The sequence below is a fragment of the Sphingobacterium griseoflavum genome (genome assembly GCF_014653155.1).
Lineage (GTDB): Bacteria > Bacteroidota > Bacteroidia > Sphingobacteriales > Sphingobacteriaceae > Sphingobacterium > Sphingobacterium griseoflavum.
Map to the genome: position 1 here is coordinate 1 of NZ_BNAF01000020.1, position 43,287 is coordinate 43,287.

General features: G+C 45.6%; 42 protein-coding genes. 24 read left to right on the plus strand and 18 right to left on the minus strand.

Annotated features, from left to right (window positions below):
• Positions 1–70: 70 nt before the first annotated feature.
• The 4 genes from IE165_RS18170 to IE165_RS18185 all read left to right on the plus strand — a co-directional run bounded on the left by IE165_RS18170 (position 71) and on the right by IE165_RS18185 (position 1,788).
• A complete protein-coding gene (locus IE165_RS18170; protein WP_189628083.1) occupies positions 71–343 on the plus strand; it encodes a hypothetical protein in 273 nt (90 codons plus the stop codon).
• A 502-nt stretch (positions 344–845) separates the two neighbouring features.
• The gene (locus IE165_RS18175; protein WP_189628084.1) at positions 846–1,013 is read left to right on the plus strand and encodes a hypothetical protein; all 168 of its coding nucleotides are present in this window, start codon (positions 846–848) and stop codon (positions 1,011–1,013) included.
• A complete protein-coding gene (locus IE165_RS18180) occupies positions 1,010–1,165 on the plus strand; it encodes a hypothetical protein (protein WP_189628085.1) in 156 nt (51 codons plus the stop codon). Before IE165_RS18175 ends, IE165_RS18180 begins: the two co-directional genes overlap by 4 nt.
• 404 nt (positions 1,166–1,569) lie before the next feature.
• Complete coding sequence (locus tag IE165_RS18185) at positions 1,570–1,788, plus strand: hypothetical protein (RefSeq protein ID WP_189628086.1); 219 nt, start codon at positions 1,570–1,572, stop codon at positions 1,786–1,788.
• Positions 1,789–1,923: 135 nt separating this feature from the next.
• Here IE165_RS18185 and IE165_RS18190 read toward each other — a convergent pair whose 3' ends face one another.
• Entirely contained in the window at positions 1,924–2,802 is an 879-nt protein-coding gene (locus IE165_RS18190; protein WP_189628087.1) for an alpha/beta hydrolase, read from the minus strand.
• Between the two features lie 469 nt (positions 2,803–3,271).
• Here IE165_RS18190 and IE165_RS18195 point away from each other — a divergent pair, with 469 nt between their 5' ends.
• Positions 3,272–3,736, plus strand: coding sequence for an immunoglobulin-like domain-containing protein (locus tag IE165_RS18195; protein WP_189628088.1), 465 nt, complete (start codon positions 3,272–3,274; stop codon positions 3,734–3,736).
• Between the two features lie 11 nt (positions 3,737–3,747).
• On the opposite strand, the gene IE165_RS18200 is transcribed toward IE165_RS18195, so the two are convergent.
• Entirely contained in the window at positions 3,748–4,137 is a 390-nt protein-coding gene (locus IE165_RS18200; RefSeq protein WP_189628089.1) for a (deoxy)nucleoside triphosphate pyrophosphohydrolase, read from the minus strand.
• Between the two features lie 185 nt (positions 4,138–4,322).
• Positions 4,323–4,727, minus strand: coding sequence for an ORF6N domain-containing protein (locus tag IE165_RS18205; protein WP_189628090.1), 405 nt, complete (start codon positions 4,725–4,727; stop codon positions 4,323–4,325).
• 360 nt (positions 4,728–5,087) lie between these two features.
• Between IE165_RS18205 and IE165_RS18210 the strand changes: the two genes are divergently transcribed.
• The 5 genes from IE165_RS18210 (at position 5,088) to IE165_RS18230 (ending at position 8,189) form a co-directional block, all read left to right on the plus strand.
• Positions 5,088–5,426, plus strand: a complete 339-nt coding sequence (locus IE165_RS18210; protein ID WP_189628091.1) for a hypothetical protein — start codon at positions 5,088–5,090, stop codon at positions 5,424–5,426.
• Positions 5,427–5,975: 549 nt separating this feature from the next.
• Positions 5,976–6,197, plus strand: a complete 222-nt coding sequence (locus IE165_RS18215; RefSeq protein WP_189628092.1) for a hypothetical protein — start codon at positions 5,976–5,978, stop codon at positions 6,195–6,197.
• 265 nt (positions 6,198–6,462) lie between these two features.
• Complete coding sequence (locus IE165_RS18220) at positions 6,463–7,002, plus strand: STM3941 family protein (RefSeq protein WP_308434315.1); 540 nt, start codon at positions 6,463–6,465, stop codon at positions 7,000–7,002.
• A 182-nt stretch (positions 7,003–7,184) separates the two neighbouring features.
• Entirely contained in the window at positions 7,185–7,526 is a 342-nt protein-coding gene (locus tag IE165_RS18225) for a hypothetical protein (RefSeq protein WP_189628094.1), read from the plus strand.
• A gap of 123 nt (positions 7,527–7,649) precedes the next feature.
• The gene (locus IE165_RS18230) at positions 7,650–8,189 is read left to right on the plus strand and encodes an STM3941 family protein (RefSeq protein ID WP_189628095.1); all 540 of its coding nucleotides are present in this window, start codon (positions 7,650–7,652) and stop codon (positions 8,187–8,189) included.
• A 113-nt stretch (positions 8,190–8,302) separates the two neighbouring features.
• Here the strand turns inward: IE165_RS18230 and IE165_RS18235 are convergent, their stop codons facing one another.
• Complete coding sequence (locus IE165_RS18235) at positions 8,303–8,485, minus strand: hypothetical protein (protein WP_189628096.1); 183 nt, start codon at positions 8,483–8,485, stop codon at positions 8,303–8,305.
• Between the two features lie 78 nt (positions 8,486–8,563).
• Positions 8,564–9,310: a ParB/RepB/Spo0J family partition protein gene (locus tag IE165_RS18240; RefSeq protein WP_189628097.1), complete on the minus strand. Its 747-nt coding sequence runs from the start codon at positions 9,308–9,310 to the stop codon at positions 8,564–8,566.
• Between the two features lie 552 nt (positions 9,311–9,862).
• Between IE165_RS18240 and IE165_RS18245 the strand changes: the two genes are divergently transcribed.
• The 3 genes from IE165_RS18245 to IE165_RS18255 all read left to right on the plus strand — a co-directional run bounded on the left by IE165_RS18245 (position 9,863) and on the right by IE165_RS18255 (position 13,891).
• Positions 9,863–12,088, plus strand: coding sequence for a DNA cytosine methyltransferase (locus IE165_RS18245; RefSeq protein WP_189628098.1), 2,226 nt, complete (start codon positions 9,863–9,865; stop codon positions 12,086–12,088).
• An 8-nt stretch (positions 12,089–12,096) separates the two neighbouring features.
• A complete protein-coding gene (locus IE165_RS18250) occupies positions 12,097–13,275 on the plus strand; it encodes an MvaI/BcnI family restriction endonuclease (protein WP_189628099.1) in 1,179 nt (392 codons plus the stop codon).
• A gap of 91 nt (positions 13,276–13,366) precedes the next feature.
• The gene (locus tag IE165_RS18255; protein ID WP_189628100.1) at positions 13,367–13,891 is read left to right on the plus strand and encodes a hypothetical protein; all 525 of its coding nucleotides are present in this window, start codon (positions 13,367–13,369) and stop codon (positions 13,889–13,891) included.
• Positions 13,892–14,157: 266 nt separating this feature from the next.
• On the opposite strand, the gene IE165_RS18260 is transcribed toward IE165_RS18255, so the two are convergent.
• From IE165_RS18260 to IE165_RS18275, 4 genes are all read right to left on the minus strand, one after another.
• Positions 14,158–16,260, minus strand: coding sequence for a DUF262 domain-containing protein (locus IE165_RS18260; protein WP_189628101.1), 2,103 nt, complete (start codon positions 16,258–16,260; stop codon positions 14,158–14,160).
• Between the two features lie 6 nt (positions 16,261–16,266).
• Positions 16,267–18,072 carry a DUF262 domain-containing protein gene (locus IE165_RS18265; protein WP_189628102.1) on the minus strand — a complete coding sequence of 602 codons (1,806 nt, stop codon included), beginning with the start codon at positions 18,070–18,072 and terminating at the stop codon, positions 16,267–16,269.
• A 508-nt stretch (positions 18,073–18,580) separates the two neighbouring features.
• Positions 18,581–18,952 (minus strand): HIT family protein, encoded by a 372-nt coding sequence (locus IE165_RS18270; RefSeq protein ID WP_189628103.1) that lies wholly within the window; start codon positions 18,950–18,952, stop codon positions 18,581–18,583.
• Positions 18,953–18,955: 3 nt separating this feature from the next.
• On the minus strand, positions 18,956–19,984 hold the full coding sequence (locus tag IE165_RS18275; protein ID WP_189628104.1) for an HNH endonuclease family protein: 1,029 nt from the start codon (positions 19,982–19,984) through the stop codon (positions 18,956–18,958).
• A gap of 449 nt (positions 19,985–20,433) precedes the next feature.
• Here IE165_RS18275 and IE165_RS18280 point away from each other — a divergent pair, with 449 nt between their 5' ends.
• A complete protein-coding gene (locus IE165_RS18280) occupies positions 20,434–21,552 on the plus strand; it encodes a DNA cytosine methyltransferase (RefSeq protein ID WP_189628105.1) in 1,119 nt (372 codons plus the stop codon).
• Between the two features lie 6 nt (positions 21,553–21,558).
• On the opposite strand, the gene IE165_RS18285 is transcribed toward IE165_RS18280, so the two are convergent.
• From IE165_RS18285 to IE165_RS18310, 6 genes are all read right to left on the minus strand, one after another.
• Entirely contained in the window at positions 21,559–23,598 is a 2,040-nt protein-coding gene (locus IE165_RS18285; RefSeq protein WP_229826647.1) for an AIPR family protein, read from the minus strand.
• Positions 23,599–23,612: 14 nt separating this feature from the next.
• The gene (locus tag IE165_RS18290) at positions 23,613–24,569 is read right to left on the minus strand and encodes a PD-(D/E)XK motif protein (protein WP_189628106.1); all 957 of its coding nucleotides are present in this window, start codon (positions 24,567–24,569) and stop codon (positions 23,613–23,615) included.
• A complete protein-coding gene (locus IE165_RS18295) occupies positions 24,547–27,201 on the minus strand; it encodes a Z1 domain-containing protein (protein ID WP_189628107.1) in 2,655 nt (884 codons plus the stop codon). The genes IE165_RS18290 and IE165_RS18295 overlap by 23 nt, the downstream gene beginning before the upstream one ends.
• Positions 27,194–28,606 (minus strand): ATP-binding protein, encoded by a 1,413-nt coding sequence (locus IE165_RS18300; protein ID WP_189628108.1) that lies wholly within the window; start codon positions 28,604–28,606, stop codon positions 27,194–27,196. The genes IE165_RS18295 and IE165_RS18300 overlap by 8 nt, the downstream gene beginning before the upstream one ends.
• A 293-nt stretch (positions 28,607–28,899) precedes the next feature.
• Positions 28,900–29,652 carry an abortive infection system antitoxin AbiGi family protein gene (locus tag IE165_RS18305; protein ID WP_189628109.1) on the minus strand — a complete coding sequence of 251 codons (753 nt, stop codon included), beginning with the start codon at positions 29,650–29,652 and terminating at the stop codon, positions 28,900–28,902.
• A 331-nt stretch (positions 29,653–29,983) separates the two neighbouring features.
• Positions 29,984–30,547 (minus strand): hypothetical protein, encoded by a 564-nt coding sequence (locus IE165_RS18310; protein WP_189628110.1) that lies wholly within the window; start codon positions 30,545–30,547, stop codon positions 29,984–29,986.
• 941 nt (positions 30,548–31,488) lie between these two features.
• On the opposite strand from IE165_RS18310, the gene IE165_RS18315 reads away from it, so the two are divergent.
• From IE165_RS18315 to IE165_RS18325, 3 genes are read left to right on the plus strand one after another with little or no spacing between them, the layout of a single operon-like run.
• A complete protein-coding gene (locus IE165_RS18315) occupies positions 31,489–32,997 on the plus strand; it encodes a TlpA family protein disulfide reductase (protein ID WP_189628111.1) in 1,509 nt (502 codons plus the stop codon).
• A 55-nt stretch (positions 32,998–33,052) separates the two neighbouring features.
• Positions 33,053–36,166, plus strand: coding sequence for a SusC/RagA family TonB-linked outer membrane protein (locus tag IE165_RS18320; RefSeq protein WP_229826648.1), 3,114 nt, complete (start codon positions 33,053–33,055; stop codon positions 36,164–36,166).
• 38 nt (positions 36,167–36,204) lie between these two features.
• A complete protein-coding gene (locus IE165_RS18325; protein WP_189628113.1) occupies positions 36,205–37,536 on the plus strand; it encodes a RagB/SusD family nutrient uptake outer membrane protein in 1,332 nt (443 codons plus the stop codon).
• Positions 37,537–37,583: 47 nt separating this feature from the next.
• Here the strand turns inward: IE165_RS18325 and IE165_RS18330 are convergent, their stop codons facing one another.
• Both IE165_RS18330 and IE165_RS18335 read right to left on the minus strand, forming a co-directional pair.
• Positions 37,584–37,931 carry a hypothetical protein gene (locus tag IE165_RS18330; protein ID WP_189628114.1) on the minus strand — a complete coding sequence of 116 codons (348 nt, stop codon included), beginning with the start codon at positions 37,929–37,931 and terminating at the stop codon, positions 37,584–37,586.
• A gap of 82 nt (positions 37,932–38,013) precedes the next feature.
• Positions 38,014–38,382 carry a hypothetical protein gene (locus IE165_RS18335; protein ID WP_189628115.1) on the minus strand — a complete coding sequence of 123 codons (369 nt, stop codon included), beginning with the start codon at positions 38,380–38,382 and terminating at the stop codon, positions 38,014–38,016.
• Between the two features lie 367 nt (positions 38,383–38,749).
• Here IE165_RS18335 and IE165_RS18340 point away from each other — a divergent pair, with 367 nt between their 5' ends.
• From IE165_RS18340 to IE165_RS18370, 7 genes are all read left to right on the plus strand, one after another.
• Positions 38,750–39,766: a hypothetical protein gene (locus tag IE165_RS18340; protein WP_189628116.1), complete on the plus strand. Its 1,017-nt coding sequence runs from the start codon at positions 38,750–38,752 to the stop codon at positions 39,764–39,766.
• Positions 39,767–39,861: 95 nt separating this feature from the next.
• Complete coding sequence (locus IE165_RS18345; RefSeq protein ID WP_189628117.1) at positions 39,862–40,143, plus strand: hypothetical protein; 282 nt, start codon at positions 39,862–39,864, stop codon at positions 40,141–40,143.
• Between the two features lie 210 nt (positions 40,144–40,353).
• Complete coding sequence (locus IE165_RS18350; RefSeq protein WP_189628118.1) at positions 40,354–40,491, plus strand: hypothetical protein; 138 nt, start codon at positions 40,354–40,356, stop codon at positions 40,489–40,491.
• A 30-nt stretch (positions 40,492–40,521) separates the two neighbouring features.
• Positions 40,522–40,836 (plus strand): hypothetical protein, encoded by a 315-nt coding sequence (locus tag IE165_RS18355; protein WP_189628119.1) that lies wholly within the window; start codon positions 40,522–40,524, stop codon positions 40,834–40,836.
• Positions 40,837–40,865: 29 nt separating this feature from the next.
• Positions 40,866–41,489: a hypothetical protein gene (locus IE165_RS18360; RefSeq protein ID WP_189628120.1), complete on the plus strand. Its 624-nt coding sequence runs from the start codon at positions 40,866–40,868 to the stop codon at positions 41,487–41,489.
• A 159-nt stretch (positions 41,490–41,648) separates the two neighbouring features.
• Positions 41,649–42,065 carry a DUF5675 family protein gene (locus IE165_RS18365; protein ID WP_189628121.1) on the plus strand — a complete coding sequence of 139 codons (417 nt, stop codon included), beginning with the start codon at positions 41,649–41,651 and terminating at the stop codon, positions 42,063–42,065.
• A 24-nt stretch (positions 42,066–42,089) separates the two neighbouring features.
• On the plus strand, positions 42,090–42,272 hold the full coding sequence (locus IE165_RS18370) for a hypothetical protein (RefSeq protein ID WP_189628122.1): 183 nt from the start codon (positions 42,090–42,092) through the stop codon (positions 42,270–42,272).
• Between the two features lie 426 nt (positions 42,273–42,698).
• Here the strand turns inward: IE165_RS18370 and IE165_RS18590 are convergent, their stop codons facing one another.
• The gene (locus IE165_RS18590) at positions 42,699–42,821 is read right to left on the minus strand and encodes a hypothetical protein (RefSeq protein WP_262891187.1); all 123 of its coding nucleotides are present in this window, start codon (positions 42,819–42,821) and stop codon (positions 42,699–42,701) included.
• Positions 42,822–43,287 lie beyond the last annotated feature (466 nt).

Sequence of the window (43,287 nt, forward strand, 5' to 3'; positions counted from 1 at the left end):
GCAGAAGCAATAATAGTTTGCTGCTGATGATCGCAATCTGCATTACTGTAAGATAGCGAACGATAGCCGTTTGATAAAAGACGCCGTGCGACGGAACTTTTGGGTCTCCTTAACAGTGCTGGCTGGCAAAGATCATGTTTGGGGGGGGGCGCGGGCAGGACAAGCATGGAATCATGTCGACATCGCATCCAAAGCGATGGCGGCGTTATTCCGGCTTCGGCCAAACAGGGTGCTTTGCGCAGGAGGGGTCTGTGCGACGAAGCACCTCAAGGAGACAAAGGCTTTTGATCACTTTTGGCCTTCAAAAGTGATGCCCTGCCGCGGCGAGCGGCGGAAGGGATGAAGGGATGGCACTTCCCGAAGGTGCGAGCCGCAAGCTCGCGCCAGCGAATAGCGACCTGCGTAGCATGACGCCACAAGCAAGACCTTTTTGTCCCTAGCCGGGACTGGTTTGTCCCTAAGCCCGGGACAGGGGCGTTACTTTTGGAAGGCAAAAGTAACCAAAACCTCGTCGCTGATTTTTGTTGCATCCTTGTGGGACAGTGCATAGGCAAGTTGCTACAAACGCAACAAAAATGATGCGACATCCCTGTTAATGATGGGCAGAAGCGATAGTGAGCGTGCTGCTGATTTTCGCCTTATGCTAAAGCTATTGTGCCTTGAGTGAAGAAGCGAGAAGGTGAGAAAGTGAGAAAGTGAGAGGGTGAGAAAGTGAAAAGGTGATAAAGTGACGTGCGATAACTGGGGTATCTTCTTAAGATCGCAATACTGTAAGATAGCGAACGATAGCCGTTTGATAAAAGACGCCGTGCGACGGAACTTTTGGGTCTCCTTAACAGTGCTGGGTGGCAAAGAGCATGTTTGGGGGGGGGGCCGCGGGCAGGACAAGCATGGAATCATGTCGACATCGCATCCAAAGCGATGGCGGCGTTATTCCGGCTTCGGCCAAACAGGGTGCTTTGCGCAGGGCGAGCCTGTGCGATGAAGCACCTCAAGGAGACAAAGGCTTTTGATCAATTTGGCCTTCAAAAGTGATGCCCTGCCGCGGCGAGCGGCGGAAGGGATGGAAGGGAGGGCACTTCCCGAAGGTGCGAGCCGCAAGCCCGCGGAAGCGAATAGCGACCTGCGTAGCATGACGCCACAAGCAAGACCTTTTTGTCCCTAGCCGGGACTGGTTTGTCCCTAAGCCCGGGACAGGGGCGTTACTTTTGAAAGGCAAAAGTAACCAAAACCTCGTCGCTGATTTTTGTTGCATCCTTGTGGGACAGTGCATAGGCAAGTTGCTACAAACGCAACAAAAATGATGCGACATTGCTGTTAATGATGGGCAGAAGCGATAGTGAGCGTGCTGCTGATTTTCGCCTTATGCTAAAGCTATTGCGTATTAGGTGAAGAAGTGAGAAGGTGAGAAAGTGAGAAAGTGAGAGGGTGAGAAAGTGAAAAGGTGATAAAGTGACGTGCGATAACTGGGGTATCTTCTTAAGATCGCAATACTGTAAGATAGCGAACGATTGCCGTTGAGAAGGAAAAGCGTATAACGGAACTTTTGGGTCTCCTTAACAGTGCTGGGTGGCAAAGAGCATGTTTGGGGGGACGCGGGCAGGACAAGCATGGAATCATGGCGGCATCGCATCCAAAGCGATGGCGGCGTTATTCCGGCTTCGGCCAAACAGGGTGCTTTGCGCAGGGCGGACCTGTGCGACGAAGCACCTCAAGGAGACAAAGGCTTTTGATCACTTTTGGCCTTCAAAAGTGATGCCCTGCCGCGGCGAGCGGCGGAAGGGATGAAGCACAGGGATGCTGCCGAAGGGTCGAGCAGCAAGCCCGCGCCAGCGACATGCATCCTTGTGGGACAGTGCATAGGCAAGTCTCTACAAACGCAATAAAAATGATGCGACATTGCCGCAAGCCTATCATGCCCAATTAAGGCTGAAAATTTCGCGATACAAATGGCAGGCAAGTATACAGGGCCGAATGCCAGTAAAGCCAATCGTGCCCACCATCCCTGATTCTGAATTCCAACGGAATTTTAGCAGCACGCATGGCGCGCAAGAAGTCGATATTGGTATCCAATAAGAAATCATCGTCGCCACAGTCTACAAACCATTTTACGGTCCTTAGCTGCTCCTTTTGTGCTTCAGAAGCGTTATTCACATAGTCTACACAGCTATTCTCGATCACCGATTTGGTGAGCAACTGGCGTTTGCTTGGCGCGGGTTGGTTCTGCGGAATGGGGCGATCAGCAGGAATAGCCATCAAAGCACTCATGGCATACACCGATCCAAAGGTATCCGCATGCTTCTGCCCATACGCCGCACTACCACCCCCGCCCATAGACAGGCCGGCCACGGCTCTATTTTGCTTATCGCCGATAACCCTATAGGTACTTTCTATATGTGGCAAGAGCTCGCTAAAAAAGAACTGCTCGTAGTTCCAGCCCGGCATATCGAAATAACCGTTCCACTCCGTCTCCGGATTTCCTCCGGCATTCGGGCTGACGATAATCATCTCCACCGATTCGCCGCTTGCCACCAGCTGATCCTGCACTTGCTTTACGCTAGCTTTATCAAACCAGTTGGAATTCATTCCCGACAAGCCGTGCAGCAAGTAAAGGATTGGATACTTCCTCTGAGCCTGCGTATCATAGCTTTTAGGCAGGTAGATGGTATAAGCCCGATCGGCTTTTAAGATTTCGCTATGTATCGTATCCGTTTTGACTTCGCTTTGTCCGGCGTGCTGCTGCGCGGTGCTTGTGGCGTAGGTGATGAGTAGGCATATGGAGATCAATAGACTTTGCTTCATGCTAAGAGTAGGATTAGGGTTTACTGTGCTAAAGATAATAAATGTTTTGATTCCATCCGGGGACAATATACGTCTACGGTATCCAAATAATCGCTAATCGGCATTTTTCGCTGTCTTTTGTTCGTTGCAGAAGCGTTTTCACTTCCACACATGAATGAGTTGATAGCGTGGGCAAAAACACCTATCTTAGTTGGGGTGTAGGTGCGCTGTGCCGTTTACATCCTCACACATTTAGACAACCCATGTGTATGAGAAACCTTATTATTTTAGCGCTATTAATTGCCGACATCACATCAGTCGTGGCGCAGGACAAACAGATACATTGAACATGGCCAAATGCTGGACGAGCAGGCCTCCCGAAATGGTTCCGCAACGCACGGCCCACCATCGGAACGGGTTTCAAAAACGAAAGGGTATAGAAGGATAAAAGACCTACATGTTTTTTGTCGACAGTCATAAGAATGCAGAAATGAAAAAACTTATTATAGCGATAATATCGATAACACTCGTATCGAGTTGTAATCAATCCAAGATTAAAGACCAATCAGGTAATGAACAAGAGGTGAAGGACACAGTGGAAAAAACCGTCTCCTTGTCTATGAAGCCCAATGTATTTAGACTATCCCATATGCCTGATACCGTAACAGTAGTCATGTCCAATAATACGGACGATACGATCATGACCGGACTTCATTACAAGATCGAGAATTTGGCACATAATGAATGGAAAGAGATTTCTCCGAAAGATATTATGTTCAACGATCTTGGTTGGCAACTCAAGCCAACCGATAGCGGTAATTTCGAAAAGAACCTTTTTAAAGACCAAATCAATTACGAAGCAGGGAGATACAGAATTGTGAAATATTATGTGAAATCTGACTATCAACAATCCAAACAAAATTTTACGGTCGCCGCAGAATTTCAGGTTGAATAGATTATCGATCATTACGCCGTTGCCATCAACGCTTCCGCTATCGGCACATCTGCGGGCGCTAGCTTCCAATCCAAAAGTTGGCTAACGTCTATCCATTCGATTTGATCGTGGTCTACAAGCTCGAAGGCGGTTTGCGCTGTTGAGCAGATAAAAGAAATCAATTCAATAGTGCCTTTTGCATATTCGTGGATATGCGTAACAAATGGCTGCTGTATACTTACTTTAAGTCCAAGTTCCTCGTCCAGCTCCCGCACAAGGGTTTCTTCATAAGATTCACCTTCTTCCACCTTACCACCTGGAAATTCCCAGTACCCACCTAAAGACTTTTCCTGCTTCCTTCGGCAGATCAAGACATGCTCGCCTTTAAAAATTATACCGCATACCACTTTAGTTATAGCCATGAGATTCCCTATCTTATTGTATATGTTGCTTTTTTCAAATATATGCATGATGTATAAACGAGTTGCCCATCGCTCTGAAGCCTTCCCGTTTTTCAAACACGGAAAAAATATAAAAATACGCATTAAAAAATTAAAAATCCTTTAGCGTATAACTGATAAGTCTATCGGATTTTTATGCTTCTTCGTTACCGGCTAGATGCTGTTTGATAATAACATCGACAAGTACGGGTTTCCCGTTTTTGATTTGGGCTATCTCCTTTTGTGATCTCCACATTATCCATTGGCAGTTGGCGCATGCACCTAAAAATGCGCATAACCTGTATATTGATGCTGATGGCGAGCTTGCTTTTCAGTACGGAGGATAGCATGGCTGCCCCTTGCTCGGCAAAACAAAATGGAGCATAACGTAGCCCCTTTTTGTTGTCCTTTAAGATCACAGATTGTGATCTCGAAGCTGCGAACGCTTGCGTGGTCATCTCAAACATAAAATCTTCCGGAAACCGCTCTATATTCCTTCTCACTGCCTGCTTTAGCACCCTCGTTTCCACGCCGTACAATCCCGCGCCAGCGAATAGCGACCTGCGTAGCATGATGCCACAAGCAAGACCTTTTTGTCCCTAGCCGGGACTGGTTTGTCCCTAAGCCCGGGACAGGGGCGTTACTTTTGAAAGGCAAAAGTAACCAAAACCTCGTCGCTGATTTTTGTTGCATCCTTGTGGGGCAGTGCATAGGCGCGTCTCTACAGACGCAACAAAAATGATGCGACATTGCTGTTAATGATGGGCAGAAGCGATAGTGAGCGTGCTGCTGATTTTCGCCTTATGCTAAAGCTATTGTGCCTTGAGTGAAGAAGTGAAAAGGTGATAAAGTGAGAGGGTGATAAAGTGACGTGCGATAACTGGGGTATCTTCTTAAGATCGCAATACTATAAGATAGCGAACGATAGCCGTTTGATAAAAGACGCCGTGCGACGGAACTTTTGGGTCTCCTTGCAAGTGCTGGCTGGCAAAGAGCATGTTTGGGGGTTCCGCGCGCAGGACAAGCATGGAATCATGTCGACATCGCATCCAAAGCGATGGCGGCGTTATTCCGGCTTCGGCCAAACAGGGTGCTTTGCGCAGGGCGGCCCCGTGCGACGAAGCACCTCAAGGAGACAAAGGCTTTTGATCAATTTGGCCTTCAAAAGTGATGCCCTGCCGCGGCGAGCGGCGGAAGGGGTTAAGGGAGGGCACTTCCCGAAGGTGAGAGCCGCAAGCTCGCGCCAGCGAATAGCGACCTGCGTAGCATGACGCCACAAGCAAGACCTTTTTGTCCCTAGCCGGGACTGGTTTGTCCCTAAGCCCGGGACAGGGGCGTTACTTTTGAAAGGCAAAAGTAACCAAAACCTCGTCGCTGATTTTTGTTGCATCCTTGTGGGGCAGTGCATAGGCAGGTTTATACAGACGCAACAAAAATGATGCGACATTGCCGTTAATTAGGGGCAGAAGGGATAGTGAGCGTGCTGCTGATTTTCGCCTTATGCTAAAGCTATTGTGCCTTGAGTGAAAAGGTGAGAAAGTGAAAAGGTGATAAAGTGAGAGGGTGAGAAAGTGAAAAGGTGATAAAGTGAGAGGGTGAGAAAGTGAAAAGGTGATAAAGTGATAAGGTGAGAAAGTGAGAGGGTGATAAAGTGACGTGCTATAACTGGGGTATCTTCGTAAGATCGCAATACTGTAAGATAGCGAACGATAGCCGTTTGATAAAAGACGCCGTGCGACGGAACTTTTGGGTCTCCTTGCAAGTGCTGGCTGGCAAAGAGCATGTTTGGGGGTTCCCGAGGGCAGGGCAAGCATGGAATCATGTCGACATCGCATCCAAAGCGATGGCGGCGTTATTCCGGCTTCGGCCAAACAGGGTGCTTTGCGCAGGGCGGCCCCGTGCGACGAAGCACTTCAAGGAGACAAAGGCTTTTGATCAATTTGGCCTTCAAAAGTGATGCCCTGCCGCGGCGAGCGGCGGAAGGGATTAAGGGAGGGGAACCTCCCGAAGGAACAAGCAACCAACTCGCTCTAGCGGATTGACTGCCCTACGCAAAACCCACTACGCAATACCAATAAATACCTCTTGACTGATCTTGATAAAATGCTTATTTTGCATCTAAACCTTTACTAATTAACCGATGACTCATCCATCTCACCAGGTCGAACGAAGCCTGCCAGGTCATGCTGCTGCGGCCTGTATGTCTCTAGCTGCTGTCCACATGCATAAACAGATCTCCTGCAATACCCATTATAATCAAGGTTCCAAGCTAGGACAATAGGCTAATAAAATTTTATCGATAAGATTATGGAGTATGTTTTTTTTAATTTGAAGCGGAAAATAGTTCTTTCATTTGGAAGCCTAATTTTTATAACCGTCGGTGCATGGATGATGCTAAAGCCTTCTTCTTTTCAATCCAGTGTCGTGCACAGTGATTTTTTTATCTTTTTGGTAGGAGCCATGAGTTTTCTCTTCTTCTTTTGCACGTATGTATTGATGTCGTATAAATTCCTTTTTAAAAAAACGGCATTAATCATTACAGACGAAGGCTTCTACGATTTCTCCAACCTTGCCAGTGCCGGATTTATAGACTGGGCGCAAGTGGAAAGCATTGGGCAGCGGCAAGATCAGTCGATGGCGATGATATCGATCCAACTGCATGCACCTTCCGATTTTATAGAAGCAACCCGAGATCCAATTGCCAAATTTTTTATGCGCTTAAATTACAAACGAATGGGTACGCCCGTACTTATACCCATGGTGGCGCTGCATATCTATGTAGACGATTTGGAAAGTTTGCTGGCCAAGAGATTTGAGGCGTATAAAGCACGCATAGCAAGTTCATAACGTATTCTATCCGTGTGTTGTCAAACTTTTTATGCCAAATGCGGGATTGGTATTTGTGACAGGTAAGGATATAGGGTAGCATATTGGTGAAATGATGTATTGATTTTTTGTGTTTTAATATGAGTTTTTTCGATTTTTTGTATCTGGTGTGTTGCGATTTTTATAAAAAAAGAGAACCGGACATGTTCAAGATTAGTGGCGTAATCTTGGTTACGCTAGTCTTTGCCTTCAATATCATGTTCGTGTCCCTTGTTTTGTATAACGGTGGTGTAGTGGATCACAATCCGTATGATTATCGCTACCAAATGGTGTTATTTTGCGTACTGCCTATTTTTTTGCTGCTGCTACTCCGGTATTTTTATATCACCAATTATGATCTGGTGAACACCAAAAGTTATTTATTGGGCGAGCGGCGTCGGGGTAGATTTTATGTAGCTGCGGTATGCTATGTCATTTCGTCTATCGTCTTGACATTGGGCACCATCTTCTACTTAGGGGGGCGGGTGAATGGTTGGTGGAAATAGGCATTGGCGGGGAGGGGGAGACGATTGGTACTGCGCCCTGTGTATGGTTAAGAAGGGCTAATGGCGGTATAGCTGGTGAAATGGGCGGAAGTTGGTTTGCAGAAGAAGTTTATTGATAAGATTATGGAATATGTTTTTTTTAATTTGAAGCGGAAAATTGGTTTTTCATTGAGCTGCATATTTTTTGGTGTTGTCTGTGCATGGATGATGCTAAAGCCTTTTTCTTTCTACTCCGGCGTCGCGCCCAGTGATTATTTCATTTCCTTAGTTGGGGTCATGGGCTTTTTGTTTTTCTTCGGTGGGTATGTATTGTCCTTGTTTAAATTCCTTTTTAAAAAAACAGCTTTAATCATCACCGATGAAGGTTTTTACGACTTTACCAATGTGGCCAGTGCCGGATTTATAGACTGGGGGCAAGTGAAAAGCATTGGGCAGCGGCAAGATCAGTCGATGACGATGATATCGATCCAATTGCATGCACCTTCCGATTTTATAGAAGCAACCCGTGATCCCATTGCCAAATTTTTTATGCGCTTAAATTACAAAGGCTCGGGTACGCCCGTACTTTTACCTATGCAGCTGCTACATATCTATGTAGACGATTTGGAAAGTTTGCTCGCCAAGAGATTTGAGGCGTACAAGGCGCGCACAGCAAGTTCATAATTGATCTTTAACGTGGCCGCTCCACATTTCTGGATTTTGCAAAGGCAAGGCCAATCCCTATGAGCCTTCCAACTCCCGAATCAAGAGGTCGGCTGTCGCGTGTATCCATTTGACTACTTGCTTTGCTTGGTTATCTGGATAATGAGGTTCAATGCTTCTAAGTGCGTGGATTGCATGCTTTGGTGAACTTTAAGTAGGTTGCGGTGGAAAGCCAATTTACCTTCCATCGCTTCTGCAGCGGCTTCTTCCAAGTTGCCGGTTTCGCGAAGCCTGTCTAGCGATTGTTTGTCGCTCACTATCGTATCCAGTACATCTAGGTCGATATCACGATCTTTGATCAGGGGCGGGGTGTTCGTCCATTTATTGCCAAAGAGTCAATACATGAGCTCTACCGCATGGTCTAGGTTCAGATTATCGGGGTTTGTATCGTTCTTCCAGCCCACGTGATTCATCAAGTTTGGGTACTTGCAGGCTTTGAACAGCGTAACGTCGTCCTGGCTTCCGCTCGCGTTCATCCATCGCGTCCATCTGCCGTCTTCTTCTAGTGCCAGGATAATGCGCATCGGTAAAATATAAAAGTCGAATGAACCTTCATCCATGCTCACACATTTGCTTAGCAGGGCAATCGAAATGCCTACCTCGTCCACTAAATGAGTGACGTAGGCGCTCTGGTTTAGCAATGGCCACTCCCAGTTTGCGTCCATGTGCCTGCATACGCGTGTTTTCCATAGGGCTTCATCATCTGCTTGCAGTTCCATCACCGGCACGTGTGTTTGCTTCACCATCAGGTTGTGGGCAACATAGTCATAGATGTCCTCTGACAGGTACTTCTTATAGGTGTCGATATCATCCAAAATCTTCAGCGCGGCCAAGCGTCGGTTGCCATCAATCACCTTCCATTGCTCGCCTTGCGGCACCACAATCAAGGGCTCGGTTACCAAGAGGCCATTGTAGATAATGCTACGCATCAAATGGGATAGTTTATAGCTGCTATCCAGCATCCTGATCAGGTTCAGATCAGTGTGGTCGGGCTCTTCCTGCATGAATCTAGGGTTGTCGGGGTCAAAACATAGGCTGTCTATATCGACCAGCTTAATCTGTGGTAATTGCTTGTTTTCCATCGTAATTTATTATAATTGTACGATAAATATAGCAATATTTTTGCTAAAAGAAATGTTAGGTTTTCTTCTTGATGGTGTAAAATTAAAAATACTTGATTAAGGTACCTTAAAACGTCAATAGATTTTCTTCGGTAATCAGTCGAATAATCATTATCCGGCGGCTCGAAAATCTACGCCTTTTTGCCGGAAACTCTGGAGGTAATCATCGTAGAATCTATTTTCTTAAAATTGTGCTGTGCAGGTTACTGATCTGGTCGTTTCCGTTTTATAATGATGCATGGTTCACGTATTGAAATAGGCAAAGCGGAGGGAAGTATATTTTATACTAAAAATATTAGTATATTTGTAAGGGAGATAGATCAATTAAGTGCCGAGTGGAGCATAGCTGATAAGCCGGATAACGTCTACAGTTTTGATTATCGAGCGCGCATTATTTAGGTTAAACATATTTTCCTGCTGATCTACAGCAGATTTGCCAATGTGGACAAATTCTTCTTGTGGTTTTGCATCTTTGTCCGTAAAATTGTCCGTGTCCGTAAAGTTGTCCGTAATATGGTGAGTATAAAATTTTATTTAGATAAGGCTGATAAAGGTAAACTTTGTCCCATTCATCTATTCATTCGTCAGAAAGATTTGCAAATCAAAGCTTCTACCGGCGAGAAAGTGCAAAAAGTTGATTGGGATAATAAAAATCAAGTGGTATTGCATACGGAAGTCAGCCATGCATCGATCAACAAGTTTTTGACCTTCCTAAAAAGCGAGGTCAACAAATATATGGAAAGCACCCCGCACGCACAGCTCACAGACAAGCGCGTAAAGGAATTGCTGACACAACTCATCGAGAACCGAAAACAAAATACCGAATTAAAGCTGATGTGCGAAGAGCCGCAAAAATATCAAGCGATGCAAAAGGTCGCCTTCATCGATCTGTTTGCTGGAGCGGGCGGATTTAGCGAAGGTTTTCTACAGGCGGAAACAGCAGAACGCTATTACGACTTCCGGTTGGGGAGCGATATCAACGAGAATTGCGAACTTACCCACTTGGCCCGTTACAACCACCAGTTGGGTTTGGATGCCGAGTTTCTGCGCCAAGATGTTACAGAGCCAGATTTTCTGGACAACTTGGTGCAGAAAGTGAATGGACAAACGATAGATGTGGTGTGCGGCGGACCTCCCTGCCAGAGTTTTAGCCTGGCAGGCAAAAGAAAGAAGTTTGATAAGAAAGATGATTTGTTTGCCCATTACCTAAACGTGATCAAGATGCTTCGTCCGAAGTATTTCGTGATGGAAAATGTAAAAGGCATATTGACCAAAGAGGGAGGGAAGATTAAAGAGATGATCTTGCAGGAGATCCGTTCCATTATCGATTTGCGCGAATATCATCAATTGATCTATTTTGTGGCCAATCTCAAGAAGCTATGTGTGGATCAGCAGTTTATTCTCGACTGCTATCTGCAGCGCCTTAACTTCGAAAAAGTGATCGACAAGGAGCTCGATGCGTTACGTGAAACGTATATACAGCATGTTGAAAATAAGTTCAAGGCCTTGGCACCGAAGATTGCCGATTACAAAACCAGCAAGACCGATAAAAATTTCAGCACCATTCGGCATGGTTTTAACCTGTTGAAGCGTGCCAAAGAGCTGGCCTACGTGCGCAAAAAGGTAATTCAAGAAAAGAACCATAGCGATTTGGACAACGACTTCTTCGCGCCTCAGTTTGATGATTTCTTATCATCCATCGAGCCCACATCCATTATCGCACAGATTCATCAATCCTTCTTAGCGCTTAATCCTGCCCTGCAATTTAAGCAGGAGGTAGACGACATTATACTCGCCCTCGAAATTTTCAATTACTCGTTTGACGAATGTGTGCAGGATTTAAGTAGCCTTGCAAAAGCCCATCAGTTGGGTGATCAGTTGGCTGAAATCCTCAGCCATATTCGGCTTTACAATATCGAGCAGCCTTTTCTGGCCTTGGCATCTGATTATGGTGTGCCGCAAAATCGTGAGCGTGTCCTGTTCATTGGCTGCCGTAAAGATCAAGCCCTCATCAAAACGGTGCCCCCTACGGTGCGCCCCGAAGATAAGGTAACGGTGTTTGAAGCGCTTTACGATCTCAACTTTATTGGTAACGATGAGGAGAAATTCAATTACGAGGATATAGACCTTAAATCGCAGTACAACGGCAGTACAGCCATGCTGAAATCTTTGGTAAAGAGTAGGGCTATTGATGGCAAACCATCGGCAGAAGGCGGTTTAACCTATGCCGAGTGGTCAAAACGCGGGCGTTTAAACGGTCGATTCGCGCATGCGAAGAATCCCTTTTATGTGCGCAACTTTGATGAGCTGGACAATGTGCTTACCCATGTTGTTGCGCCGCTGCAAAACCATAAAACCAGCAAGCAAAATCCGGATGTGGTAAAGCGATTGGAGCTGATCTTGAAAACCGGTAATTACGAAAAAGCGAAAATGGCACTGCAGAAAGCTGGCCTCGATTCGGACAAAAGAAATTACAACGTGCTGAAGGTAGATGGCCAAAGCCCTACGGTAATGACCATTCCCGACGATTATGTACATTTTCACAGCCCTAGGGCGTTGACCGTTCGCGAAATGGCCCGTTTACAATCTTTCGATGATAGTTTTGTGTTTCAGGGTAAACGATCAACAGGGGGCAACAAACGTAAAACGGAGGTGCCACAATACACCTTGGTGGGCAATGCCGTGCCTCCACTCATGGCTAGAGCGGTAGCCTTGGAAATTCTTAAATATATTGATTAAAGGCAGCTATGCGACAGCTTACAGTTACGGAAATTGATCGCTTACAACTGCTGACGGAAAAGTCCGCCGAGGTTGCCTTGATCGAGCCTACCAGCACCGGACTACGTAAATCGATCTTAGATGCCACGTTGCCGCTGCGAAGCTATTTGAAAGAAAAAAACGTGCACGATTATATGCAGCAAGAGCAAGGGCCCACCAGCAAGGTGCAGGTGCAATCGGTGCTTATCTACCCCGATGCAACCCGCGCTTCGTTAGCCTCGCTCTATCGCCCTATAACAAAACAGGGCGATCCGCGCATCTGGTTCAAGGGGCTTGCTAGTTATGCCGATCCACATGATGTATTGGCTGTCCTTGCCTTTGATCAGGTTTTGTATGTAATCAACATCACGCAGCTTGATCTGCATGCACTATTGGCCCAGCCTAGCCACAATCCGCTGCAGGAATTGCTTGCTGCGGTCAATGCCTCTTCGCGCATGGTGGCCGATGAGCTTTTGCGCGCCTTGCACAAGATTGCTGCTTTAGGTCCCATTCCGGCTTTGCTGCAGGCCGATACCGCCGTGGGGCGAACCTTGGAAAATCTGCTCGGCATCGGTATCAATTCGTCCAAGCAGCCAGACTATAAGGGCATCGAGCTGAAGTCTTTTCGAGATAAAAGAGGCAATCGAAAAACATTGTTTGCGCAGGTGCCCGATTGGAGCAACAGCCGGTTCCATAGCTCTGCAGAAATACTGGATGCCTTTGGTTATCAGCGGGGCGAAGATTTTAAGCTGTATTGTACCGTCTCTACGCTGCTACCCAATTCACAGGGGCTCATCCTACGATTGGATAACAAGCTGCAACAGTTGATAGAGCATGCTACACGGGGCGGCGTTGGCGACTTTGTGGTCTGGGATCTCGAAACGCTGCATAAACGATTGCTCGAAAAACATAACGAAACATTCTGGATAGCCGCGGAATCATTGCTGATCGATGGTCAGGAGCATTTTATCTATAAGAAAGTAGAGCATACCCGAAAACCCATTGTCTCCCAGTTTGATATCTTGCTCGATCAGGGCGTTATCACGCTAGACCATCTTATTAAGCGAAATGCGCAGGGCAGGGTAGTAGAGAAGGGGCCGCTGTTTAAAATTAAACCCAAGGCTTTAAATTTGCTCTTTCCGCCCAGCCAAATCTATACCTTCGTGTAGTTCGCTGCGCTATCAAATTAGGCAATTACCTTGTCCCAAATAGCATGGTATACTGCTCCTAAATAAATGTTAACCTCGTATATCATTATTGATGAAAAGATTTTTAAACAATGAATTCTGGATGCTTTCCGTGCAGGGAGCTTTTCAACGGGCCAATTGCTACCATAAAACAGCTTCCGAAAAAGAAAAAGCAGCTTTCCGCAGCGCACTCAAAAATTTTATTGACCAGCATATCCTTCCGGCATATAAAGTGGAGGTTTCTGAAGAGCAGCACGAGCATAATATACTGCGCATTATTGATTTTTCGCGTACCAGCAGCAGCCTCTTTGTGGCCGACGCATTGAACGTCGGCATCAGCCAAAAATTGCTAAATCTCTACCTTAAGTACCATTGGTGTATAGGCGAGATAGCCACGCCGCCACATTTTCCTGTCGACCGTATTATACAGCAAGAGCTTAAGATGAAGCCTATTGAGCCTTGGACTAGGTTTAAGAAAATCGAGGAGTATCGCGAAGTGATCAACCATGCCAAAACGTTATTGGAAAAGGAGGGGCTAGCTACGTTGGCCGAATTGGAACTGGCCTACTTCAATAGACGGGCTACAGCGGCCCTATAGAAAGATGGGCTTTTCTGTTGCTCAATTTGTACTGTGGTTGAGGCGAAAGTGCTAGTTGCAGCATAGCAAATAGCCATGTGCTCATATAATTTCAGTCTACCCAATTAATACCAAGCCCTCGTGCATCTTATTCACCAATTTCAGCAGTATATTTTGTTAATTAGATAAAAACCTTCCCGAAAAAACGGGAAGGTTCTGTGCTGATGCGATGTCAGATCAAAGCGCCATTTAAATTGTGCGGGTAAGTCAAAATAGTGTGCTCCTTATTAATTTGAGGCCCATTCAAGAATCAATTGGAACGGGTCTCGTTTCTTGTTACCACCGACTATTTCAACATCAAGTGTGTTGTTTCTGTTGATGCCCAAATTATATCGGAACTGTTGATTGTAAAACTGGAAAACAGGATTTGTAACGGGAAAATATCTGCAGTCTTTTATACCTTGCGTGAAATGCGATTTATACCCCGATTCTTTAGCTAGCCAACCGATGTTATAATTACCGTTTTTAAAAAAATTGGCGTAGCTGTGATTGTAGATGCGCTCACCTATTATATAGTATAAATACAATTGCTCTTTAACGTTGCGAATTAAGGAAAAATCGTCGTACTGTTTAGCCAGCTTTAATACAAAATCTTTTTGTTCCTGCACAACAAAATCACTAAGCTTCATTTCCGGGGATTTTCTAGATAGCTCTTTGGCAAATAAAATTATGGCGGGATGTCGTTTCCACCCACTGTACATTAACCTCGAATCCGGCGTTTGATAATAGAGGCTGGTTGTCAAGAAATTCCCCCAAATGTTGTTGAAATCATTGACGGCCATTATCTTGTAGCTTTCGAAAATGGAAGACAGTGCTTCTAGTTCTAAATCAGTATATTCTAGCGTGTTTAAATTAATTTGTTTGAAATCTTCTGCGTTAGAGGTGAATGGCGCCTTAAGAAGATTGGTAATCCTTCCCGTGAGATTCGTATGATCTTCGATTTTAAATATTCGCTCTTTTGCCGAATCAAATGCTAATATAAGTTTTGCTTTGAAAACTTCTTCTTTTCGCTGGTCCACATTAAATCCTATTAAAGCTTCAGCATCAACGAATTCCAATAAAACTTTATAAACATTTTCATCCGAAATAAGGTTACTTAATGAATGCAGTAATCTTGGCCATTCACGTCTCGAGTTATCATCTGTATTGGAAATAAGGTTCCTAACTACCCTAACAAAATCGTAAAGATTTTCCGATGGTTTATTTGCGTAGGCATATTTTATGGACATAAACAAAATAAACATCTGCACGGTGTCTCGTTTGTTGGAAACAATATCCTTTAATATTCCGTGAAGCGACTGCCCATCCCATAAGAGTGGTTCTTGATTATTTTTCAGGTCATCGATAAAATCGAAAGCAAAAATCAGAAAATTTAAATTTTCTTCGATCGAATAAATATCTTTTAATACCTTAAAAGAAAGGAAGTTAGATTCGTAGGTTTTAGGCGATCTATACACTGCGTTGGAAAAATAGAGCATTTCGGTAACAAAGCTCAGGTAAGCCATAAAGGGCGCATCAATAGTATATATATCCTTTTCTTTATATTCCCAAAGATTGTCTACCCATGCATACTCAATCTTATCTTTTACTTGCTCGTGAAGTCTGTTTTCGTAGCGGATTATTTTGGAGAATTCCGATTTGAAGTTCTCGAAATCTGTTAGCATTTTTCCCCGAGCATTCATTCTGATGTAGAGATTTTCGGTTAATCCAAATTCTTCTAAGTCAGTAAAGTAAAATGAAATGAGTTCATGATGCTCGTCGATTAATCGATCTAATATGCCTTTTGGTGCATTGACTAATTTCCTGTTGTTTGCGAACGTATCCAACATGTTTAACATCCCTGAGATCGTCGGGTCATTCTCCCATTCGTTGTTAAACCAAATCGAATCTTGAATATCGATTTTTATGTTGCTGATTTCTTTCACGGACTCAGAATTTAAAAGCTTCTCACAAAAGTCATGCGCAGAAGGTCTCGTCTCATAGGTAAATCTAGACAGAACGCCCTTAATTTCCGCCAAACGTCCCTCTTTTACAGCAACAAAATAATAAAGTAGAAACAATGTCGTTAACCTTTGCTGGCCATCGAGAGGAATGAATGTTTTTTGCCTGAAATCGCCTTTCGTTTCGGTAACGATCGACCCATAAACAAAGTCTAACTCTATTGCTTCCCCATCGAGAAGCGCTTCGATCAGAAATCCATTGATAAATTTTTCCCGTAATATGACAACCTCCATCGTCTCTCGCCCTTGTGCATAATCTCGCTGAATAATGGGAACTTCAATTTTGTCGTAAACTTTGCATAGTGACCAAAAGCTATATTTATTTTTCATATCTGCTTAATATTGTGTTAGGTAAGGCTGTAAATTCTTCGTGATGTCTTCGAAATAATTTGTTTTATCCCCTTTACTCCAGAAATATGGCTGTAAATCCGAGCTGCTGTAGTACTTGAGAAAGATGTTTTTTGTAGCGAGGGGAACAAAGATACCTTCCTTTTCCATTTCAATTATTTTTTGTCTTTTAACTGGGAAAATAGCGTTACTAAGGGATGAATTTCCTCTTTTAGAAAGTAGGGCTAAGTTGTCTAGAAGATGTACTGATTCAGAATCAAATATTTGTACTAACTCTGTTTTTAACAAATTAAATTTGTTAACATCTATTTTAGCGCTGCTAAGCATTTGCTGGATACCTGCTTTTAATTCTTCCGAAACCTCGATATTTTCGTGTTTTTCTGCGCCCACATTGCTGTATTTCTCGATGCTGCTGATTTCCTCCACTGCTTTGTACGTTTCTTGCAGCCATCTTCTGATGGCTTTTTCGTCTTTCATCTCTTTCGACTGCTGCGCATGAATGTGTTCAATAGTCCACCCTCCATCATTTTCTACCTTTTTAAATAGGTCAAAGGGGAATTTAATATATCGTCCAGACTTTAAGGAAGCCGTCAACAATATGCTGTGCAATAGGAAGATTTTTTTCAGCTCAGGCTTGCTCTTTTCGTATGTCAGGCTGTTGATATTAATGTGGCTCAACTCTTTTTTGACTTCATCAAATACCCATTTATTGAATACAGATTTTGCTGTCCTGGAGTTTTCGATAATTTTCTTGATGTTCGCAATCGAATTATCGCCTGATGCTAAGATGAAACCGATGTGGTGATAGAGATGACTATCCGTGTACCAGTGTTTTAATTTGCTGAAATAATCTTTTGTTTGGTTCCAAAGATTCATAGCCGTCAACCGTTCCTGTTCTGGATTGTCCGATTTTATCTCTTTTTCAAACCATAGATAGGTAGAGTATCGTTTATTGTTGTTTTGAGCGATGAGGTTAAATATAAACTCAATACAAGATGAGGTTTCTTCTAGCGCTTTGTTATTTATAAAGTACCAGAATTTCTCATCTCTCATTTCCATCTCCATCCGGTGCCACTCATTGGATATTTCTGCTTGCCGAAGTACGGCTTCTCTTTCTGTAAGCCCGTGTTTTACTTTTGACAATAGAAGTGCCCGAATCAATTCGGAATCTGTGAGCGGAATTTTTCCGATGTTTAGGCGATTAAAGATATCTATCTTTTTACCTTCGATTATCTCGTTATTGGCAATACCTTTTAGTTCCTCGATTTGATACCATATAACCTCCACCTTCTTGGTGAGTGTTGAATTAAATTCATCGATATAGCCTACATCATTTTGGGTTTTCTGTTCGAACCAGTTCTTTACCAACAAAAAAGCTTGGCTCATAAAGTGGAAATCAGGGTTGTCATGTTCGTAGGTTTCACTGGAAAGTTCCTTCAAGAAGGTGGTGCTTTTTGCTCTTTTCTCAAATATGATAGAATATCTAGGCCGATTTAAATAATTGAAGATAATATTCATCGTTATCAGTCTCTGTTGGCCGTCTATCACTTCCCAGATATTGTTGCCCTCTTCATCTGCCCGAGGAACTACAACTATTGGCTGTAAGCAGTATTTTTTTTCATCGGATAACATAAATGCATGCACGTCGTTCAACAATGCGTGCACGTGCTCCTCGTCCCATCTATATCCCCGCTGATAATATGGGATCAAGTAGTGCTCAAACTTGGTTGTTCTGGACGGTGTGTTTTCATTGAGAATTATCTTCCCGACGGTTAATAGGTTAATTATGTTCATTGATTTATCTGTTTGTTTCTGATCTATTTACTAGCGCAATAGATTTTAAAGTAAGTAAATTTAGAAATATTTTATGAAAAACAAAACGCTAAATTCTTTTAAATGCTTCTAGATACCAATTGATAAATGCCTTTTATAGGTAACATCATTAAGCTGAAAGTTCTCGCTGTCAGTCAGTAATTAAGGCTCTTGATTGCAATTTTTTACAACTTAGGTTTACAGCAAAAGACACGCACTATCATGTCGATCCGACTCCTTGGGTAGAATGCCGGCCGTACGAACGTATGTATCGATTTTTGGAATCAGTTTTTGTTAAGTGTTGTGCCCAAAAGCTTGTCAGGTCGTGAAGCTCTTGCCGCATTAAAGCAAATAGCCATGTGCTTAAATAATTTCAGCCTCCCCAATCAATACCGAGCCCTCGTGCAGCCACCACAGGCGTCCTTTCGTTAAAAGCCCTTCCAGTTCTGGCGTCGCTATAAAGCGAATGGTTAGCAGCCTTTCCTCGCCCTCAATAAGCTCCCTTCCCCGCCACACAATGTCGCACCCCACCTCTAGGGTCATCCATATCGCCCGTGTAGCGCGGTATTATGTGACAGTGAAAGTGAAACACCGTTTGGCCGGCGGCGGCGCCGCAGTTCATGCCTATGTTGTAGCCATCAGGGGTATGATCCGCTTCGATAAGTTCCTTGGCGAGGGTGATTGCCTTATCAAGATCGCCTTTCTCCGCAGCGCTCAGTTCGAAATAGTCTGCTCGCCATACTTTAGAGATCACCAAGATATGCCCCGGCGATACGGCAAAGCCATCGTATAGGAGAAAGAAATGCTCCGTTTGGCCGATCGTTTTATCGGCCGGGAGCTCAAAAAAGTTTTTTATGCCCATCGTCTAAAAAGTTCCCGGCAGCTCTATGGCTGGGCTCCATTCGTTAATCGAGTAGGAGAGCGCCATACTATACTGTGCCTGCAGAAAGGTACGTCTTTTTTCTTTTGTTTTTCCAGTTTGGTTCACTATGGTCTCCGCTAGCGGATGCTTACTTTCTATGTAAAACTCGTTGCGGTTAAACAGCCGCTGTAGGTAGCGGCGGTGTGGCACGCGAGCGCCTTTCGAGCTGTTTACGCTGGGGGCGGCCAATACCAAGTTCCATACTCCGTTTATATTTGCTTCCTGCTCGCTGTGTTGGCGTTTATGCAGGTGCGGCAAGAAATGGTCTACGGCGCAGATCCGGTCGGCACCGCTATGCACAAAAATATCCTGATAGGAATAGAAACACTTGCCCTTTTGGTAGCCATTTAGCGCATCGCGCACCGATGTTAGCGCTATGCGGCGCATAAAGTCATGTTCGATAAACAGTTCCTGTTTCAGCTCATCATGCTTTACTTCCAGAAGGTTGGGGTTTATGTTGAGGTTCCAAGCTGTCTCTACCAGTTTCCAACGCGCATCTACCTCTTGGTCAAAATTGCCAAATTGCATACCTTCTTTAAGCTTAAAAAGGCTATCGGTCAGCACAATCTCTTTCTTGCCATCCTCATAGTTTTTATGGTAAAACGGATCCTGTATCAATCCGCCATTTACTTGTTGAAACGCATCTACCACGTTCACAAAGCCTAGCTTTGTGGTGCTATGCAGCAGCTCGTCTTCTGCTATACGGCCATCTATAAAGGCTCTACAGGTCTCTAAGAACTTGCTCGAACTGGCGTTGCCCTGTTTGTCGCTACTACGCAGATGCGCTATAATATGCCGCGCAAAGGGCTCGGCAAGGTCATCTAATGACAATGTTGTTTTCTGCTGATCCAACAGCTCCAGCAGTGCTTTGGCAAAGGCAAACTTATAGGTTGCAGAGTTTTTACCAAATAGGATAATCGCTCTCCATTGCGACTCGAGGCTCGGGTCGTCAATCTGAAATACGGTAGACATCGCTTACCCTTTTGCTGGCTGATTGAAGAAGAATAGGGGAGTCGGTGTTTGGCGGTTTCCGATAACACGGACGAGAGGTTTTGATTTAGGCCGGTGGTTGATTACGCTTTTTAACATTGCTATTCGGTTTTTACTGGGATATTCGGCTGAAGGATTATGTACTCCGTGCATCAAGTCATAATTCTACATGTTTTTGCTAAAACAAAGATAAGATGTTTAATGCTAATCTTGATACATCGATGACGAGTTTTTTCGATTGGAAGAATTCTGAATATGTCAATTGGTATAAGTGAATAAAAACAGCATTTCACGAATGTCAACTCAAATTAGTGTAAAATTATCTTATGAAAATGCATGCGTTTAAAAAAAATAAAAATTTATGAAAACACAAATTCTTTAGGTAGTTTAGAGAAAATTATTACTTTTGCATCTTTTTTAATAAACCCCTTATGCTAAAGGAATTTATCAATAGTGAACAAGCGATTTTAGTGCCCACGTCAAAAGCTTTGCAGCCTGAATTATGGGCCGTAGATATTTTTAGTGGTGCGGGAGGTCTGAGTATTGGAGCTGAAATGGCAGGAATAAAAGTTAAGTTTGCTGTTGAGAAAGATCCACACGCAGCGGAGACTTTTGCATTTAATCATCCGGGGACAAAAGTAATTGAAGAGGATATTTGCGATGTAAATCCAAATGATCATATTGATGATGAAGATGTTTTTGTTGTTTTCGGAGGGCCTCCTTGCCAAGGTTTTTCCACGTCTAATACCAAAACAAGAAATAGCGATAATGCTAATAACAAGCTTTTCAACGAATTTTTGAGATTCGTAGAGCAATTGAATCCACGCTGGTTCGTGTTTGAAAATGTAGAGGGTATAACTTCATACGAAAAAGGAAATACAGTTAAAACAATAAAAGGCCTTTTTGAAGAATTAGGGTATTCGACAACAGAGAAAGTGTTGGTCGCTTCGGATTATGGTGTGCCGCAAGACCGAAATCGCTTTATTATGGTTGGTAATAGGGTTGGTATTGATTTTGAGTTTCCAGAGAAGAGGACAAAGAAGGTGACTGTAGGGGAAGCTATAGCTGATCTGCCAAAGCTTGCAAACGGCGACCAGTTTAATAAACTTCCCTATACTTTGGAACTAAGTGACAGCTCCGATTACAGTAAGATAATGCGTGGGAAACAGGATTTTGCTACACAGAATTTTGTTTCACGAAACCAGTCCTATGTACTTGATCGATATAAATATATTGGACAAGGACAGAATTGGAAAGCTATCCCAAACCATTTAATGGAGAATTATTCCAACAAAAACAACTGTCACAGTGGTATTTATAAGCGCCTACATGCAGAAAAGCCATCTGTTGTAATATCTAACTACAGAAAAAACATGTTGATTCATCCATTTCAAGATAGGGGATTATCGGTGAGGGAGGCTGCTCGCCTACAAAGCTTTCCAGATAGCTTTACTTTCAAAGGATCGCTTTCCCATATTCAACAACAAATTGGAAATGCTGTTCCGCCGTTGTTGGCTAAGGCTATTTTTGATAAAATTTTACAATATTAATTACTCCTATTCTAAGCCCTCTTTTTTAGCAGTTTCCATTAATTTATGGAGAATTTTCGACTGCTTTTCGGATGGAAATGGTATAGATCCGCGCGCCATCTTCTGTAACATGTCTTCTTGCATCGATGACAGCCTTATGGAGGATCTATACTTCGCATAATAATCACGTAATTTTATCCAATATTCGGGCTTCGCCTCCATAATTTGTATTTGAAGATTTATACCCGTATCAATTTTTTTATTCTCTTTGTGCTCTTTTAAAATGTATTTCTTTTCTTCTTCGTGAATGAACAATGAAGAATCGAGTTCTGGAAAGTCTACGTCGATTTTTTGTACTTGTTCCCAACACAAAATATTTTTTGTCCACTGACTAACATTTGCATATCCAGAGAGAGGATTTGTAATTTGAAAATATACTTTTTCTGCTATTATCTCGATTAGGTTAATCAAGGACTCTGGTACATCTTGATCCTGCCAAATACGATTGAAATTTAAGTTAAGATGGGAGTGTTGGATTAATGCTGACAAATAAGATATAGTGTAAGTTACTGTTTGAGCCCTAAATCCCCCATCGTACCACTTAGCTTTTGTTACAAGGCGCTCGACTTTCCGAAATAGAATCACTTTTGCTATTGATTCCTTGAAATATGCTTCTGTGATGGATAAACTGTCCTTTTCTAGTAAGACATTAATACTTTCTGCAAATTTCCTGAAACTATCTTGTGCGCCTTTAGAAACTACATTAGGAAACTGATTCCAAGAGTTTTCCGCCTTTGCTAGTAGTGTTTTGTCAAATAGTTGGTCTTTGGGGTTTTCTATTAAGAATTTTCTCTTTGCTTCTGCTCCTAAATATGCTTGACTATTTAAATATTCTCCTCTTACTCGTTCGTAAAACCAATGCGTTCTTCGTTGTCCTCCACCAACCGTAGGCGCAAAAAGTCTCGCTGAATATTCTTTCATGTCTTTGTGGAATGGACTATTTGAAAAGAAATCAGAATTGTTTATTTTGTTTTGAGTGTTTGCATATTCCGCCACTTTTGAGACAAATTCGTCTTGTTTTTCAGCATTACTTACGACGGATAGTTTCATCTGAACCGAGACATTGGCAACATCTATTTTAGAGTTTTTATGGGCCGCATAAATAGCGGAAGTCGTCTGACCCCCGTTAACAATTTGGAAGTTTTTTATACTATTAATATTGCCATTTGCTCCTATTTCTACGGATGAAGCTGTAGCGGTAATTCCATTGTTGTACGCGAAGAACATTTCCGGTCTAAATTCTATCGTATTTTTTAGACCTCTATTTACCGTCCCTCTAAATTGTAGAAAAGTCCGAACATTTTGTTCAAATAGTTTTTGGCCAAATTTTTCATATATTTCTACTAGTAGTTGTCCGTTAATCACTGATAAATAAGACTGGTAAGAATCCGTTTCACTATTCACCTTAAGGCATGGTATATTTACATCTACTTCGAAATCTCCAGTTTCTTGTTGAGAGGTGTATATTTTGTAAAGATATTCAATATCTATGATGCGAAAATCAACTGGAATACCGTCAATATTTTGTGATGATAACTCTGTCAACGAACGCGTAGCTTTGCCATCAGTAAGAAGCATTATTCGCACCCTATCAATTTTCTCTTTGAAATGGTAATTCATTAGGTTATAAGCCATACCATAGGCTTCTGATGTTTCTTCTAAATCTTCATAAAGTCCTTGTATACTTTTTTGGAAAAAAGTTTGCATTCTATTAAATTTTATATCCATTTGATTTCTCGTTAATGTCTGTATCGTATTGTCTTGAAAAAAATGGTGATTTAAAACAGTTACAATTTTTCTTTCTTCATCGTAATCATAACCATACACCTCAATTCCTTTTTTACTGTATTCTGCATAGGTATAATTATTTGTCAAGTCGCCAATTGCTACGAGGTCTTCACAAACAGTTTCAAAAAAGGATAGTGCCTTCATTAATCCCCTGCTTTCAGCGTCCGAAAGTATGGACTGTGTAAAATACTGATGGAAATCTTCTAAAGTAATCATCATTTTTTTCTGAGAAATTAAAGAATAGTTTCGTAAGACCTTTCAAAGGTCTTACAAAGCTCTAGATCTATACTGTAATTAAGCTTTACGATTTCAGCAGGCACTTGATGAGGTAATAATCGAGGGAAATTTGCGCTTACTTCAAAAGTTCTCATGCTATCTACGGTAAAGTTTAGCAGAGCTTCATCATTCATGCCTGGCATATATCCGTAATTTGTTATTTTGTTTTCGAAAAGCTGTTGGGTGGCCGTAGACTCCTCATATAGTAAAGTATAGAACTCAGAAAGTAAGTTTTTAATCGAAACCCCATTCTCAGATAGTGTTAGCCCAAATGATACTAGATAAAGAGGCTTAGATTCAGATAATAGCTGGTGGGTTGACGATATAGTGACCTTGGCACCTTTGCTAGTTCTGTATGACTTCACTTCGATCATCGTTTTTGGAAAATTAAAGTCTTGTTTATCTTTATCAGGGCCAGTCCATGCAAGTATACTTTCCTTTGCGCCATAGGAAGGAATTAACTTTTTAAGAAGTAGCAATTCTGATATCAATCCCATTTGTAATTCTGCAGACATTACTAGATCATTATTTTGAGTCAAAAATATCTGCCATCGTCTTAATCTAACTTCTACAGCTTCGATCATTTTCTTGTTCGTCTGATGTAAAACACAGACCGATAAAATATCATCACAAACGGAAAGGAAAAGCTCCCAATCTGAATGCCTTTTGAGAATTAGGTACAGTTCTCCGATATCAACAGTATTCCTTTTTATCAGTGAAACTCCTTTGAGATCGATATCCGATTTAGCTTCTGGAAACTTTTCTGTTGATTGCAAATAGAATCCATAATGACCTTCTTGATCTCGTATCCAGAATACATCATGAGGAAGCTCCGAATTAATGCGCCGAATGGAGCCAAAATTCATCGGTTCCCAAGGGTTTACATTGCCGTTAGTCATCGCTTTCTTCATCATCTTCATAATCTAGTAAGAGATTGTTGTAATAAACCGTGTTTATTTTTAGTTTCACAGTGTCTTCTTTACTTAAAGCATCTCCAGGGAAGCTTACGCCAAAGGCGCCAATTGAATCTATGTTTTCATTCACAGTTTTATCAAGTTCGGGTTGCAGAATATGAAGCATCAATAAAGGGTTTCTCATTCGTTTCCTAGCTGCTTGTCTGTCATTTCCGACTTCCTTTCTTTCGCCAGGTGACAGCGATATAGATTCCGAGCTTCCTGAAGAAACTTGTCGATTTTTTAATTCATATTTACCATCAGACCTAATCTGGATTTTTCGTTTTTCTTTCAGGATACTAATGTTGTTTTTGGATATAAATGGATCTCCTTGACCACTATAAAAAGCCACATCCCACATGTAACCCCTGTCTTTTACATATTCCTTAACAAATTCAATCGGCATTCTAGCCATTAGCCCCAATGGATCTGATTTGAAGGTTTTAAATCGATCGAAAAAATCTAACACAATTTCTGGTTTAATACCTCTCCATAAAATAGATCTTGATATAAACTCAGTTGGTTGATCTAATTTTTCAATTAAGTCTTTAATTAAATTGATGTTATCATCAACATCCTTCTTGTCGGCACTTAGAATGCTTGTCTCTTTTGCTTTTCCGTCTAAGCGCATTGACAAATAAAACTCTCGAACATTTTTTTGTTTATTTCTTGCAGTTATTTGTAATGCGCTGTCCGGATTCTCTCTGATCGCTATACCAAAATCGCTTGGCGTCCACTTATTCTCAGACATTATTTTGAAATCCTCCATCAACTGTTCTGTCGCTTGAATTATTTCTGCAAATTGATTTATTTTATCTGCAGGCATGTAAATTTTACATAGATCTTCGTACCCCATTCTATAACCAAACCATCTTCCCATTTGCATTAGCGTGTCATAGAAAACGGTGTTGCGAAGAAAATAACTAACACTTAGTCCTTCCAGAGTAAATCCTCTCGCTACACTAGTCCCGCCAACCACGATGACGTTCGTCGCTATGTTTTTCCTGTACTCCAGTTGTATAGTGGCTTTCTGGTGTATCTCCCTAACAACTATTGAATCGATGATATTAGTAAGTTTTACTATGACTGTGTTCCATTCGAATTCATTAAAGTCGAACTTTTTGAAATATGTCGATTTAAGTACTGCAATATACTCACTGTAATTTTGAGGATTATCTAGTTTACCGTAAGAAACAATTTCCTTTTGAAATCTTTCCAAATATTTTGCAATCAAACTCGCGACCCTTTGGTGAACCAAAGTAAAGCGAGTTGTATGCACCATCATACTATTGTGGTGTTTGCCGTATCCCCTGAGATTTCGTATCGCAATATTTATCAAAAAAACTTGTATAGCTTCGTGAAGACTCGAAGGCAGTGAAGATATTTCGTGATCTTTTTTATGCTTAACAGGAATATATTCTTCATAGTCAGAAACGGTTTCTAAATGTTTGTCATTCGAGTCGAGAAAAATTTTTCGTGCCCCGAAGTAGTTACTAGGTGCTTCAAGAGCATAAATAAAATCTCTTGGAAACAGATCAAGACCGTAGTCTTCATTTTCAGCCTCATGGTCAATAAATATATTTGCATAAGGTGTTGCGGTGTAAGCAACGTACGAACTTTTCGAAAATAGTGATAGCAACTTTCGGATGCCTTTGTTGATCGCGGTTGGATCCTCATCCTCTTTAGTATTGACCGAAGCATAGTCCGACTCATCATCAATTACAAGCATTGCATGATCCAAGATTTTATTTTTATATTGTTTCTCTAGCCAGCTTATTACACTTTTAAATGTTGTTGTGTTTTTCTTGATCACCAGCAGAATTGGTACATTGATGGTTTCAAAATTTGTATTTTGAGCGGCTCGATCAGCATCCTGTTTATTGAAATCTCGCTCCACAGTGGTAAGGCTAAAAGGCGTGTGGTTTTTATCTATATTTCCTTTACCTACACCAACTTGTGCACCGTTGGTATGACCGACGAATGCCTCGTTCAGACGCTCCTGAGTTTGGTTCCTCAAGTTATTCATACTCCCGGCTATCACCACGATAAATTTATAACCCGCGTCTGCGGCTTTACATACCAATCCAGCATAGTTTCCTGTTTTGCCCGATTGGACATGACCTACTACCATGCCATATCTGGAGAAGTTGCTTCTTGAAGGCGACTCGATGTTGTTCATCACTACATCTGTATCATCATCTAAAGTTTTGACAACTTCCGTAGGAAGGGAGTCTTGTAAATATGCTTTGTAACGTTCCCAGTAGTATTTTTTATTTTTTTGTTTTTCAATAGTAGTCCACCAGTTGCTATCCCGTTTCTGCTGATCTTCACCTTGTATGAGGATTCCATTTTCCATTTTAATGTCGAAATGTGTTTCCAATTCTCTTTTCATTCTCGCCCAATCCTTATCAGTTAGTGGATCAAGGTTTTCAGCGGATATAATTTTGCCAAACATTTCGTAACCGATAGTGTCCACAACAGATTTATTGTTGTTAATCTCCTCCTCGATTTTATTTTGAGGTAGGGCTCCATCAATTTTTTTTAAATTGTTAAAGATGTGTGATTTTATAGATAGATAACTGGTGTTAGACATTTCTTAAGATCTCCTTCCTATTTTTGAAAATTTCTGTTTTAAGTAATTCTTTAATAAACTCCTCATTTATATTTGCGCCTTTCAACTTGTTTGCTAAATCTGCAATCTCTTCTTCTGACAATGCTTCTAGTTGGTTTACATCGAGCGGTTCTCTTTGTAATTTTGCTAAGATTGCATCAAGGGGTAGATAGGCTTGCAATCCTTTTAGATAGTAAGAAAGGTATTCTCTTTGCCGTATATCTAGGCCGGTGATCAATTTTGTGTATATAGGATGTTGCAGGTTCAACGCAAATCTCATCTTGTTGCCTGTTGGGATAATTTCCCAAAAATGAGTTGTTGTCTTGTCCTCAATTTTCTTTCCTCTTATCGAATACGGCCTATTTCCCTTTTCAATTACTCTACTGATAATTCGTTTTAAATCATTTCGTATGCTCTCCGACGGTCTTGCTGTAGATTTTTTTATATCGATACCCCAGTGTATGTCCATGGAGTTTGGTATATCAATTTTTATCCGCACGAGTTTGTGCGCATCAGCGGCCTTATGCATTCCCCACCATGTACCATAAATGATAATTCTATTCCGTCGATAGAGATAAAATCCTTGCGACTTTATATAACCTTCCTCGGTAGCGTATAAATCGTATTCTTCCTTTGATAACTTTGAGTGATGAGGCAGGATAAATGGTTGTACGGTTATAGTTGAACCAAATATGTTTATTTTTTCTGTGGTAATCTCTTGGGTGGCAGCGTGATTTATGTTAAATGGATTAAATGGCTTGATCGGATTATTGTTTATCAAAATCTTTATTTTCTTCGGGTAAGCGCTCCCTTCTAAAAATTTATGAAATACTAGTGACAGGTGCTTTCTGATTGCATCAATGCATCCTGTAAAATTATCTATAGATATCTTGTCGATTTCTTGCCAAACAACCAATGTTCCACAATTTTTATTTTCAAGTTCTGCAAATAATGGTAACTCGAATAAATTCGTCGGAGTAATCAACAGCCATTCATTTTTAGAAGATATGTAATTTAAATCCCATTGTCTTGCAGAAATTGTCCCGTTCTTTTTTGTGACTACTGTTAGCTTTTTACATTGTGAAAATGATGCCGTTTTCAATCCTAGTCCGAATCGTCCCAGATCATTTAAACTCCTTTCTTCATTCGGACTTTTACTGGCAAGTCGCATAGCCTCAATCAACTCTTTTTCCGTCATTCCTAATCCGTTATCAACAAAGGCTAATACAGGTGAGGGCTTAGCTATTGCTAGGACTTCAATACTTGTAGCGTCTGCAGATATGCTATTATCGATCAGATCCGAAATGGCTACTTCTGGGGAATATCCCATTTCTCTTAGAGAATCTATAAAGTTTCCAACGTTAGGTGTTACGGTTTCCGTTTTCATATCTCAATAAATAATAATACATTAGGGGATAAAAAATCATTAAATCACTACCGCGCGGTAAATTTTAACTCACCGTACGTAAACACTGAGATCTTCAACCCAACCATTCACGCGATCTGTTATTAGGTTCCCCTTTTCGCCTTCAATCGAGTAAAACCAGCAATCATGTTCAAAAAATGCTACCGATTTATATGTATAAGTATCTTTAGTTATCGAAATAACATAGACCTGCTCTATTTTCGGTAACCTCTCTCTTGTGTCAATCCATCTCATTTTGCTATATTTATTAGTTCTTAAAAATCTCCCACAATTTGCTCAGAAGTGAGTACTGTAATTAAATGCAAATCGGAAATATTTTTGTTAAAGATTTGTTCCATTTCGTTATATATTTCCTTGACTTCAGAAGTTTCTTTGACGATTATATAGGAAATATCTTCAAAATCGAATGATAGAAAGAATTTTTCAATTTGTGTATTGAAATAAACCCTGTTTTTTTGATACTCTCCGTCATCTATAACTGGCGCATTATTGCCGATCTCGGTGGTTTTTGGTACGAGTCTCCATTCTCTTTCGTCATAAAATCGATATTTCTTACTTACTACATCTCCCTTGCGTTTTAACTCTCCCTCGTAATTTTTAACATAGAGAATAGACGAACTGATGTCGATATTCTTAATCCGCTTGTCTTCATCTAAACTGTCCTCGTATGTTTTTCGAAACGAATGACTTGCATGAGAGTTATGATCAATGTAAATGACAGGATTCAATCCTTTACGTGATGCCCAGTTCTTTGATAAACCAATCCCGTAATCTCCATAATAACCAAGGTCTTTCGTATTTTTTTTATTGAAGAAATGTTTTTTGTAGTCGGATATTGGTATATCGCAAAAAGATACCATTGCAATTGCTGCTGTGTAACTTTTTTTTTCTCGAGTTTTTAACTTTTCGGAACAATAGGAAAATATGAACCCTTTTTGTCTTAGTATTCCTAACAGCGCTTTTGATTCAGCTGTATAATGAATAATCGAATTTGTGCTAATTGCCATTAATGCGAATGATTATAATTTCGGAGTGTTATTTTATGCTTCCAAATTAAGAAATCACTTTTTTAACTTGAGGTTCGCTCTGCATCAAGATGTAAAATAACTGATAAGCTGATACGGATGCTTTTTTACTTTGCTTAAGGCGGATATTTGACCATTTCTTGAAATTTTTGAGCTTTAACCTCAGTTCTAGGTCATCATTGAGCTGTGTGTAAGTCCACGTTGTTCTTAGTCTAGCTAATTCAATCAGTTTTAATCGAATTGATTTTGTCATCGCTGTAATAATTGGTGGTTAGTTGTCTATGGTTTATGTTAATCGTTTATTATCTATCAATTAAGCCCCCTTCTTCGGCAACGTCCGTTTGTAATACTCCTCCGGTCTTCCACGACCTTCCTTGGCGACCTTATTCCCTGTTTTTACCACATTGTCATAAAGCTCAGTTGAAAACAGTCCAGTAATACGTGTTGCAGAACCTAATTTTTGTTGCAGATCCTTTGGAAGAATCTTAAAAACATCCGAAGGAAGAAATTCCTCATCTTCGTCATAGCCCTCTAAAGCATGAAGAACCGCTTGATTTAAATCCAGCTTCTGATATTGTTTGGATTCCGGAGGACCTATTTCCAGCCTCCATTCAATTTTCTCTCTTGTGCGAATGGGCAGCTGATCTAATGCTGGCATCGGTAAATTCGGGTTTCCAAATTCGTAATACCTTAAACCAAATAAATTAGCGATAGCCTCTATCTTTTTCAAGGTTGGTCCATTCTTACTATGCTCAAAATCTTTAACAAGGTCGGTAGTTGTTTTCGCCAAATTTCTAATATCCACCGCATACAGGCCATAATACTGCATGTAGTACTGTAGAATTTTTACGAAATCTTCGACAACCGGCTCTTTCATTATTTTATTGTAAAATATTTTTATATATTGTATTTATTTGATTATATTTGTTTTGTAATTATTCTTTAGCTGCTGATTGCCATTTTTGATGGGTTAGTAGCTCCAGAACTTAGTATTAGGGTGTTAGGTAACTGGTTTCATCGATCAAGACAGCTTTAGCAATAATTACTGTTTAGAAGTCCACAGAAGCAAGCTATTATGCTAGTTTTTAGTAGCCACTGAAAATTCTAAATGCTTTAGATTTCTACTTTATAAACCATAAAGAATTATGAGGAGACGATTAACAACCAGCAGGCAGCGATGCCCGATCCCGATCCAAGATCGCAGGGCAGGCCATTCCCACACCATTATCTATAAGAACGTTAAGCGCCCACCGGCCTAGGGCAGGGGGGCAAGGATAAAACAGACAGCCCGCAGGCTAGGCGCGGGTCGGCATCCCATATGCTGGCCGCTCAAATTCTACACACCAAAAAACGCGTTTACAGCGTGCGGGGTATACAAATTGTCTGTACCGGTCGCCTTTTTATACCAAGAAGGGCAGGAAATTATCGCGCCAACGGTTAACAAGAGCAAGCGGTTTATACTTTAGCTTTTATAAATCTAGCTGTTTTTTTTCTGATTGGCAAGCATGGGTAAGCACATTTCCACTCTTCGAGATATGTGGGGCGGCCGGTTTTGTTATTGTTTTTCCGAAAAGTATTGCAGTACAGACCGTTATAGACCCTAGTGAAGACCGATTTTTATGCTCGTTTCGGATTTTTTTTAAGACATAAGGATTTGTTTGGGGTTGTTTGTGGGAGGGGGCAATAGATTGCCGCGGCCTCGTACCTCGACCTCGGCATGACGATGCTTCGTTCTTCGGCCTTGCCACGACGACAGATCGTAGCTCGGTCTTTCCATGACGACGGTTCCCAAAGCAAAGCCTTTTAAAAAACCAGATTATGCATCAGATTGTAAAAATGCCCCGTCCGGGGCGTAGCCGGCTGTCGCGAGCGGCAGGGCGGCCACCCTATCTATCCCGTTATCGCGTTGCGCCGGGCCAGCCATGGCCGCCGCTGGGCCATCGCCTGTGCGTGGCGCTGCTGTGCACGCTCTTCGTCGGCCTGCGCAGGCTGCTGGCGCTGGTATGCCGCCGCTGTCGGAAGCGGCAACCCCGCGGCCCCAGGCCCACCATGCGCATCCTGCCACTGCTGCTGGGCGCCATGCTGTTGGCTGAGCTGTTGGCACCGCTGGCACTCGCGGCGCAGCACGAGGCGCAGGCACACACCATTGCGGTGGGCGATACCCTGCCCGAGGCCTTTTGGGATATGCCGCTGCAGCTGCTGCAGGTTGGGCAGGCCCCTCGGGAGGGCAGCCTGCGCGACTATGCCGATAGCGAGCTGCTGTTGCTCGACTTTTGGCATACATCCTGCGGCTCCTGCATCAGCTCCATGCGCCATGCCGAGGCGCTGCAGGCACAGTTTAAAGGACAGCTGCAGGTATTGGCCGTGACGGTGCAAGATGCCGCTACGGTGCAGCGCTTTGCGGCCCACAACGACCTGCTGCAGCAGAGCCGCCTGCCGCTTGTACTGCACGATAGCCTGTTGAAAAGCTACTTCCCGCATCGCCTGCTGCCGCACTTGGTGTTTATACGCCACAACAGGTTGCAGCACATTGGTGGCAGCGAGGCCATGGACGAGGCTGCCATAGCCGCCCTGCTGAACGATCGCGACAGCAGCTTTGCCCTTTACAAAGACGACTTTGCTGAGCAGCGTCCCTTGTTGGCGGCAGCCAACACTGCGAGCGAGGGCAGGCTATACTATAGCCTGCTAACAGGATACCGCCGCGATGCGGCGCCGGTGGTGGGCCTGCTGCCCGACACGCTGGGCGGCAGCAAAAGGCTATACCGCTACAACCAGTCGCTGCAGCAGCTGCTCAGCTATGCGCTGGATAGCAAACCTGTGGATAAAAACCGCATAGTCTTTGAAGATACCGAGCTAAACCTTGCGGCCACGGCCTACCACCGCCATATGGGCGACAAGCTGCAATGGCTGCTGCGGCATGGCTACTGCTACGAGGCGCAGCTGCCGCTGCACACGCCCGATAGCAGTATGCGGCAGGGGCTGCTGATCAGCATCGAGCAGGCGCTGGGCCTGCGCTGCAGCTTGGCGCAGCGCGAGATCCCTGTGCTGCGGCTGGAGGCGCCGCCAGGGGCCAGCGCCACGCCGAAGGAGGGCTACGTTGCGCTGTTTTACCTGATTGATGCCTACAACAGGATGCCCAACGCACTGCCGCTGCTAGACCCTGATGGGCTGGCGCAGCAGTGGTTTGTGGAGCGGCAGAGCCTTGCCGACTGCACGGCCGAGCAGCTGCTGGCGGCCATGCGCAAGGCAGGGCTGCAACTGTGCGAAGAGCGCGCCACACTGCCGGTATGGCTGATCAAGGGAAGGGGGGCACATGAACAGGATTAAACAATCTGTGAGCAGGGCGCTGGGGCTGCTGCTCGCTATGCTGCCGCTGCTCGTCATGGCGCAGCCTGGGCTACAGCTCACGGTGCGCGACAGCCTCACGCAGCAGGAGATCTTGGGCTACAACCTCTCCATCAACGGACGGGCTGTGAAGGCCGCCGACGGCAGGGTAGACCTCTCGGCCTTTGACAGTCCTTATCTGCTGCGCATTAGCCATGTAGGCTATGCGCCGCACGAAGGCAGCTATGCCAAGCTGGGCGAGCGCCTGCAGGTGTTGCTGCGCGGCGAGCAGCAGCTGGAGGAGGTGCAGGTGAACACGGGCTACCAAAAGATCAGCAGGGAGCGCCTCACGGGCTCGGTAGACCTCATTGGCCGCGAACTGCTGGAGCGCTCGCCGGTGTCGAACATTTTGAACCGGCTAGAGGATATAACGCCGGCCATTGCCTTTGACAGGCGCCGCTTTAACTATAACTTTCCCAACGTTGTGGACAACAACCTCACGGTGCGCGGTATCAGCACCATCAGTAGCGAGGCTCGCCCCTTGATTGTGCTAGACAACTTCCCCTATGATGGAGCCATAGAAACCATAAATCCCAACGATGTGGAGAGCATCTCGGTACTGAAAGACGCCGCGGCCTCATCTATTTGGGGCGCGCGGGCTGGTAATGGGGTCATCGTGATTACGACCAAGAAGGGGCGCGCACAGGATGTGCCGCGCATCAACTTGGTGGGCAATGTAAGCATCGGCGCCCAGCCCAACCTCTTCCGACTGCGGCAGGCGGGCAGTTCGGCCTATATTGATATGGAGATGCTGCTCTTTGCGCGGGGCTTCTATGATGCGCAGATCAACAACCCGCGCGCACCCGCCCTGTCGCCCGTGGTGGAGCTCCTGCGCCTACAACGGGAGGGAACGCTGGCCCAGGACGACCTGCAGGCGCAACTGGATGTGCTGCGCGGTATAGACATACGGCAGGACTATATGGATTATTTTTACCGACCCTCGGTAGACCAGCGCTACGCGCTGAACATGAGCGGCGGCGGCGAGCGCAACGGCTACTACCTATCGGCAGGCTATGATGGGCAGCAGCCCTTCTTGCGCGAGAACAGCACGCAGCGCATCACGATGAACAGCGCCTACAACCACAAGCTGGGCACGCGCCTAGAGCTGCAGGGCAAGCTGATGTTTAGCCGCCTGCTAGACAGGCGTTCGCCTTTTGGCTATGAGCAGGTGCCGATATATCCCTATGCCGACCTCGTGGACGAGCAGGGGCAGGCCCTGCCGGTAAATTATCGCTTTGGCAGCCGCTACCTCGATGGGCTGGAGGGGCGTGGACTACTTGACTGGCGCTACCGCCCCTATGACGAGCTGCGCAACAGCAACAACCGATCGTCCTCCAATGAGCTGCTGCTCGATTTGGGTGCTACCCTGCGCCCTTTACCGGGGCTGAGCTACAGCCTAAGCGGCCAAGCTACCTTCAACAACGGCACATCGGAGAATATGAACAGCCTAGAGACCTACTTCACACGGTCCCTCGTTAACCTATTTACCCGCGAGCAGGGTGGCAGCCTACAGTATGGCATTCCCTTGGGCGCTATTTTGGAGCGCAGCAACAGCGAACGGCAGTCGCTGGCTCTACGCAACCAGCTGAACTACGAGCGCACGCTGTCCACGCAGCATCGGCTATCGGCCATGCTGGGCATGGAGCTGCGCCAAGTGGCCAGCAGCGCGGATGCCAGTCGTCTCTATGGCTATAACCCCAGCAACCTCAGCTTCCTGCCGGTAGACATGGCTAGCCTGCTGCCCACCTTTAACAATTTGGGCGGGAGCCAGCGCTTGGGCAACGCGGGCTTCAGCCGCACGTCCTTGACCGATCGCTTCGTATCCTACTATGCCAACGTAGCCTACAACTACCACGATAGGTATGATGTATACGGCAGCGCACGCCGCGATGCGTCCAACATCTTTGGCGTGGATACTAACAACAAGTGGGCGCCGCTATGGTCAGTAGGCGCCGCTTGGAACATACAACAGGAGGCATTTTGGAACAGCGACTTGCTATCGCAGTTGAAGCTGCGCCTTTCTTATGGGCACAGCGGCAATGTGAACAGCAGGGTGGCGGCACTCACCACCATACGGCATACCACGCAGCTGGGGGACTTTGGCCGGATGCCCCTAGCCACGCTGGCCACGCCGCCCAACCCTTCCCTGCGCTGGGAGAAGGTGAAAACGCTGAACCTAGGGCTCGACTTTGCCCTGTTGCACAGCCGCCTGCGCGGATCCATAGACCTTTATCGCCGCCGGTCGGTAGATCTTATTGCCATCACACCCGTAGATCCTACTGTGGGCTTTAGAAGGCTGACCATGAATAGCGCCAACATAGAGGGCAAGGGCATGGACCTGCAGCTAAATAGCCAAAACCTACGCGGCGCCCTGCAATGGTCTAGCAACCTGTTGCTGAGCTACAGCAAGGTGATGGTGACCCGATACATGGGTGAAACGAGGCCGGTGATGAGCACCTTGCAGGATGTGGCCCCACTAGAGGGATACCCGGCCTTTGGGGTGTTTAGCTACCGCTGGGCGGGGCTCAACCCCGAAACGGGAGACCCCATAGGTTTTCTCAACGGTGAGCGTAGCGAAGACTGGCGCAACATGATCAACAACACGCCTATTGAGGAACTGCGCCTGCATGGCACGGCCGTCCCACTATGGTTTGGCGCCCTGCGCAACGATTTGCGCTACCGCCATTTCCTGCTATCGGTAAATGTGGGCTTTCGCTTTGCCTATTTCTTTCGGCAGCGCACACAGAATTTTCACAATTTTGGTAGTTGGCGACCTCTAGATGCCAGCTTTCTGCAGCGCTGGCAACAGCCGGGCGATGAAAAGCGCACCCATGTGCCTTCTTTTGAGTATCCCAGCAATTCTTTTCGCAATTCATTCTACAACGGGGTAGAGGCCAATGTGCTGCCGGGCGATGTCATTCGCCTCAACGATATACGGCTGACCTACCAATTGGGGCGCTGGCGCGGCCTGCGCAGTGTGGAGCTCTTTGGGTTGCTCTCTAATGTGGGCATCCTGTGGCGCGCCAACAGCGAAGGCTGGGATCCGGCAACGCCTACCAATGAACTGGGCCTGCCGCGCAGCGCCTCTTTTGGATTAAGTATAGGACTTTGAGCGGCTATCGACAACCGCTCGTTAATCGAAAAAAAAATATGATACGGATAATATACCTGCTGTTGGCCAGCCTTGCTTGCGCGGCATGCAGCAACTACCTCGACATGAAGCCGGATGCCGGCTTATCAACCATCGAAACACCGGCCGATCTGCGCGCCTTACTGGATAATGAATTTGTGATGAGCGTGCAGACCATAGCGGGGGAAGAAATGGCCGACAATTATTTTACGCTAGACCAAACCTGGAATGCCTCGACCATCGAGAATGTACGGAACCGCTACATTTGGCAAATAACAGAAAACGATGGCGTTGACTGGATAGGCATGTATGAAGAGATTTACTATGCCAATGTGGTGCTGGAACGGTTGGAGAGCCTGCGCCCTGCGCCGGATGTGGAGAGCTATAACGAAATAAGAGGTGCTGCCCTCTACTACCGCGGTCTAGCCTTTTCGGAACTGCTGCTGCTCTATGCGATGCCTTATCGCCATGGCGCGGATGGCAGCGGACTGGGGGTGCCGCTGCGCATCTCCGCAGATCTGAACCAGTTCTTCCCGCGCGCCAGCATAAGCGAGAGCTATGATAGGGTATTTGCGGATCTGGAGGAGGCTGCTGCACTGCTGCCTATAACCACGGCTGCACTGACGCGACCTTCACGGCTAGCGGCTTGGGGCATGATGGCTAGGGTGGCCTTTGATATTGGCGACTACGAGCGCGCTTTCCGCTTATCGGAACAGCTGCTGCAGCATAAAAGTGACCTGATGGACTATGGGCAGGTTAATCCGGCGGTAGCCGTGCCCTTCCAAGCACTGAATAGCGAGGTGGTTCATTTAACCTATCGAGGGGGTGGGTTCTTGGCACAGTCAAGAGGGATTGTGGATCCAGAACTCTATGCATCCTATAGCGAGGGCGACTATCGAAAATCGCTGTTCTTTGCATTGCATGCCAATGGACATCGGGTGTTTAGGGGAAGCTATACGGAGACTAACCTGATGCAGTTTACCGGTATAAGCACGGCGGAGATGCTGCTGACACATATGGAGGCCGCACTGCGCACCGGTCGCCTAGCAGAGGCGCGCATGCGTCTACCCGACTTTTTGCAGGCACGCTATGCTCCCAACGCGCAGCCTAGCAGCAATGGCGAAGCGGCCGAGCTATTGGCCTTGGTGCAGGCCGAGCGCCGTAAGGAACTGATCTTTAGAAACCGCCGATGGGCCGATATCCGGCGCCTTAATCTGGAAGGAGCAAACATCAGTTTGACAAGGGAGCTCAATGGGCAGCGCTACCTATTGGAGCCCAATAGCCTGCGCTATGCGCTGCTTATTCCGCTAGAGGCTATACGCTATTCGGGGATTGCGCAAAATCCAAGATAGGAAAGAGGGCCACTCGCCGAGGCCCTCTTCCTTTTTTTAGCGATACGTTAGTCTTTCAACTTAATCGCAGTGGTCGAGGTTTGGTTATCGATAGCATCCATGATCTCGTTGACCAATTGAGGATCCAACACAGGTTTTTCCTGCGTATTGGTAGGAGCATGGATGGAGCAGAGCTGATTGCTTCCAGCACATACTGGTTCGTCGTTTAGCAGCGTGTAGTTCTGCGGATTTTCGACGTCATCCCGATCTTGACTGTCGCTGTTGTAAATGAACCACTGTTCGGTAAGCGTCGGCATAGCCTCGCTGTTCCATGCTTTTACGCTAACGAATAGACCACATAGCAAGGTAAGGGCCCAGATGCCGACAAGTAGTCGGCTTTTTGTTGATGTTGCCATAGGCTTTTTATGCACTTGTAGATGAGTGCGAACTTTTGTTAAACATTGTTGTTGCCAAGTAGCCTGCGCGGTGCTGTAGGGCCTACCTGAAGTGCTGCGCTTTGGCTGCCAAAGCGCAGGTAAAGAAAAAGACAGTAGGCGCCCAGCGCCGGAAAACGGCAAACTTTTTTCGGCATCGCTTCAGCAGCGGGCTAGCTGCGGTAGGGCGGGCTATGCAGAGATTGCCATAGCCGCCCTTTGGCAAGCGCAGAAGGCGCAGATGTTCAGGATACGCCTGCACACAGCTAAAAAACTCCGCTAACCGACCGGGCCAGTGCCGCCGGGCAGCCTGCTGCATGGGGTAGAAAAGGCCCAGCTGGCGAAGCAGCAGGCTGCCCTGTGGGAAGGTGTGGCGCCCCAGCAAGAGCGGAACATAGCGAAGGCAGTGGGAGAGAAGCGAGGCGATTTTCATGTGTTGTTCTTTTCAGAGCAAAGAAGGGCGATCTGCCCAAACCATACAAGGGTATTTCTGACGAAAAAGATATAATATGCTGCTTTTAACCACATCATGCGGCGATAAATAGGCTGATATGCGTGTTTCGTACAGTTTATACATCCGTACAGACGAAGAATGGTTGTTTTTCCTTAAAGTTATGTGATAACTGTATTATTGACATGTATTTGTGTTTTTTGGTATAAAAAACTGCTTTTTACTCGTTTTTAGCTGCTTTGCGGATAAATTTTGTTTTTAAAAATTATTTTTTATTATATTCGAACGGGGTAGAATATTGGGTATTATCACCTATCGTGCAAGGCTGACCATCTTAAATCCAGAAATTATGCGAACATTCACCTTTTTTTCCTATGTCACGTTATTTGCTGCGGCGGTTAGCTTCGCGGCTGGCGAGCAGGATCTGTGCGCCCATGTGAAACAACTCCGTTTTTGGATCGGCATGCTGTGCACGGCGGCGATCGCTATGGGGTATTTGCTGTGGATATCGTTTTGCCATGGGCTATGTGCTGCAAGCGAGAAAGAAGCGGAGGCATGCCCGCGCAACGATCGCTGGCCATGGGGGCGATACCTGCTGTGGGCGCTGCTGCCCTGCGCACTGCTGCACCTCGGCATCATTGCCCTGTGCTGCCTCCCGATGGAGGACGGCCGCTCGATTTTTGTGCGCTACCTGCAGCAGTTGCCCCTGATGCTGGTCTTGGCGTTTTTCTATGCCTGCGCCTTGCGGCGTGGCCACCGCCTGCTGCCGCTGCCCACGCCGGCAGACCGCCTCGATCCGCCAGACGCGGCCATCGACCCCTCTAGGGCAACGGCAGAGCAGGCCCGGCCCGCCCTAGCAGAGCAGCGCGCCGCGCCGCCGGCGCTGGACAGGACAGACCGCGCCAACTTTGACGATAGCTACCCGCAGACCCTATACTATATATTGGTGCAACATGGAGGCGCGCAACTGCTGATGCGCAACATGTCCGTCCGTTTTTTTGACATCGTCTTCCTGTACTCGGCCCGCGGTGCGCGCTTTGTGATCCTGCGCAATGGCGAGATGCTGCGCGCCGATCGGGTGCTGGAGCGCATCAAGAAGGGCAAGATGCACCCGTGGATGCTCAAGATCTCGGCAAATTACTATATCAACATGCTGCTGGTGCAGTACCCCAATGTGGCGCATCGGCGGCGCATGCAGCTGCAGCCCGACCTGATGGCCACCATGCCGCAGCAATATGCCATGGATCGCCTACAAAAGGCGCTGCTTATCGGCCGCGGCATGTCTCCCTTATTGATACCTCGTTTTTTGGCAAGCGTGAAAGCCTTGGACCATAAAGGTTGGGATGCCTTCATCCCCCTGGACTAAGCGCCGATTCCTTTATTTATAAACCTACAACAGGGCAGGGTGTGCTGGCTCGCCCATCGTCGATGTTCAGCTGTTGTGCGCTAACACCACACACGATGGATAACCAAATGCAGGAAGCAGTACTATTGCTTCGCGAAATTAGAAATGCACTTTTCAGCATCATAGACCACTATGCCGATGCCAGATCGCTGCACAGCAAAAAACGCCTGTACAGCAAACAGGAGGTGCTCGACATGATGAACATGACGGAAATCACCTACCGCCGCAACCTGAAGAAAGGATTGCTGAACCCGATACGCATAGCTGGGGTCGACCTGTATTTTGAGGAAGACCTGATCGAGGCCATGAACGAAAGCCGACGCAAAGGCAAGCTGTGAACGCCGTACAGGAACAGCCCAAACCAGGCCTAAACCTCAACCTATTCCTTTGCCTAGCTTCAAGCTGCCTACACCTTTTTGAAGCGGCCCTAACCCGGGGCTGCATCGCCTTCCGTTTTTCTTGCGTAGCTGATCGACGTGCTTTTGACAAGCATCAACACGAGTTTGACGGTGAAAAAAGGTTTTTCTTCATCCAGCAGATGCGACCTGATGCTTGCTTGCACCGCGCATGCACTGTACAATGCGCCGCAGATGGATGATTGGTTTGACCAAGCAGATGACGGAATCAACCTGATGCTTGACTTTCCCGCGCTGAGGGTCATCAACGTCTACCTGATGCTTGCTTAGCTCAGGCATTCACCTGACGACGCCGACCAGATGGATGTTTGGTCGACGCAAGCAGGTGAATGGTTGCCGCTGATGGGCATCAATGGGATGCTGTGGCGTGAAGCGCTGAACCTGATGCTTGACAAAGCCACGTTGATGCTTGCCGATGGCAACCTGATGGATGAAGATGCCCTGCATTTTGTAGCCTTTTTGATCAAATCCGATCAAATCCGATCAATTTCGATCAAATCCGATCATTTTTTCATTCGGTACTCTACCTCTTCCTATGTTTGTTTTGTCGCTGGGCGGGAAAGCCAATGCTTCCGTTCGGGGAAGGAGCTCCCTCCGAAAAGATGGACCGGTTGATTTGACGATTTCCAGCGACAGCTATAACGATGGCTATTTTTTATAAAGCGCTCGTCGGCTTTACACGACTGAAAGACGATGAGCTCATGGTATTGGCGAGAACGGTTCTCGGTGCCATGACAGACAATGCAAATTTTGCAACACCCACACCCTCCCTGCAAGAGGTGGAAGCGGTAGCGGATGAGTTCGCAAGCAGCTTGGCGGCGGCACGCCGCAGGGGCGCGCCTTCAGACACGGCGCTAAAAAATGAAAAGCGGATCGTGATGGAGGCAATCCTGCAGAAACTGGGCAATTATGTCAACGGCGAAAGCCAAGGCCGCCTGTCCAGTTTGCTGAGCTCGGGGTTCGCGACCAACGGGCCTTCCTCGACGATCTATGTGCCCAGCAAGGTGGAGGCCGTGCGCCTAAGCGATGGACGGCAGTCGGGGCAGATGCGCCTGGATTTTGCGCCACAGCGGGAAGCGATGCTCTACGAGTACCAGTTTCGGACGATGGGCGACCCCGAATGGAGCGAGCGGTTCACGACGACCAGCTCCCGCGCCAACATCATTGCGCCGCTGCCGGTAGCCCAGTATTGCGAGGCACGCGTGCGGGGTATTAATTCACGCGGTATGGGCGACTGGAGCGATATCGCCACGATCCTGGTGCGCTAATCGGCAAACGGGGGCCAAGGTCCTTTTTTCGGTGGTGGGCCAGCGGCCGTAAGGCCTGCCACCGAACATTAAAAGATGTTTAACCACAAGGGCAGCGCCCTGTGCCTGCCCTTATTTTCCAACAGGAGCCCCGCGGCTCCAAACCTTAACGATCACAGCATGAAAACAAGACATATCTTGGTTCTTAACCGTACATACGGCGAACAGGGAACCAATGGGCAGCTCAGCTACCAAGGACAGCATATTTGCTATACCATCGAACTGCCCGATCGGAACAATATCCGGCGCCTTAGCTGCATCCCCGAATCGAACTACCGCCTGCAGAAGCGCGTATACACCAAGCATGGCGAGCAGATCGGAATCCCAAATGTGCTGCACCGGGAGGCGATCTTGATCCACCCGGCCAACAACGCCATGAAGGAACTCATGGGCTGCATAGCCCCCGTCACCACGCTGACGGGGCAGGGTACCGGCACCAACAGCCGGGCCGCCCTCGCCAAGCTCAAAGCACTGGTATATGGACTTTGGCAGAGGGGCGACGAGGTGTTTTTGCTGATCAAGCGCGCGGAGGATTGACCATGAAAAGCCCTGATCAGAAAAATGCGCAACGCAGTACAGGTGGTGCTGCTGGCGCCGATTGCGCTGCCAAACAAGGTAGCCAAGATCCTGAAGTATGCTGCGGTAGGCTTGGGCATATTGGACAGCCTGGTGGACACGAATAATGAGGCGTCGCAGGACGCCGCCAAGCAAGGGGAGGAGGAGGCCGATGAAGCCGCTGACTAACGTGCAGCAGGGCACCCTGGGTGGTACCCTCTGCTCGCTGTGGGCAACCTTCACCTGGAGCAGCATGGCCGAAACGGTGCTGCTGGCGGCCATCGGCGCTACGGTAAGCTACCTCGTGAGCCGCCTGCTGCAAGGTAAACGACGACGACACTAGCTGAAAATTGTAATGGTTGTTTTAAAGAAAGTGGATAGGTTTAGGCTTATCCGCTTTTTTTGTTGCTGGCGCAGGCTTGCTGCTCGTGCTATCCGAATAGCGGCCAATCCTGCGATAGCACCATCCATTCATCACCATCTCACTTTGTCACCACATAACCATCTCACCTTATCACTACGTCACCATCTCACCTTGTCACTACGTCACTATCCCCCCTCAAACCCTTCCGCCGCTCGCCACGGCAGGGCATCACTTTTGAAGGCCAAAAGTGATCAAAAGCCTTTGTCTCCTTGAGGTGCTTCGTCGCACAGGTCCGCCCTGCGCAAAGCACCCTGTTTGGCCGAAGCCGGAATAACGCCGCCATCGCTTTGGATGCGATGTCGACATGATTCCATGCTTGCCCTGCCCTCTAAAACCCCCAAACATGCTCTTTGCCAGCCAGCACAGGCAAGGAGACCTAAAAGTTCCGTTATACGGTGTTCTTTATTTTTCAGTTATCGTTCGCTATGTACAGTAACGCGAAAATCAGCAGCACGCTCACTATCGCTTCTGCCCTTACTTAACAGCAATGTCGCATCATTTTTGTTGCGTCTGTAGAGACTTGCCTATGCACTGCCCCACAAGGATGCAACAAAAATAAGCGACGGGGTTTTGGTTACTTTTGCCCTACAAAAGTAACGCCCCTGTCCCGGCGAGGGACAAAAGGACATAACGTATTGGTCATGGCGATATAACTACCGATGATAAACATTTATAATCGTATATAAACATTTGACAACCGACTATTAGCGAGCAACCTCTTTACCTTTACCCCTGAAACCAATTTATACATACATGGATGCGCACAGGTACATCGATTTG

Bases quoted from the DNA above. Each gene is read 5' to 3' on its own strand.
- IE165_RS18190 (WP_189628087.1), bottom strand. From the start codon at position 2,802: ATGAAGCAAAGTCTATTGATCTCCATATGCCTACTCATCACCTACGCC.
- IE165_RS18195 (WP_189628088.1), top strand. From the start codon at position 3,272: ATGAAAAAACTTATTATAGCGATAATATCGATAACACTCGTATCGAGT.
- IE165_RS18200 (WP_189628089.1), bottom strand. From the start codon at position 4,137: ATGGCTATAACTAAAGTGGTATGCGGTATAATTTTTAAAGGCGAGCAT.
- IE165_RS18205 (WP_189628090.1), bottom strand. From the start codon at position 4,727: ATGCTACGCAGGTCGCTATTCGCTGGCGCGGGATTGTACGGCGTGGAA.
- IE165_RS18215 (WP_189628092.1), top strand. From the start codon at position 5,976: ATGTCGACATCGCATCCAAAGCGATGGCGGCGTTATTCCGGCTTCGGC.
- IE165_RS18220 (WP_308434315.1), top strand. From the start codon at position 6,463: ATGGAGTATGTTTTTTTTAATTTGAAGCGGAAAATAGTTCTTTCATTT.
- IE165_RS18225 (WP_189628094.1), top strand. From the start codon at position 7,185: ATGTTCAAGATTAGTGGCGTAATCTTGGTTACGCTAGTCTTTGCCTTC.
- IE165_RS18230 (WP_189628095.1), top strand. From the start codon at position 7,650: ATGGAATATGTTTTTTTTAATTTGAAGCGGAAAATTGGTTTTTCATTG.
- IE165_RS18240 (WP_189628097.1), bottom strand. From the start codon at position 9,310: ATGGAAAACAAGCAATTACCACAGATTAAGCTGGTCGATATAGACAGC.
- IE165_RS18245 (WP_189628098.1), top strand. From the start codon at position 9,863: ATGGTGAGTATAAAATTTTATTTAGATAAGGCTGATAAAGGTAAACTT.
- IE165_RS18250 (WP_189628099.1), top strand. From the start codon at position 12,097: ATGCGACAGCTTACAGTTACGGAAATTGATCGCTTACAACTGCTGACG.
- IE165_RS18255 (WP_189628100.1), top strand. From the start codon at position 13,367: ATGAAAAGATTTTTAAACAATGAATTCTGGATGCTTTCCGTGCAGGGA.
- IE165_RS18260 (WP_189628101.1), bottom strand. From the start codon at position 16,260: ATGAAAAATAAATATAGCTTTTGGTCACTATGCAAAGTTTACGACAAA.
- IE165_RS18265 (WP_189628102.1), bottom strand. From the start codon at position 18,072: ATGAACATAATTAACCTATTAACCGTCGGGAAGATAATTCTCAATGAA.
- IE165_RS18270 (WP_189628103.1), bottom strand. From the start codon at position 18,952: ATGGGCATAAAAAACTTTTTTGAGCTCCCGGCCGATAAAACGATCGGC.
- IE165_RS18275 (WP_189628104.1), bottom strand. From the start codon at position 19,984: ATGTCTACCGTATTTCAGATTGACGACCCGAGCCTCGAGTCGCAATGG.
- IE165_RS18280 (WP_189628105.1), top strand. From the start codon at position 20,434: ATGCTAAAGGAATTTATCAATAGTGAACAAGCGATTTTAGTGCCCACG.
- IE165_RS18285 (WP_229826647.1), bottom strand. From the start codon at position 23,598: ATGATGATTACTTTAGAAGATTTCCATCAGTATTTTACACAGTCCATA.
- IE165_RS18290 (WP_189628106.1), bottom strand. From the start codon at position 24,569: ATGATGAAGAAAGCGATGACTAACGGCAATGTAAACCCTTGGGAACCG.
- IE165_RS18295 (WP_189628107.1), bottom strand. From the start codon at position 27,201: ATGTCTAACACCAGTTATCTATCTATAAAATCACACATCTTTAACAAT.
- IE165_RS18300 (WP_189628108.1), bottom strand. From the start codon at position 28,606: ATGAAAACGGAAACCGTAACACCTAACGTTGGAAACTTTATAGATTCT.
- IE165_RS18305 (WP_189628109.1), bottom strand. From the start codon at position 29,652: ATGGCAATTAGCACAAATTCGATTATTCATTATACAGCTGAATCAAAA.
- IE165_RS18310 (WP_189628110.1), bottom strand. From the start codon at position 30,547: ATGAAAGAGCCGGTTGTCGAAGATTTCGTAAAAATTCTACAGTACTAC.
- IE165_RS18315 (WP_189628111.1), top strand. From the start codon at position 31,489: ATGCATCAGATTGTAAAAATGCCCCGTCCGGGGCGTAGCCGGCTGTCG.
- IE165_RS18320 (WP_229826648.1), top strand. From the start codon at position 33,053: ATGGCGCAGCCTGGGCTACAGCTCACGGTGCGCGACAGCCTCACGCAG.
- IE165_RS18325 (WP_189628113.1), top strand. From the start codon at position 36,205: ATGATACGGATAATATACCTGCTGTTGGCCAGCCTTGCTTGCGCGGCA.
- IE165_RS18330 (WP_189628114.1), bottom strand. From the start codon at position 37,931: ATGGCAACATCAACAAAAAGCCGACTACTTGTCGGCATCTGGGCCCTT.
- IE165_RS18335 (WP_189628115.1), bottom strand. From the start codon at position 38,382: ATGAAAATCGCCTCGCTTCTCTCCCACTGCCTTCGCTATGTTCCGCTC.
- IE165_RS18340 (WP_189628116.1), top strand. From the start codon at position 38,750: ATGCGAACATTCACCTTTTTTTCCTATGTCACGTTATTTGCTGCGGCG.
- IE165_RS18345 (WP_189628117.1), top strand. From the start codon at position 39,862: ATGGATAACCAAATGCAGGAAGCAGTACTATTGCTTCGCGAAATTAGA.
- IE165_RS18350 (WP_189628118.1), top strand. From the start codon at position 40,354: ATGCTTGCTTGCACCGCGCATGCACTGTACAATGCGCCGCAGATGGAT.
- IE165_RS18355 (WP_189628119.1), top strand. From the start codon at position 40,522: ATGGATGTTTGGTCGACGCAAGCAGGTGAATGGTTGCCGCTGATGGGC.
- IE165_RS18360 (WP_189628120.1), top strand. From the start codon at position 40,866: ATGGCTATTTTTTATAAAGCGCTCGTCGGCTTTACACGACTGAAAGAC.
- IE165_RS18365 (WP_189628121.1), top strand. From the start codon at position 41,649: ATGAAAACAAGACATATCTTGGTTCTTAACCGTACATACGGCGAACAG.
- IE165_RS18370 (WP_189628122.1), top strand. From the start codon at position 42,090: ATGCGCAACGCAGTACAGGTGGTGCTGCTGGCGCCGATTGCGCTGCCA.
- IE165_RS18590 (WP_262891187.1), bottom strand. From the start codon at position 42,821: ATGGAATCATGTCGACATCGCATCCAAAGCGATGGCGGCGTTATTCCG.